At 68.8% G+C, this 53796-nt stretch carries 60 protein-coding genes, 1 tRNA gene, 1 other RNA gene and 1 pseudogene (2 of these 63 cut by a window edge); 38 read left to right on the forward strand and 25 right to left on the reverse strand.

Going from position 1 to position 53796, the window contains the following annotated elements:
- Nucleotides 1-653, reverse strand: partial view of an RNA-guided endonuclease InsQ/TnpB family protein gene (locus EI982_RS17865; protein ID WP_157690978.1) — the beginning only. The gene continues 667 nt to the left of window position 1, outside the view; 653 of the gene's 1320 nt are visible here — the first part of the coding sequence; it begins with the start codon at nucleotides 651-653; its stop codon lies beyond the left edge, outside the window.
- 191 nt (nucleotides 654-844) lie between these two features.
- Between EI982_RS17865 and EI982_RS17870 the strand changes: the two genes are divergently transcribed.
- Complete coding sequence (locus tag EI982_RS17870) at nucleotides 845-1165, forward strand: 2Fe-2S iron-sulfur cluster-binding protein (protein ID WP_157690979.1); 321 nt, start codon at nucleotides 845-847, stop codon at nucleotides 1163-1165.
- A 3-nt stretch (nucleotides 1166-1168) separates the two neighbouring features.
- On the forward strand, nucleotides 1169-1774 hold the full coding sequence (locus tag EI982_RS17875) for a rubrerythrin family protein (protein WP_157690980.1): 606 nt from the start codon (nucleotides 1169-1171) through the stop codon (nucleotides 1772-1774).
- Between the two features lie 168 nt (nucleotides 1775-1942).
- Here the strand turns inward: EI982_RS17875 and EI982_RS17880 are convergent, their stop codons facing one another.
- Nucleotides 1943-2536 carry a DUF7344 domain-containing protein gene (locus tag EI982_RS17880; RefSeq protein ID WP_157690981.1) on the reverse strand — a complete coding sequence of 198 codons (594 nt, stop codon included), beginning with the start codon at nucleotides 2534-2536 and terminating at the stop codon, nucleotides 1943-1945.
- 147 nt (nucleotides 2537-2683) lie between these two features.
- Here EI982_RS17880 and EI982_RS17885 point away from each other — a divergent pair, with 147 nt between their 5' ends.
- Nucleotides 2684-3040 (forward strand): DUF555 domain-containing protein, encoded by a 357-nt coding sequence (locus EI982_RS17885; RefSeq protein ID WP_157690982.1) that lies wholly within the window; start codon nucleotides 2684-2686, stop codon nucleotides 3038-3040.
- Nucleotides 3041-3077: 37 nt separating this feature from the next.
- On the opposite strand, the gene EI982_RS17890 is transcribed toward EI982_RS17885, so the two are convergent.
- Both EI982_RS17890 and EI982_RS17895 read right to left on the reverse strand, forming a co-directional pair.
- Nucleotides 3078-3257, reverse strand: a complete 180-nt coding sequence (locus EI982_RS17890) for a ribbon-helix-helix protein, CopG family (protein ID WP_157690983.1) — start codon at nucleotides 3255-3257, stop codon at nucleotides 3078-3080.
- A gap of 85 nt (nucleotides 3258-3342) precedes the next feature.
- Entirely contained in the window at nucleotides 3343-3852 is a 510-nt protein-coding gene (locus tag EI982_RS17895; RefSeq protein WP_157690984.1) for a universal stress protein, read from the reverse strand.
- Nucleotides 3853-3981: 129 nt separating this feature from the next.
- Between EI982_RS17895 and EI982_RS17900 the strand changes: the two genes are divergently transcribed.
- From EI982_RS17900 to EI982_RS17920, 5 genes are all read left to right on the forward strand, one after another.
- Nucleotides 3982-4707, forward strand: a complete 726-nt coding sequence (locus EI982_RS17900; RefSeq protein WP_157690985.1) for an ABC transporter ATP-binding protein — start codon at nucleotides 3982-3984, stop codon at nucleotides 4705-4707.
- Nucleotides 4704-5945 (forward strand): ABC transporter permease, encoded by a 1242-nt coding sequence (locus EI982_RS17905; RefSeq protein ID WP_157690986.1) that lies wholly within the window; start codon nucleotides 4704-4706, stop codon nucleotides 5943-5945. The genes EI982_RS17900 and EI982_RS17905 overlap by 4 nt, the downstream gene beginning before the upstream one ends.
- A gap of 70 nt (nucleotides 5946-6015) precedes the next feature.
- Nucleotides 6016-7512, forward strand: a complete 1497-nt coding sequence (guaB, locus tag EI982_RS17910; protein ID WP_157690987.1) for an IMP dehydrogenase — start codon at nucleotides 6016-6018, stop codon at nucleotides 7510-7512.
- 120 nt (nucleotides 7513-7632) lie between these two features.
- Nucleotides 7633-8220, forward strand: coding sequence for a HalX domain-containing protein (locus EI982_RS17915; protein ID WP_157690988.1), 588 nt, complete (start codon nucleotides 7633-7635; stop codon nucleotides 8218-8220).
- A 164-nt stretch (nucleotides 8221-8384) separates the two neighbouring features.
- Nucleotides 8385-8753, forward strand: coding sequence for a hypothetical protein (locus EI982_RS17920; protein WP_157690989.1), 369 nt, complete (start codon nucleotides 8385-8387; stop codon nucleotides 8751-8753).
- Here EI982_RS17920 and EI982_RS17925 read toward each other — a convergent pair.
- From EI982_RS17925 to EI982_RS17940, 4 genes are read right to left on the reverse strand one after another with little or no spacing between them, the layout of a single operon-like run.
- On the reverse strand, nucleotides 8750-10870 hold the full coding sequence (locus tag EI982_RS17925; protein ID WP_233255262.1) for a CHAT domain-containing protein: 2121 nt from the start codon (nucleotides 10868-10870) through the stop codon (nucleotides 8750-8752). The two genes, EI982_RS17920 and EI982_RS17925, sit on opposite strands and share 4 nt — an antisense overlap.
- Before the next feature lie 51 nt (nucleotides 10871-10921).
- Nucleotides 10922-11635, reverse strand: a complete 714-nt coding sequence (locus tag EI982_RS17930; protein WP_157690990.1) for a DUF7504 family protein — start codon at nucleotides 11633-11635, stop codon at nucleotides 10922-10924.
- Nucleotides 11636-11671: 36 nt separating this feature from the next.
- Nucleotides 11672-12823, reverse strand: coding sequence for a pyridoxal phosphate-dependent aminotransferase (locus tag EI982_RS17935; protein WP_157690991.1), 1152 nt, complete (start codon nucleotides 12821-12823; stop codon nucleotides 11672-11674).
- Complete coding sequence (locus EI982_RS17940) at nucleotides 12820-13308, reverse strand: Lrp/AsnC family transcriptional regulator (protein ID WP_157690992.1); 489 nt, start codon at nucleotides 13306-13308, stop codon at nucleotides 12820-12822. The genes EI982_RS17935 and EI982_RS17940 overlap by 4 nt, the downstream gene beginning before the upstream one ends.
- A 116-nt stretch (nucleotides 13309-13424) precedes the next feature.
- On the opposite strand from EI982_RS17940, the gene EI982_RS17945 reads away from it, so the two are divergent.
- The 11 genes from EI982_RS17945 (at nucleotide 13425) to EI982_RS17995 (ending at nucleotide 24462) form a co-directional block, all read left to right on the forward strand.
- On the forward strand, nucleotides 13425-15218 hold the full coding sequence (locus EI982_RS17945; protein WP_157690993.1) for a DUF7408 domain-containing protein: 1794 nt from the start codon (nucleotides 13425-13427) through the stop codon (nucleotides 15216-15218).
- Nucleotides 15218-17593 carry a vWA domain-containing protein gene (locus tag EI982_RS17950; protein ID WP_157690994.1) on the forward strand — a complete coding sequence of 792 codons (2376 nt, stop codon included), beginning with the start codon at nucleotides 15218-15220 and terminating at the stop codon, nucleotides 17591-17593. Before EI982_RS17945 ends, EI982_RS17950 begins: the two co-directional genes overlap by 1 nt.
- Nucleotides 17590-18243, forward strand: a complete 654-nt coding sequence (locus tag EI982_RS17955) for a chromosome partitioning protein (protein ID WP_157690995.1) — start codon at nucleotides 17590-17592, stop codon at nucleotides 18241-18243. Before EI982_RS17950 ends, EI982_RS17955 begins: the two co-directional genes overlap by 4 nt.
- Before the next feature lie 4 nt (nucleotides 18244-18247).
- Nucleotides 18248-19171 carry a DUF7502 family protein gene (locus tag EI982_RS17960; protein WP_157690996.1) on the forward strand — a complete coding sequence of 308 codons (924 nt, stop codon included), beginning with the start codon at nucleotides 18248-18250 and terminating at the stop codon, nucleotides 19169-19171.
- Nucleotides 19168-20118, forward strand: a complete 951-nt coding sequence (locus tag EI982_RS17965) for an AAA family ATPase (RefSeq protein ID WP_157690997.1) — start codon at nucleotides 19168-19170, stop codon at nucleotides 20116-20118. The genes EI982_RS17960 and EI982_RS17965 overlap by 4 nt, the downstream gene beginning before the upstream one ends.
- A gap of 1 nt (nucleotide 20119) precedes the next feature.
- On the forward strand, nucleotides 20120-20980 hold the full coding sequence (locus tag EI982_RS17970; RefSeq protein WP_157690998.1) for a DUF58 domain-containing protein: 861 nt from the start codon (nucleotides 20120-20122) through the stop codon (nucleotides 20978-20980).
- Between the two features lie 71 nt (nucleotides 20981-21051).
- Entirely contained in the window at nucleotides 21052-22116 is a 1065-nt protein-coding gene (locus tag EI982_RS17975) for a PfkB family carbohydrate kinase (RefSeq protein ID WP_157690999.1), read from the forward strand.
- A gap of 46 nt (nucleotides 22117-22162) precedes the next feature.
- Entirely contained in the window at nucleotides 22163-22588 is a 426-nt protein-coding gene (locus tag EI982_RS17980; RefSeq protein WP_157691000.1) for an EamA family transporter, read from the forward strand.
- A 58-nt stretch (nucleotides 22589-22646) separates the two neighbouring features.
- Nucleotides 22647-23198, forward strand: a complete 552-nt coding sequence (locus EI982_RS17985; RefSeq protein WP_157691001.1) for a thioredoxin family protein — start codon at nucleotides 22647-22649, stop codon at nucleotides 23196-23198.
- A gap of 73 nt (nucleotides 23199-23271) precedes the next feature.
- On the forward strand, nucleotides 23272-24024 hold the full coding sequence (locus EI982_RS17990) for an FAD-dependent oxidoreductase (RefSeq protein ID WP_157691002.1): 753 nt from the start codon (nucleotides 23272-23274) through the stop codon (nucleotides 24022-24024).
- A gap of 105 nt (nucleotides 24025-24129) precedes the next feature.
- On the forward strand, nucleotides 24130-24462 hold the full coding sequence (locus tag EI982_RS17995) for a thioredoxin family protein (protein ID WP_157691003.1): 333 nt from the start codon (nucleotides 24130-24132) through the stop codon (nucleotides 24460-24462).
- Here EI982_RS17995 and EI982_RS18000 read toward each other — a convergent pair.
- Both EI982_RS18000 and EI982_RS18005 read right to left on the reverse strand, forming a co-directional pair.
- Complete coding sequence (locus EI982_RS18000) at nucleotides 24459-24890, reverse strand: RNA-binding protein (RefSeq protein WP_157691004.1); 432 nt, start codon at nucleotides 24888-24890, stop codon at nucleotides 24459-24461. The genes EI982_RS17995 and EI982_RS18000 overlap by 4 nt on opposite strands.
- Before the next feature lie 17 nt (nucleotides 24891-24907).
- Nucleotides 24908-25093: a DUF1918 domain-containing protein gene (locus EI982_RS18005; protein ID WP_157691005.1), complete on the reverse strand. Its 186-nt coding sequence runs from the start codon at nucleotides 25091-25093 to the stop codon at nucleotides 24908-24910.
- Between the two features lie 103 nt (nucleotides 25094-25196).
- On the opposite strand from EI982_RS18005, the gene EI982_RS18010 reads away from it, so the two are divergent.
- On the forward strand, nucleotides 25197-25838 hold the full coding sequence (locus EI982_RS18010) for a DsbA family protein (RefSeq protein WP_157691006.1): 642 nt from the start codon (nucleotides 25197-25199) through the stop codon (nucleotides 25836-25838).
- Nucleotides 25839-25857: 19 nt separating this feature from the next.
- Here EI982_RS18010 and EI982_RS18015 read toward each other — a convergent pair whose 3' ends face one another.
- Nucleotides 25858-26832: an aldo/keto reductase gene (locus tag EI982_RS18015; RefSeq protein WP_157691007.1), complete on the reverse strand. Its 975-nt coding sequence runs from the start codon at nucleotides 26830-26832 to the stop codon at nucleotides 25858-25860.
- Between the two features lie 95 nt (nucleotides 26833-26927).
- Between EI982_RS18015 and EI982_RS18020 the strand changes: the two genes are divergently transcribed.
- The gene (locus EI982_RS18020) at nucleotides 26928-28457 is read left to right on the forward strand and encodes a cryptochrome/photolyase family protein (RefSeq protein ID WP_157691008.1); all 1530 of its coding nucleotides are present in this window, start codon (nucleotides 26928-26930) and stop codon (nucleotides 28455-28457) included.
- A 76-nt stretch (nucleotides 28458-28533) separates the two neighbouring features.
- Here EI982_RS18020 and EI982_RS18025 read toward each other — a convergent pair whose 3' ends face one another.
- From EI982_RS18025 to EI982_RS18035, 3 genes are all read right to left on the reverse strand, one after another.
- The gene (locus EI982_RS18025) at nucleotides 28534-28728 is read right to left on the reverse strand and encodes a cold-shock protein (RefSeq protein WP_049938024.1); all 195 of its coding nucleotides are present in this window, start codon (nucleotides 28726-28728) and stop codon (nucleotides 28534-28536) included.
- Between the two features lie 146 nt (nucleotides 28729-28874).
- The gene (locus EI982_RS18030) at nucleotides 28875-29453 is read right to left on the reverse strand and encodes a peroxidase-related enzyme (RefSeq protein WP_157691009.1); all 579 of its coding nucleotides are present in this window, start codon (nucleotides 29451-29453) and stop codon (nucleotides 28875-28877) included.
- Between the two features lie 36 nt (nucleotides 29454-29489).
- On the reverse strand, nucleotides 29490-29978 hold the full coding sequence (locus EI982_RS18035; RefSeq protein WP_157691010.1) for a metal-dependent hydrolase: 489 nt from the start codon (nucleotides 29976-29978) through the stop codon (nucleotides 29490-29492).
- Between the two features lie 88 nt (nucleotides 29979-30066).
- Between EI982_RS18035 and EI982_RS18040 the strand changes: the two genes are divergently transcribed.
- From EI982_RS18040 to EI982_RS18075, 8 genes are all read left to right on the forward strand, one after another.
- Complete coding sequence (locus tag EI982_RS18040; protein ID WP_157691011.1) at nucleotides 30067-31692, forward strand: type II/IV secretion system ATPase subunit; 1626 nt, start codon at nucleotides 30067-30069, stop codon at nucleotides 31690-31692.
- Nucleotides 31689-33800: a type II secretion system F family protein gene (locus tag EI982_RS18045; RefSeq protein WP_157691012.1), complete on the forward strand. Its 2112-nt coding sequence runs from the start codon at nucleotides 31689-31691 to the stop codon at nucleotides 33798-33800. Before EI982_RS18040 ends, EI982_RS18045 begins: the two co-directional genes overlap by 4 nt.
- Nucleotides 33801-33832: 32 nt before the next feature.
- Complete coding sequence (locus EI982_RS18050) at nucleotides 33833-34471, forward strand: class I SAM-dependent methyltransferase (RefSeq protein ID WP_157691013.1); 639 nt, start codon at nucleotides 33833-33835, stop codon at nucleotides 34469-34471.
- A gap of 66 nt (nucleotides 34472-34537) precedes the next feature.
- The gene (locus tag EI982_RS18055; protein WP_157691014.1) at nucleotides 34538-35572 is read left to right on the forward strand and encodes an NAD(P)/FAD-dependent oxidoreductase; all 1035 of its coding nucleotides are present in this window, start codon (nucleotides 34538-34540) and stop codon (nucleotides 35570-35572) included.
- A gap of 20 nt (nucleotides 35573-35592) precedes the next feature.
- Nucleotides 35593-36096, forward strand: coding sequence for a copper resistance protein CopD (locus tag EI982_RS18060; protein WP_157691015.1), 504 nt, complete (start codon nucleotides 35593-35595; stop codon nucleotides 36094-36096).
- Nucleotides 36097-36152: 56 nt separating this feature from the next.
- Nucleotides 36153-36223: transfer RNA gene (locus tag EI982_RS18065), tRNA-Gly, on the forward strand.
- A 629-nt stretch (nucleotides 36224-36852) separates the two neighbouring features.
- Nucleotides 36853-37182 carry a NifU family protein gene (locus EI982_RS18070; protein ID WP_157691278.1) on the forward strand — a complete coding sequence of 110 codons (330 nt, stop codon included), beginning with the start codon at nucleotides 36853-36855 and terminating at the stop codon, nucleotides 37180-37182.
- Between the two features lie 245 nt (nucleotides 37183-37427).
- Nucleotides 37428-37808 carry a metal-dependent transcriptional regulator gene (locus EI982_RS18075; protein WP_157691016.1) on the forward strand — a complete coding sequence of 127 codons (381 nt, stop codon included), beginning with the start codon at nucleotides 37428-37430 and terminating at the stop codon, nucleotides 37806-37808.
- A 200-nt stretch (nucleotides 37809-38008) separates the two neighbouring features.
- On the opposite strand, the gene EI982_RS18970 is transcribed toward EI982_RS18075, so the two are convergent.
- Nucleotides 38009-38134 (reverse strand): hypothetical protein, encoded by a 126-nt coding sequence (locus EI982_RS18970; protein WP_257627362.1) that lies wholly within the window; start codon nucleotides 38132-38134, stop codon nucleotides 38009-38011.
- Nucleotides 38135-38244: 110 nt separating this feature from the next.
- Nucleotides 38245-38555: signal recognition particle sRNA (gene ffs, locus EI982_RS18080), an RNA gene on the reverse strand.
- Between the two features lie 326 nt (nucleotides 38556-38881).
- Between ffs and EI982_RS18085 the strand changes: the two genes are divergently transcribed.
- Nucleotides 38882-40135, forward strand: coding sequence for an MgtC/SapB family protein (locus tag EI982_RS18085; RefSeq protein ID WP_157691279.1), 1254 nt, complete (start codon nucleotides 38882-38884; stop codon nucleotides 40133-40135).
- Nucleotides 40136-40245: 110 nt separating this feature from the next.
- Here EI982_RS18085 and EI982_RS18090 read toward each other — a convergent pair whose 3' ends face one another.
- Nucleotides 40246-40653: a DUF7548 family protein gene (locus EI982_RS18090; protein WP_157691017.1), complete on the reverse strand. Its 408-nt coding sequence runs from the start codon at nucleotides 40651-40653 to the stop codon at nucleotides 40246-40248.
- 93 nt (nucleotides 40654-40746) lie between these two features.
- On the opposite strand from EI982_RS18090, the gene EI982_RS18095 reads away from it, so the two are divergent.
- Nucleotides 40747-41244 (forward strand): LabA-like NYN domain-containing protein, encoded by a 498-nt coding sequence (locus EI982_RS18095; RefSeq protein WP_157691018.1) that lies wholly within the window; start codon nucleotides 40747-40749, stop codon nucleotides 41242-41244.
- Nucleotides 41245-41251: 7 nt separating this feature from the next.
- Here the strand turns inward: EI982_RS18095 and EI982_RS18100 are convergent, their stop codons facing one another.
- Nucleotides 41252-42154 (reverse strand): DUF7847 domain-containing protein, encoded by a 903-nt coding sequence (locus tag EI982_RS18100; protein ID WP_157691019.1) that lies wholly within the window; start codon nucleotides 42152-42154, stop codon nucleotides 41252-41254.
- Nucleotides 42155-42249: 95 nt separating this feature from the next.
- On the opposite strand from EI982_RS18100, the gene EI982_RS18105 reads away from it, so the two are divergent.
- Complete coding sequence (locus EI982_RS18105; RefSeq protein WP_157691020.1) at nucleotides 42250-42696, forward strand: TIGR00725 family protein; 447 nt, start codon at nucleotides 42250-42252, stop codon at nucleotides 42694-42696.
- On the opposite strand, the gene EI982_RS18110 is transcribed toward EI982_RS18105, so the two are convergent.
- The 3 genes from EI982_RS18110 to EI982_RS18120 form a co-directional block, all read right to left on the reverse strand.
- The gene (locus tag EI982_RS18110; RefSeq protein WP_157691021.1) at nucleotides 42669-43070 is read right to left on the reverse strand and encodes a TrmO family methyltransferase domain-containing protein; all 402 of its coding nucleotides are present in this window, start codon (nucleotides 43068-43070) and stop codon (nucleotides 42669-42671) included. The two genes, EI982_RS18105 and EI982_RS18110, sit on opposite strands and share 28 nt — an antisense overlap.
- A gap of 41 nt (nucleotides 43071-43111) precedes the next feature.
- On the reverse strand, nucleotides 43112-44146 hold the full coding sequence (dph2, locus tag EI982_RS18115; RefSeq protein ID WP_157691022.1) for a diphthamide biosynthesis enzyme Dph2: 1035 nt from the start codon (nucleotides 44144-44146) through the stop codon (nucleotides 43112-43114).
- Between the two features lie 417 nt (nucleotides 44147-44563).
- Nucleotides 44564-45193 carry an ArsR/SmtB family transcription factor gene (locus tag EI982_RS18120; RefSeq protein WP_157691023.1) on the reverse strand — a complete coding sequence of 210 codons (630 nt, stop codon included), beginning with the start codon at nucleotides 45191-45193 and terminating at the stop codon, nucleotides 44564-44566.
- A gap of 180 nt (nucleotides 45194-45373) precedes the next feature.
- Between EI982_RS18120 and dpsA the strand changes: the two genes are divergently transcribed.
- Nucleotides 45374-45922 carry a DNA starvation/stationary phase protection protein DpsA gene (dpsA, locus tag EI982_RS18125; protein ID WP_157691024.1) on the forward strand — a complete coding sequence of 183 codons (549 nt, stop codon included), beginning with the start codon at nucleotides 45374-45376 and terminating at the stop codon, nucleotides 45920-45922.
- 81 nt (nucleotides 45923-46003) lie between these two features.
- Here the strand turns inward: dpsA and EI982_RS18130 are convergent, their stop codons facing one another.
- The 3 genes from EI982_RS18130 to EI982_RS18140 all read right to left on the reverse strand — a co-directional run bounded on the left by EI982_RS18130 (nucleotide 46004) and on the right by EI982_RS18140 (nucleotide 48480).
- Nucleotides 46004-46774 (reverse strand): DUF7260 family protein, encoded by a 771-nt coding sequence (locus EI982_RS18130; RefSeq protein WP_157691025.1) that lies wholly within the window; start codon nucleotides 46772-46774, stop codon nucleotides 46004-46006.
- Nucleotides 46771-47064: a DUF7552 domain-containing protein gene (locus tag EI982_RS18135; RefSeq protein WP_157691026.1), complete on the reverse strand. Its 294-nt coding sequence runs from the start codon at nucleotides 47062-47064 to the stop codon at nucleotides 46771-46773. The genes EI982_RS18130 and EI982_RS18135 overlap by 4 nt, the downstream gene beginning before the upstream one ends.
- Before the next feature lie 90 nt (nucleotides 47065-47154).
- The gene (locus EI982_RS18140) at nucleotides 47155-48480 is read right to left on the reverse strand and encodes a glycerate kinase type-2 family protein (RefSeq protein ID WP_157691027.1); all 1326 of its coding nucleotides are present in this window, start codon (nucleotides 48478-48480) and stop codon (nucleotides 47155-47157) included.
- Between the two features lie 52 nt (nucleotides 48481-48532).
- Here EI982_RS18140 and EI982_RS18145 point away from each other — a divergent pair, with 52 nt between their 5' ends.
- From EI982_RS18145 to EI982_RS18165, 5 genes and pseudogenes are all read left to right on the forward strand, one after another.
- A complete protein-coding gene (locus tag EI982_RS18145) occupies nucleotides 48533-50212 on the forward strand; it encodes a TraB/GumN family protein (RefSeq protein ID WP_157691028.1) in 1680 nt (559 codons plus the stop codon).
- A complete protein-coding gene (locus EI982_RS18150; protein WP_199243687.1) occupies nucleotides 50209-50838 on the forward strand; it encodes a zinc metalloprotease in 630 nt (209 codons plus the stop codon). The genes EI982_RS18145 and EI982_RS18150 overlap by 4 nt, the downstream gene beginning before the upstream one ends.
- Before the next feature lie 54 nt (nucleotides 50839-50892).
- Nucleotides 50893-51489 (forward strand): TetR/AcrR family transcriptional regulator, encoded by a 597-nt coding sequence (locus tag EI982_RS18155; RefSeq protein WP_199243688.1) that lies wholly within the window; start codon nucleotides 50893-50895, stop codon nucleotides 51487-51489.
- The gene (locus EI982_RS18160) at nucleotides 51486-52898 is read left to right on the forward strand and encodes an MATE family efflux transporter (RefSeq protein WP_157691029.1); all 1413 of its coding nucleotides are present in this window, start codon (nucleotides 51486-51488) and stop codon (nucleotides 52896-52898) included. Before EI982_RS18155 ends, EI982_RS18160 begins: the two co-directional genes overlap by 4 nt.
- Nucleotides 52899-53028: 130 nt before the next feature.
- Nucleotides 53029-53771, forward strand: a pseudogene (locus tag EI982_RS18165) (proteasome assembly chaperone family protein).
- On the opposite strand, the gene corA reads toward EI982_RS18165, so the two are convergent.
- A protein-coding gene (corA, locus tag EI982_RS18170; RefSeq protein WP_157691030.1) for a magnesium/cobalt transporter CorA crosses the window boundary here: on the reverse strand, nucleotides 53772-53796 show its end. Its footprint extends 971 nt past the window's final position; the window shows 25 of its 996 coding nt (coding positions 972-996); its start codon lies beyond the right edge, outside the window; its stop codon occupies nucleotides 53772-53774.

The raw sequence follows: 53796 nt of genomic DNA on the forward strand, positions 1-53796 counted from the left end.
AAGTTACAGATGCCGAGGTCAATACCCGCTGTTTCGTTGCCGGGTGCGTTGGGCGTCTCGATTTCGTCTTTGCAGACGAAATGCAGTTCCCAGCGTCCTTTCGCCTTGTCGTAGACGGCACGGACTTGTTGTAGGTTTTCGACGGTGACACCGGGGCGTGTCTCGTATTCGACAAGGATGTATTCCCACGCCTTGGGGTGTTCCTTGTGATTCGCGCCTTTGGACAGACGAACACGATTGTTTTTCGAGTCGTGTTTGATGCCGTTTTGCTTCCACGTCACCGTTGACCGAGGGTGTTCTTCGTGGACGCGATGGCCTTCTGAGTCGTAGTAGGTTTTCTTCCGGTAGCCGGGCGGATTCGCTCGACTGTCGGACTTCCTCTTGCCATACCACGAGTTGAAGGCTTCAGCGAGTTCCTCCAGAACGCGCTGACTGGACTGCGAGTGCAATCCCTTGTATTTTGAGTGACCTTTCAACTCGTTTTTGAGGTCGCCGTGGTCGGGGATTTCGCCCGTTTTCTCCCACACTTTGCGGGAGTGGTAGTTTGCAACGTTCCAGAGTTTGCTGGCCGACCACCCGTGCCGGTCGAGCGGTTCCTCTACCTGGCCGTGGTTGAGGATTTTCGCTCGGTAGGTGCGGTGGACTTCTAGCATTCTGAACGTCTGTATAACCACTTATACTCGATTTTCTTGTAAAGGTTCGGTTTGAGAATGGTTGAATATCCGGCCCTGTCATCGACGGTGGGTTGTGGAAGAGTTGTCGGATTCACCCCGCGCCTAAAGGCGCGGGTATTCTCCTCGAATTTCTATAAAGAGTTTTGCATGGGTCCGGTGTAGACCGACGCATGGCCGAATACACCGTCGAGTTCGTCGGCACCGGCGAGACGATTCAGATGTCCGATAAGCGGACCATCCTGCAGGCGTGCCTCGACGCCGGCATCGCCCAGGAGTACTCCTGTCGCGTCGGCATGTGTATGGCCTGCTCCGCCGAAATCGTCGAGGGTGAGGTGACCCAGCCGGCCGCCCGCGCGCTCACCGAGGCGGAGGCGGAGTCGTACGCGCTGACCTGTATGGCCCGCCCGCAGAGCGACCTGGTGCTCGACCGGGGGAAGTATCCCCCGAGCATCGAGGACACGGCGACCGGCGCGGCCGCCGCCGACGACTGATCGATGAACGCCGCCGACCTCCGTGCCGAAATCGAGGCCGAGTACGCCGCGGCGCTCGATCTGCTCGGCTCCCGCGACCTGCTCGTCGCGCTCTCGGACGGCGAGCCCGACCCTGCGGCGCTGTTGTGTGCCGCCGCCGACAGCGAGGACGCCGCCCGCGAGACGTTCCGGGAGTGGGTCGAGAAAGCCGCCGACGAGACGCTCCGCGAGACCTACGCCGCCGTCGTCGCCCAGGAGGCCGACCACCTCCGTCGGGTCCGTGCGGTCGCCGACCTCGACGACGGGGATGGGGCCGACGGCGCGGGCCCGATGCACGCCTACCTCCGCGGCCGCGAGGAGCCGATCCACCGCGTCGCCGGCGGAATGGTCGGCCGGACGCTCGTCAGCCTCCGGACGCACGGCTGCCTGATCGACTTCTTCGAGGGACGCGACGCCGAGGCAGAACGCCTGTTCCGGGAGCTGCGCGCCGAAACGGCCGAATGCCTCGAGGACGGCCTCGACACCCTCGACACGCGCGCGACCGGGGAGGACTGGGAGGAGGCCCTGGCAGTCGCCGGCTACACCGTCCGCCTCGCGGCCGACGACCTCCGCGACGCGCGCCGCTCGTAGCCGTTGTGTGTGTCCCACGCGCCCGTGGTACGCTTTTCCGCGTCGACCCCGTAGCGCTCTGGTGTCGCCGCTCGACGTCGGCATCGGGACGGCGGGCCCGCTGGTCGCCGTGCCGTGGTACGCGACGCCGGCGGCACTTCTGCTCGCCGGGAGCCTCGTCGCCGGGCGTCAGTCCTGACGCCGCACTTCGGGGGGTTCGGCGGCGTCGCTCAGGCCGGTCGAACGGTAGTTGTGGACGGCGGCGGAGGCGCCGAACAGGCCGACGACAGCCGTCAGCCAGACCAGCGGCGAGACGGCGCCGAACGGCGGGAGATCGAGCCAGACGGCGGCGACGACGGCCGCCGAGACGGCGGCGAGCCCGAGGTAGTACTGGTCCCAGGAGAGCTGTTCCTCGCCGACGACTTCGAGGTAGAAGTCCAGTTCCGCGGCGGCGTCGGTGGGGTTGACGCGGCCGCTGTCGGGATCGAAACTGATCAGCCCCGTCCGCTCCAGCTTCGGGAGGTGGGACTGCTGGAGGGCGGTGTAGACGCGCTTTCGCTCCGCGGGGGTCACGTCGGCGACTGCACAGTCGTTCTCCCAGGCGGCGATCTGATCCGCCAGGGAGCCGATGGTCGTCGTCTCGTCGCGCAGGAGTGCGTACAGCGCGTATCGCCGCCGGCGGTTCGACAGAATGTCGAACACCTCCTGTTCGGTCGGCTCCGTCGATCCCTGTACTTCGCTGTCGTCCCGCTTCGGCGGCGCCGTCCCCCTCGATTCACTCATCGATCGTCCGGTACGAGGATGGTAGCTAACGGGGTATTAAACTTCGTACTCCGGGTTCTACCGTCGGGGTTCGGACGCGTGTGTCGGGGAGGCGAGCCGCCGGGCACGAACCACAAGACACGAGGGACTCCACGGCGTGTCGGACGTATGAGCAACTATCTCGTCGCCATGGAAGCGGCGTGGCTGGTCCGGGACGTCGACAACGTAGACGACGCCATCGGCGTCGCCGTCAGCGAGGCGGGAAAGCGGCTGAACGAACAGGACAAGGAGTACGTCGAAGTCGAGGTGGGGGTCACGCCCTGCCCGGCCTGCGGCGAGCCGTTCGACTCCGCCTTCATCGCCGCCGACACCGCGCTGGTCGGCCTCCTGCTCGAAATCGAGGTGTTCAACGCCGACGGCGAGAACCACGCCACCCGCATCGCGAAAAGCGAGGTCGGGGGCGCGCTCCGTGACGTGCCGCTGTCGGTGATCGAAGTCGTCGAAACCGAACCCGAGGAGGAGTGACGGCGTCGCGGTCGGCGGCCGTCCCCGCTCCCCGTTCTCACTCGCGCTGCTCGTCCCCGTCGCGGTCTTTCAGCCACTCGTCGAGGAGGGTTCGAATCGCCGCCGCCCGATTGTCGCGGTGGTCCTCGAAGGCGATGTCGTCGACGGCGTCGACCGTCTCCTCCTCCAGTTCGACGGTGACCGTCTCCATCTCCGCGAGTCCGTCTCCCTCGTTCATGCGTTAGTCGCCACGGGAGAGGGTTACAAATAGTTCCGTCAGACGACCGTCCGGCGCGCGTGTGACTCCGCGACGGCGACGGATCTCACCGGTAGAAGTCGGACTTCTCCGCCCGGTGTGGCGACGTCTCGGCAACCCGTTTTATCCTCGACGGGGCCCGGTGGCGGACGATGACGACGTCGTAGGCGTCGTCGGCCGCGACGGTCCCGCCGACGCTGCTCAGCGACGACACCAGGTGGCCGGCGTTCTCGCTGCCGACGAACACCATCGAGGCGTCCTCCTTCCGGGCGGTCTCCCGGAGTCGCTTCGAGATGGTCCCCGGGGTCGCTCGCCGCCCCACCGTCTCGTACCGGAACTCCGCGTTCGGAGCGAGGGCCGCCACGTCCTCGTGGAGCGTCGCGACCACGGCCTCGCGGTCGAACGGCTCGTCGGCTTCGAGCCACCCCCGCTCCCGCGCGTAGGCGGCGTTTCCGTCGGGGATCACGCTCACGCTCACGCTCACCACCCGCTCGTCCAGGACGTCGCCGAACTCCACGGCCCGAACCAGCGCCGCCGCCGCCAGCTCCGACCCGTCGAACGGCACAACGAACGTCATGTGTCGCCGCTACGGGCCGCGGTGCAAAGAGGATCCGGTCGGCCGCCGAATCGGCGGTGACGGGTACACGTCGCGAATCGGGGGTGGCGGGGCACACGACTCATTAGCGTCCCGTCCGAAACGGGGGCGATGACCGCCGCTTCGGACGCCACGGCGACCGCTGCCGACGTGGTGACGCTCACCGACGTCCACAAGACCTACGACCTGGGCGGGACCGTCGAGGCGCTGGCCGGCGTCTCGCTGTCGCTCCCGGCGGGGTCGTACACGGCCGTGATGGGGCCGAGCGGCTCCGGGAAGTCGACGCTGTTGAACCTGATCGGGGCGCTCGATACGCCGACCGCGGGCCGGGTCGTCGTCGCCGGCGAGGAGGTGTCCGCGGCGAGCGAGCGGGCGCGTGCCGAACTCCGCGGGACGGAGATCGGATTCGTCTTCCAGACGTTCAACCTCCTGGCCCGGCTGACGGCCGTCGAGAACGTCGGCCTGCCGCTCGTCTTCGCGGGCGTCCCGCGGGCGGAGCGGCGGGAGCGCGCCCACGAACTGCTCGCCGAGGTGGGGCTCGGGGACCGGACCGACCACCACCCGACCGAACTGTCCGGGGGCCAGCGCCAGCGCGTCGCCATCGCCCGCGCGCTCGTCGCGAACCCGGCGCTCGTCCTGGCCGACGAGCCGACCGGCAACGTCGACACCGAGACCGGGAGCCGCGTGCTCGACGTCTTCGATCGGCTCCACGCCGCCGGGAACACCGTCCTCCTGGTGACCCACGAGCGACACGTCGCGGAGCGAGCCGAGCGGATCGTCCACGTCAGGGACGGCGAACTCGAACGGATCGAGGACCTCGACGAGGGTGGCCGATGAAGTCGACGGAGGCCGTCAGGATCGCCTCCCGATCGATTCGGAGCCACCGACTCCGGTCGGCGCTCACGGTCCTCGGGCTCGTCATCGGCATCGCGTCGGTCGTCGTCTTCGCCACGTTCGGCGCGAGCGTCGAGGCGGAGATCGTCGGCGACATCGAGGGGTCGAGCGCGAGTAACGTCTACGTCTTCGCGACGCCGACCGACGACGAGGACGGCGGCTTCGACCGTGTGGTCCAGCCGGCGTTCACCGAACGCGACGTGGGGGCGCTGGCGTCGATGGAGGGGGTGACCGCCGCCATCCCGCGGGGCACCGTCGACGCCAACTCGCTCACCCACGACGGCGACACCGTGGCCCGCCAGCGGGTGACGGCGACGACGCCGGAGACCTTCGACGAGGGGCGGATCGTCGCCGGTCGGGGGTTCCGCTCGGGAACCGAGGAGGTGGTCCTGAACGAGCGGGCGGCGCGGACCTTCGCGGGAAACGTCAGCGTGGGTGATCGCCTCACGCTGTCGCTTGCGGGGAACCGGACTCACGAACTGCGGGTCGTAGGGATCGTCAACGGGACCGAGGGCGGACTGCCGGTGAGCGACTTCGCGGAGGGCTCGCGGGTGTACGTCCCGGTCGATCCGTTCTACCGCACGGTCGTGGAGAGCCCGAGCGTCGGGGTCCGCCAGCGGGCCTACCCGCAGGTGACGGTTGTGACCGATCCGACGCGAACCGAGGCGACGCAGGCGGCGGTGTCGACGTATCTTCGCGAGGAGTCGGACGCACGGCGACTGGTGCCGGCGGGAACGGAGCCGACGGCACGGACGAGCGGCGACTTCGCGGCCCGCATCTCGTCGGTCATCGACCGGATCACGCGGTTCGTGACCGGCGTCGCGGTGATCGGCCTGGTCGTCGGCGCCATCGGCATCGCCAACATCATGCTGGTGAGCGTCACGGAGCGGACCCGGGAGATCGGCGTGATGAAGGCGGTGGGCGCGCGGAACCGGGACGTGCTCGTCCTCTTTCTCGTCGAGTCGGGACTGCTCGGCGTCGTCGGGGCGATTCTCGCGCTACCGGTCGGCGTCGCCGTCGGCTACGCCGCGACCCGGTACGCCGAGGTCGGCTTCACGCTCGCGCCGGGGTGGATGGCCGCCGCGGTGGGCGTCGGCGTCGCCGTCGGCGTCCTCGCGGGGCTGTATCCGGCCTGGCGGGCGGCCCGCGTCGACCCTATCGACGCGCTCCGGTACGAGTGAGCGTGCGACGGCGACACAGGCGCACACGCCGTCTCGCAACGTTTTTCCCGGCGGCGAGACGACGGATTACATGGCGAACGACGTTCCCGATTCGGACCCCTTCTCGACGAAACTGCAGGTACCGGAGGCGCTGACGTTCGACGATGTCCTCCTGCGACCGATGGAGAGCCACGTCGAACCCGACGAGGCCGACGTCTCGACCCGCGTGTCGACGAACGTGGATCTCAACATCCCGGTCCTCTCGGCGGCGATGGACACGGTGACCGAGAGCGACCTCGCGATCGCGATGGCCCGCAACGGTGGCCTGGGCGTCCTCCACCGAAACATGACCGTCGAGGAGATGGTCGTGGAGGTCGAGCGGGTCAAACGCGCCGACGAACTGGTGATTCGCCGCGACAACGTGGTCACGGCCCGCCCCGAGCAGACCGTCCGCGAGGTCGACGAGATGATGGAACACGAGGGCGTCAGCGGCGCGCCTGTCGTCGACGACGACGACGAGGTGCTCGGTATCATCTCCGGGACGGACATCCGCCCCTATCTGGAGGTCGGCGAGTCCGACGAGGTGCGCAAGGCGATGACCGACGAGGTCATCACCGCCGGCGAGGACGTGACCGCCCGGGAGGCGCTCGAACTCATGTACGACCACAAGATCGAGCGGGTCCCCATCGTCGACGGCGACGACCGCCTCGCCGGTCTCGTCACGATGCAGGGCATCCTCCAGCGTCGCGAACACGAGAACGCCGCCCGCGCCGACGACGGGGCCCTCCGGATCGGCGTCGCCGTCGGTCCCTTCGAGGACGACCGGGCGACCGCAGCCGACGACGCCGGCGCGGACGTGCTCTTCATCGACTGTGCGCACGCCCACAACCGGAACGTGATCGAGAGCGCCCACGAGATCAGCGAGACGGTCGACGCCGACGTAGTGGTCGGCAACGTCGGCACCCGAGAGGCGGCCGAGGCCGTCGTCGACTTCGCGGACGGCGTGAAGGTCGGCATCGGCCCCGGCTCCATCTGTACGACGCGGGTCGTGACGGGCGCGGGGATGCCCCAGATCACCGCCGTCGCCGAAGTCGCCGACGTGGCCAGCCGCCACGACGTGCCGGTCATCGCCGACGGGGGCATCCGCTACTCGGGCGATGCGATCAAGGCCGTCGCCGCCGGCGCCGACGCGGTCATGCTCGGCTCCTACTTCGCCGGCACCAAGGAGGCACCCGGTCGGGTCATCACCATGAACGGCAAGAAGTACAAGCAGTACCGCGGCATGGGGTCGGTCGGCGCGATGCGTTCGGGTGGCGGCGACCGCTACCTGAAAGAGGAGGACGACGACGAGGGGTTCGTCCCCGAGGGCGTCGAGGCAGCCACCCCCTACAAGGGGACGCTCGCCTCGGAGCTCCACCAGCTCGTCGGCGGCATGAAATCCGGGATGGGATACGTCGGCGCGGCATCCATCCCCGAGTTCAAGGAACGTTCGCGGTTCGTCCGCGTCTCCTCGGCCGGCCAGACGGAGGGACACCCTCACGACGTCATGATCACCGACGAGGCACCGAACTACAGCCCCCAGGAGTAGTCGACCCGCCGGCGGGGTCCGTCGATCTTCGACGACAGTCGGTTCCGCAAGGGGTATTTTGATATGCTCCGGCGATACATGGACATCCGTGAGTGGCCGCACTCCCCTCCGGGAGCAGATATGACCGACGATTCCCCCCTCGTTCTCGTCGTCGAGGACGAACGCGACTTGGCCGAACTCTACGCCACGTGGCTCGGCGAGTCCTACCGCGTGCGTTCGGTCAACGACGGTCGCACGGCACTCGACGAACTCGACGACGAGGTGCGCGTCGTCCTCTTGGACCGACGGATGCCCGACTTCTCGGGCGACGAAGTGCTCGACGCCATCCGTGACCGGGACCTCGATTGCCGAGTCGCCATGGTGACGGCCGTCGAACCCGACGTCGACGTGATCGACATGGGATTCGACGACTACCTCGTCAAACCCGTCTCCCGGGAGGATCTCACGGGGACGGTGGCGAACCTGCTCGCCCGCGACGCGTACGACGAAGGGGTCCGTCGACTCTTCTCGCTCGCCTCCAAGAAAGCACTGCTCGAATCCGAGTCGCCCGCGTCGACGCTCGACGACTCCGAGAAGTACCAGCAACTCCTCGACGACATCGAGGAACTGCGGACCGAACTCGACGACAAACTCGAACGGTTCGCCGAGATGGACGATATGGCACGCGTCTATCAGGATATCGACCGCGACTCGGACGCGGAAGAGTAGGAAAACAGACACGAAACGCGATCTTTTCGCGACGAATCCACCGTCGACAGCCGTCTTCTGCTCGCCACATTTTATGTCAGTAGTCAACTGGGTTAATTGATTATATTTACTATCAGATATTCTCGAAAAATTATAATTATTTTCCGGCTGACAGTCCAGTTGCGATGTCCGAACGTGACAGCGGCACGGTGACTGCGGCCGACGAGACCCGACAATCCACTACCGCCGACGGCAACGGCGGTGGCATTTCAGGCCCCTACACCGCCGACGGCAACGGCGGTGGCATCTCCGGTCCCTACACTGCCGATGGCAACGGCGGTGGCATCTCCGGTCCCTACACCGCCGACGGCAACGGCGGTGGCATTTCAGGCCCCTACACCGCCGACGGCAACGGCGGTGGCATCTCCGGTCCCTACACTGCCGATGGCAACGGCGGTGGCATCTCCGGTCCCTACACCGCCGACGGCAACGGCGGTGGCATCTCCGGTCCCTACACTGCCGACGGCAACGGCGGTGGCATCTCCGGGCCTTAGAGGTTCGAGAAGTCGAGTTCGTCGCTCCAGACGAGCGAACCGTCGATTTTCACCGGTACCGTCTCCAGCGAGAGGAACTGACGTAGCTCCTCGCCCGAGAGTTCGAAGCTCCGTGAGTTCCCCGACCAGAGGTGATACTCGTCGACGTCGTCGATCCACGGGATCACGAGGCTCCCCATGCCGAACGACGTGGAGGGATGGGTCTGCCACTCCAGTTCGTAGCCGTCGTCCTGCCGTTCGATCGAACAGACGTTCGGGGGGCCGCCGTCGGTCTGTGCCAGCGAGAGGCTGCTGTCCCCGATGACGGTGTACTGCTCGCCGATGATCGAGTCGTCGCGGGCGACTTCGAGCGCGCTCCCGACGGTGAAGCCGCGGTTGAGAAGCCGCGCCAGCATCCGGCCCATCCGGACGGCGCCGCTGTTGATCACGTCCGAGAGCGTCACGATGCCCGCGATGGCCCCGGCTTCGATGAGCGCCGACCCCTGCTCGTAGGACTGGCAGGCGTTCAGCAGGAAGGCGTCGGGACCGGCGCTCGTGAGCGTCGTCGCGTCGAGTTTGCCGTCGGCACATTCGAACCCCTCGGCGTCGATGTGGCCGATGTAATGCAGGAGGTCCGCCTCCGCGGAGAGGACCTCCCGGAGTTCCGCCCGTCCCAGGTCGTGGTGGACCCGGACGTCGAACGGGAGTTCCTCGCGGGAGCCGTACACCTGGTCGACGACGTCGCGTTCGTCGGCCATCCGGGGGTCGTTACAGACGACCGTGATGCCGATGTCGCCGTCGGCGGGGGTCCGATCCAGGCGGTTGTAGAAGGCGTCCGTGGTGGCCTTGCTGGCGCCGATGGGCGCCCCCTCACCGATCCAGGACTGCTCCAGCGAGTCGGCCGTCTCCGGCTGGACGTACGACCGCGTGCCGTCGTCGGCCGCCGTGCTTCGGGTGAACGCCGAATCGCGGAAGAACTCGTCGGCAGCGGCGGTCTGGACCGCAGAACTCGACTCCGGCTGGTCCCGCGGCGTCCGGACGACCGCGAGGTCGTTGGTCACGAAGGGCAGCAGTTCGACGTTCTCCGGAGTGGGGGCGACGTGGGAGGTGAGCCGCCACTCGGGGAGTTCGTCCTCGACGGCGCCGAACGGGATCGAGAGGTACTCCTCCAACTGTGTCGCGAGCGACTGGTCGTACAGCCACTCGAAATCGAGGTCGAGGTCCGTCTCGACGGCCTCACGCTCGTGGAGGTCGACCGAGTAGTACCCCTCGGTGCGTGTCACACAGTCGAGGAAGAACGTCTGTTTGAGGACGCGTTCGACCTCCGTCTCGAACCCGCGCATCGTATCGAGGTCGTGTTCGAACCCGTCGTCGGTCACGAGGCGCGGACGGTCGCTCGGAACCACGTCGGCGGCGAGGTAGTACGCCAGCGGCGTCGCCACGTAGATCGATCGATACTCGGGCGGGAGTTCGAGCCTGATGCCCGTCTCCGGCGAGACGACGCCCTCGGGGATCTCGACCCGGTCCCCGAGTTCGACCAGCGGCGGGTGTCCCCGGAGCGTCGGGTAGGACCGCTCCGGTGACGTGGTCTTGAGCGCCGAGGAGAACTCCGAGACGGCCGCCATCACGTCCGCGGGGTCGTCGGTCGTCGTCAGCGTCGCCGCGGGACCCTCGTGGTGGGAGCGGGCGCCGATCCGAACCTCGGTCTCGCCGTCGAACCCGATGCACGTCCGCGTCACATCCGAGGCGACCGTGACGCGTCCCTCGACCCGGAGGTAGATCTTGATCGGGCCACAGAGTTCGAGGCTGTAGCTCCCGGGTGGGAACTCCTCGTAGGCGGAATGCTCCGTCTCGGCGAGCATCTCGCCGTGCTCGTCGCGGACACAGACCGAGACGACCGTCGGGAGCTCGATCTCGTCCGTCTCGACGGCGACGGCGGCGTCGACGGGGAACCGATGGCCGGCGGGGTCGACGGGCGTCGGCGACACCGGGCGGTCGGTGAACAGCCGGAACTGGTTGCGCTCGATGAGGTCGGCGACGACCAGTCCGGGTTCGCCATCGAGTGTCCGAAACGACACTTCGAGGGCGTCCCCCTCCGTCTCGACGCCGAAACCCTCCGGCCGTTCGGTTCGACTCATCCTATCCGTCGAGTCGGCCGTCGCGCACAAAAGGGTATTGTTGGTTGATTGTCACGAAAGTTCGTCGACTGGTAGCCAGTCGGACGTGAGGTCGCGGTCACGGAAGTGCCACCGCTGGTCCAGGCTCCCGCCGTCGATGCGGAGTTCGACGGTGGCGTCGAACAGCGGCTGGAACAGCCGGACGACCTCCGCGGTCACGTCGCGGGGGAGTCCGACGTGGACCAGCCCCGCCGCCGCCCGGGACTGTGAAACGACGGCGTGGACGAACCGAAACGCCGTCTCGCGGCCGTACGTGGCGAGCAGGGTCGGCAGGCAGTCGAAGGCCATCCGGAACTCCGCGGGGGCGAGCTCCCCGGCGAACAGTTCGAACTCCTCGATGACGTCGGTGATCGTCGTCCCGAGGTCGCCGACGGACCCGTCGACGACGTGGGTTCGGGGCGACACCTCGTCCAGGGACCGTCCCGCGGCCGCGCTGCGCGCGCGCTCGCCACCCGTGATCAGGCGTGCGTACTCGGCGGAGAGCGGCCCGGTCTCGCGAAGTCGACGGACCCCCCGCTCGCGGTTCGATTTCGGCGTCACGACGAGTCGGCGCCGCGGGGGCTCGGCGTCCGGCGCGCCGAGCATCGTGGCCGACGCCTGCGCGAACATCTCCTCGGGAACCGAGCCGACGACGAGCAGTGCGCTGCCCTGTTCTTTCAACGTCGCCAGGGCGTGTGCGAAGCTGATTCCCTCGTCGTCGGGTCCCATCTCACCACCCGCGACCATCGGATTGTGACACGGAAGGCCGACAAATAATTCTTCTTATGTCTCGTCCCTGCGTTCGTCGAGGAACCGCTCCATGCGGGTCATCGCCTCCTTCAGGTCCGCCATCCCCGTGGCGTACGAGACGCGCAGGTGTCCGTACCCCTCCTCGCCGAACACGCGGCCGGGGACGACGGCGACGCCCTCCGAGTGGAGCAGGTCCTCCGCGAACTGCTCGTCGTCGTACGGCGCCTCGGGGAAGGCATAGAAGGCGCCAGTCGCCTCGAAACAGTCGAGGCCCATGTCGTGGAACCGAGAGATGACGAACCGCCGACGACGGTCGTACTGTGTTCGCATCTCCGCGACGTCGTCGTCGCACGCCTCCAGGGCTTCGAGGGCGGCGTACTGGGCCGTCGTCGGCGCCGAGAGCATCGTGTACTGGTGGATGCGGTTCATCGCGTCGATGGCCTCGCTCGGCCCGAGGGCGTATCCGAGGCGGAGCCCCGTCATCGCGTAGGCCTTCGAGAAGCCGTTGAAGACGATCGTCCGCTCGCGCATCCCCGGCAGTGTCGCGATCGAGGTGTGGTCGCCCTCGTAGGTCAGGCCCGCGTAGATCTCGTCGGCCAGCACCGTCAGGTCGTGCTCCCGGACGAACTCGGCGATTTCGGCGAGGTCGCCGGCGCTCGCCGTCGCCCCCGTGGGGTTGTTCGGATAGCAGATCATCAGCACCTCGGCGTCGGCGGCGCCCGCCCGCTCCAGGTCGTCGTAGGTCATCACGAAGTCGTTCTCCGGGCGGGTCGAGACGGGCAGTGGCTCCCCGCCGGAGAACCGCACGCCCGGCCCGTAGGAGATGTACGCCGGGGACTGGACCGCGACGGCGTCGCCGGGGTCGACGAGGGCACGGAGCGCCAGATCCACCGCCTCGCTCGCTCCGGTCGTCACTAGGATCTCGGTCTCGGGGTCGTAGTCGAGGTCGTACCGCGGCACGTGGCCGGCGATGGCCTCGCGGAGCTCCAGCATCCCCCGGTTGGTGGTGTAGGAGGTCCGCCCCCGTTCGAGGGAGTGGATGGCGGCCGCCCGTGCCTTCCACGGCGCGCTGAAGTCCGGTTCGCCGACCCCGAGCGAGATGACGTCGTCCATCTCCTCGGCGAGTTCGAAGAAGCGTCGGATGCCCGACGGGGGCGTGTTCCTGGCGCGCTCCGAGAGCTTCATGGCGAGATCGAGAGGCGGTCGTCGTCGTCGCTGTCGGTGAACTCCAGTCCCCGGTTCTTGTACGTGTTCATGACGAAGTGGGTCACCGTCTGGGTCACCTCCGGGATCGGCGCGATCTGTTCGGAGACGAACATGGACACGTCGCGCATGGAGTCCCCCTCGACGGTCACGTCGAAGTCGTAGTCGCCGGAGACGAGGCGGAGCGCGGTCACCTCGTCGAACTTCGTGATCCGGCTCGCCACGTCGCCGTACTTCGTCTCCCGGTCGAGTTCGAGGTTGAGCTCCACCTCGGCCGTCACGTGGTCCGTCTCGACGCGGCTCCAGTCGACGACCGGCTGATAGCCGAGGACCGCACCCTCGTCTTCGAGCTCCGCGATCATCGACTCCACCTCGCTCTCGTCGCATCCGAGCTGCCGCGCGATGGTGTCCGTGCTCTCGCGGGCGTCCTCGAGGAGGAGGTCGAGTAGCTCCAACTTGTCGGCCATACCCTCCCGTCGGCGCCCTCGGTGAAAGGGTTTGCTTACGCGTCAGTATCCGTCCCGATCGATGGTGACTGATCCGGCGTCGAAAGACCGATAGGCGGCGGCGACACAGTGGAGCTATGGCCCTCTCCGACGTGTTCCTCACGCCGCTTGGGCTGGTCGCCCTGCTGACGGTGGTCCCCGTCATCCTCCTCTATCTCGTCCAGCCCGACCCCCGCCGGATCGAACTGCCGACGATCGAACTCCTGCTCGACGACGACCAACGCGACGCGAGCAACCCCCTGCTCGAACGGCTCAAGCGCAACCTCCTCCTGTTCCTCCAGTTGCTCGTCCTCGTCGCGCTCGCGGTGGCGCTCGCCGGTCCCTACGTCTCCGTCTCGGAGAGCCAGACCGTCGAGGAGACGGTCATCGTCCTCGACGGGAGCGCGAGCATGGCCGTCGAAACCGACGGCGGAACGCGCTTCGACGCCGCTCGGGCGGCCGCCCGCGAGGTAACCACCGGCACCAACTCCGTCGTCTTCGCGGGCGCCGAGAGCCGCGTCGCCCTCCGCTCCGGCGGCGACACGGAGGTCCAGGGCACCCTCGATTCACTCGCGGTCACCGACGTGTCGGCCGACCTCGGCGCCGCCATCTCCCAAGCCGCCTCCATCGCCGGCGAGAACGCACGCGTCGTCGTGTTCAGCGACTTCGCCGACGACGGATGGACCGACGCCGTCCGGTCCGCACGGGCCCGCGACCTGCAGGTCGACCTCCGCCAGTTCGCGGGCGGCGGCGCGGACAACGTCGGCATCGTCGACCGCTCCTTCTCGGGGCGCAACGTCACCCTCTCGATCAAGAACTTCGGCGACTCGACGGTCACCCGTTCGGTCGAACTCGGCGGCCGCAGCCGATCGATCGAACTCGGTCCCGGTGACGTCGAGCGGGTGAGCCTCACCATCCCGGGCGGCGGCGGCCGGGCGCAACTGACCCCCGGCGACGCCTTCCCCACCGACGACGTCGCCTACGTCGCCGCCCCCGACGATCCGACGGTGGACGTTCTCCTCCTGACGAACGACCGCGACCGGTATCTCACGACCGCCCTCTCGGTGGTCGAGGAGGTCGATCTGACCGTCGACGAGCCGCCGACCACCGTCGAGGAGGGGTACGACGTGATACTCTACAGCGATCTGGAGCCCGAGAGCCTCCTCCGCGGGAACGTCGAGGCGGGACGCGACGTGATCGAATCCGGCGGCGGCGTCGGCGTCCTCGCCCAGCCCAGTCCGCCGGAGACGTACGGCGATCTCCTCCTGCTCTCGCCGAACGGGACCGACCGGAACCCGTCGGTCGGCCGCGTGACGACGACGGAGCTCACTCGCGGCATCGACTTCCCGCCGCCGGGGACGTACCTCCAGGGGTCGCTGCGGGCGGGGACGGCGCTGGTGCAGACGGCCGACGGAACGCCGCTCGTGGCCACCCACCAGCGCGGGCAGGGACGGGTGCTCTACTACGGCTACGTGGGCGACGACCCGTTCCGGTTCAACTACCAGTACCCCGTCTTCTGGAAGCGGGCGGCGTTCCACCTCGCCGGCCGGGAGTCGCTCTCCTCGCTCAACCGCGGGACGGGTGACCGCCTCCGCTTCGCCAACGAGACGCGTGTCGAGACGCCCGCCGGCGCCGTCTCGGCGCGGACGGTCCCGCTCGACACCGCCGGATTCTACGCCGTCGGCGACCGGCGCGTCGGCGTCTCGCTGTACAGCGAGGCCGAGTCCGACGTCGACGCCGTCCCCCTCGCCGACCGCACGGACGACCCCGGGGCGGTCACCCGCGAGGAGGAACGGCAGGTGCCGCGGCCGCTGACCTGGCTGGTCGCGCTGTCAGCCCTCCTCGTCGTCGTCGGCGAAGTCGCCTTCCTCCGACGCCGGGGTGATCTCTGATGTGGGGGGCCCTCGCCGTGCGGACGGCGCTGTCGGACGGCACCGTCGTTGGCCTGGAGCGACCGCTGGTCCTCGTCGCGCTCCCCGTCGTCGTCGGTGCGCTCGCCCTGCTGATCCACTACCGCGCCTCGGGGACGGCCGCGACCCGCAGCCGACGGCTCCTGCTGGCCTCCCGTGTCGTCGTCGCGACGCTGATCGTCGTCGCGGCCGCCGGCCCCTTCACCGTCGTCACGACGGAGACGCGGGGCGACCCCTCGGTGTCGATGCTCGTGGACCGCTCGAACAGCACCGACGTCTCGCCGGACGTGGCCGAGGACCTCGCCGCCGACGTCGAGGAGGAGGGCGTCCCGGTCACCGTCTCGACGGTCGGCCAGGGGACGAACTCCCGGATCGGCGACGGCGTCGCCGCCAACCTCCGCGAGAACGGGTCGGTGGTCGTCGTCTCGGACGGGCAGGTGACCGGCGGCCGGAGCCTGACCGAGACGGCGGAGTTCGCCCGCTCCGTCAACGCCACGATCAGCACCGTCTCGCCGGAGCCCACACGGACCGAACGCTACGTCACCCTCACCGGGCCCGACAAGGCGAGCGTCGGCGTCGAGAGTCGCTTTCTGGTGCGGGTCGAGGGCGTCGAGGCCGGCTCCCCCGTCGACGTGAGCGTCTCCATCGACGGCGAGGAGGTCGCCACCGAGCGGATCGACGAGGGGACCGGATCCGTCCCCGTCTCGCATACCTTCGAATCGACGGGGAGCCACCGGATCACCGCCGAAATCGACGGCGAGGACGTCTTCGCGGTCAACGACGTGGCGCGCAAGACCGTCCGGGTCGTCGACCAGCCGCGCGTGCTCTACGTCTCCCGCGGGAACTACTCGCTCGGGACCTACCTCGATCAGCTGTACCGGGTCGACCGGGCCGAGTCGGTGCCCGAGAACCTCGATCCGTACTACGCGGTGGTGGTCCAGAACGTCGCGGCCGACGACCTGGGGAACGTCGACGAACTCCAGCGGTTCGTCATCGACGGCGGCGGACTGTTGATGACCGGCGGCCCCAACAGCTTCGAGAACGGCGGCTACGCCAACTCCTCGGTTGGGTCGATGCTCCCGGTCACCTTCGGGCCGTCGGCGCCCGGTAGCGCGCGGATCGTCATGCTGATCGACGTCTCGGGGAGCGCGGGCAGCGGCATGCGGATCCAGAAGGCCATCGCGCTCGATGCACTCTCGCAACTCGACGACGACAACGTCGTCGGCGTCGTGGGATTCAACTACCAGGCCTACGGCGTCTCCGAGCCCGCGCCCCTGAGCGACAACCGCGGCGTGGTTCGGGACCGGATCAGCCGCCTCCAGGCCGGCGGGGCGACGAACATCGCCAACGGCCTCCGGGGCGCCGAGGAGATGCTCGGCGGCCAGCGCGGGACGGTCATCCTCGTCAGCGACGGCGGCGACACGGAGAGCCGGTCGGCCGTGGTCGCCAACGCGCTCGGCCGGCAGGGCATCCGTGTCATCACCGTCGGGGCCGGGCGCAACGTCAACGAGGGCGTCCTCCGACGGATCGCCGAGGAGTCCGGCGGCAACTACTTCCGCGCGAGCGAGACCGAACGCCTGCGCCTGCTCTTCGGCGGCGGCAGCCGCCAGTTCCAGGGCGAGGGGCTCACGGTCGTCGACTCGGGACACTTCATCACGAGCGGCGTCACCCTGGAGTCCTCGCCCGGGTCGGTCAACGACGTGTCGATGCGCCCGGGCGCGGACTTCCTCGTCGCCGGCCCGGACGGCACGCCCGCGGTCGCGTCGTGGCGCTACGGCCTCGGCCGGGTCGCCACCATCACGACCTACGACGAGGGCGGCGGCCTCGGCGGCCTGCTCAGCCGGCCGGACTCCCTCGTGGTCACCAAGTCGGTCAACTACGCCATCGGCGACCCGGAGCGGAAAGCCTCGGGCGTCACCGACGTCTCCGACACCCGGGTCGGCGAACCGACGACCGTGGTCTACCGCGGCGACGACCCGCCGAGCGGTTCCGACCTCGCGTTCAGCGCCGTCGGCGAGGGGGTCTACCGGGCCGAGGAGACTCCGACCGAGGTCGGATACCGGACGGCCGCGGGGGCAACCTACGCCGCGAACTACCCCGCGGAGTACGCGGGCTTCGGCACCTCGTCGGCGCTGTCCGACGCCGTGGAGGCGACCGGCGGCCGGGAGTTCTCGTCGGATCAGGCCGCCGAAATCGCCCGGTTCGCCCGCGAGCAGTCCACCCGGGTGCGCGACGTGCGCCGGAACTGGGACTGGGCGCTGTTGACCGCCGCCCTCCTCCTGTTCCTGACCGAGGTGATCGTCCGGCGGCTTCAAGTGTACAACGGTCGTACTCGAACCGAGAGTGGTCTCCCATGAGCCTCATCGGCCGGTCGATTAACCTCGCCCTCGCCCTCCTCATCTGTCTGTCCGTCGCCGGCACCGCCGGCGCGACGCTGTACTACCAGGAGTCGGTCGAGGAACTCGACGCCGAGAACAGCCAGCTCCGCCATGAGAACGAACAGCTTCGGGAGGACCTCCAGTCCACCGAGCGCGACCTCCAGCGGACCCGCCAGCGACTGCAGGACCTCAACGAGAGCCTCAGCACCACCCGGAGCGACGTGAGCCAGGTCTCCGAGAACCTCCAAGAGACCGAGGGGCAACTGGAGTCGACTCAGGATGAGCTCTCCTCGACCCGCCAGAGCCTCCGGGACGCTCAGGAGCGGGTCGACGAACTGGAGGGTGAGGTCCAGACGCTCGAATCCCGGAACTCCCAACTCCGGTCGGAGGTCGCCGACCTCGAAACCACGAACGAGGACCTCCGCCAGGAGCGGGACGAACTGCAGGCCGACGTCGAGGACCTGAACGACGAGGTGAGCCAGTTGGAGAGCGAAGTGACGACCCTCGAAGACCAGCTCCAACGGCGAAACGACCGGATCCAACAGCTCGAACGGGAGAACGACCGGCTCCGTAGCGACCTTGCGGCCGTCTGCTCGGAGGTCGAGGATCCCCCGCCGGAGTGCAACTGATACCATGTCCAACTCGACGCCCGCCGACGCCGAAGACGATCCCGACCCCCCACCCGTCGAGCGCAAACTCCGGCGCGCCCTGACACAGATCCGCCGGGAGGGGCTGAAGGTCGCCCTCATCTACGCCGTCGTCGACGCGGCCCTCGCGACCCTGCTCGCGAACCTCGTCGTGACCGTCGCCGGCGCTCCCGGGTTGCCGACGCGGCTCCCCATCCCCGGGGCAGTCCTCGACGCCCTCGCCGGCGTCGGCGCGACGCCCGCGGAGCCGACGGTGTCGAGCGCGGCCGTCGTCGGCGCCGCCGCCGGCCTCCTCGTCTTCCTCGCCGAGGTGGGCTGGCGGACCCGCCAGCCGCTCGTCGAGCAGTTCGCGGCCGCGAACCCCTCGCTCTCCGAGTCGCTGCGGACCGCCCGCGACGCCGTCGAGCGCGACCGGCAGTCCCGGATCGTCCTCCGGCTCTACGAGGACGTCCTCGATCAACTGCGGGACGCATCGAGCATCGGCCTGCTCTCGACCCGTCGGGTGGCGCTGGTGATGCTGCTGGTCTCGGTCATCAGCATCGCGACCATCCAACTCGCCGTCGTCGACATCTCGCTTTCCGGCCTCGGCGGTCCCGCCGAGCCCGAGGGACCGGACGGCGGCACCGAGACGGAGTACGAGGGCCTCCAAGACGGGTCTTCGATCCTCGGGGAGGCCGAGGACGTGCCGGAGGGGAGTGAGGACCTGGAGGCGAACATCGACACGAGCGGCTCGGGGAGCGGGAACGGCACGGAGGTGGACTCGGCGGCCTACCGGAACAGCGGCCTCGACTCGTCGAGCCCCGTCGAGAGCCAGCGGGCGGGCTTCGACGAGCGCGAGCGCCTCGAAGACGCGGAGCTGATCCGCGAGTACAACCTGCGGATTCGAGAGGACTCGGAGTCAGATTCATGAGCGAACCAACGACGGACATCGACACGCTACAGGAACGGCTCGGACGCGTCCGCCAGGAGGTCGGCAAGCGCATCGTCGGCCAGCGGGAGGTCCTGGAACGGCTGCTCGTCTGCATCCTCGCCGACGGCAACGCCCTCCTCGAGAGCAACCCCGGCCTCGGGAAGACCACGATGGTCCGCACCGTCGCCGACGTGACCGACCTCGATTTCTCGCGGGTGCAGAACACCCCCGACCTGATGCCCTCCGACATCACGGGCACGGAGATCATCCGCGAGTCGGGCGGCGAACGCGAGTTCGTCTTCGAGAAGGGGCCCATCTTCGCGAACGTCGTCCTCGCCGACGAGATCAACCGCGCGACGCCGAAGACCCAGGCCGCGCTGCTGGAGGCCATGCAGGAAAAGCAGGTGACTGCCGCCGGCGAGACTTACGACCTTCCGCGGCCCTTCTTCGTGCTCGCGACCCAGAACCCGATCGACCAGGAGGGGACCTACCCGCTCCCGGAGGCCCAGACCGACCGCTTCCTCCTGAAGCTCGTCCTCGATTACCCCTCTCTCGAGGAGGAACGCGACATCGTGAACCTCTACACCGAGGGCGGGTCGACCCCGCCGGTCCAGAAGGTGTTGAGCCTGCAGGACCTCCGCGAGATCCAGTCGCTCGTCCGCGAGGTGCCGGTCGCCGAGGACGTCCGGGACCGGGCGATCAACCTGGTGCGGGCGACCCGCGAGGCCGACACGGTGGATTTCGGCGCCAGTCCCCGGGCGAGCATGGGCCTCGTCGTCACCGCGAAGGCGCGGGCGTTCCTGCACGGCCGCAACCACGTCTCCTGGGAGGACGTGACCGCGATGGCGCCGCCGGTCCTCCGGCACCGCATCCTGCTCGACTTCCGCGCGGAGCGACAGGGGCTCACCACCGACGACGTGATCGAGCGGTTGCTCGACGAGGTCTGAGATGCCCATCGAACCCGACTTCCTCGACGAGCTCGACCGGTTCGAGGCGTCGCTGAACCAGCAGTCGACGGCGGTCAAGAAGGGCGAACAGGAGTCCCCGAGCGTCGGCGAGGGGCTGACCTTCAGCGACTACCGGCGGTACTCCCCCGGCGACGACACCCGCCTCATCGACTGGCGCCTCTATGCCCGCACCGAGGAGTTCTTCATCAAACAGTTCGAGGAGGAGCGCAACCTCACCGTCCACGTCCTGCTCGACGCGAGCGCGTCGATGGATTTCGGCGAGGGCGACCAACACAAGTTCGAGTTCGGCGCGAAGCTCGGCCTGGGCTACGCCTACCTCACCGCCGAGGAGCACAACGACTTCCGGTTCTCGCTGTTCCGGGACCGGGCCGAGCGTATCGACACCGGCACGGCGACCCGCGGCGAGGTGTTGGCGCTGGTCGACCGGATCAACGAGACCGACCCCGACGGCGACACCGACTTCGAGGCGGCGCTCGGCGAGTACGCGGCCGGCATCCGCTCGCGGTCGCTCGTGGTCGTCGTCACCGACTGCATCGGCGACCTGGACGGCCTGGAGACCGGCATCGCGTCGCTCGCGCGCAACGAAGTCGTCCTCGTACAGGTCCTCTCGCCGGACGAACTCGACCCCGAGGTCGCCGGCGACACCATCTTCGAGGATCTGGAGTCCGATCTGACCCGTCGGACCTACTTCGGCGGCCGCCTCGCCGAGCGGTACCGGACGCGGGTCGACGAGTTCGTCGACGACGTCTCGGGTCGGGCACAGGACCTCGGGGTCACCCACGAACTGGTCGGGACCGACGAGGATTTCTTCGACGCGTTCTCGTCGGTGTGGATCGGCTGAGAGGCCCCGTCGTGAGCGTGCCCGTTCGTACCCCGTGAGCGACTTCGACCGAATCCGACGGCCGTTCGCGGGTGTGGGTGGACGTTTTCCGCGCCGCCGTCGTAGGTGGCGACGTGCCGTACGACAGGCTTGTCGATCGACTCCGTGCCGATCACGAGGTGGTGACCTTCGGCGCCCTCGCCGACGGGAGCGTCGACGACTACTACCGGCTCCGCGAGGGAGACTCGACGGTCACCTCGCGGGCCGCCCTGGCCGCCGCCATCTCCGCGGGACGTGATTCCTTCGACCTCGATCACGTGACGACCGACGCTGGCGGCCAGGCGGTGAACGCGGCGCGACAGGCGGCCGCCCTCGGCGACGACGTGCTCCTCGCGGGCCATCTCGACCACCCCGTCTTCGAGTTCACGTTCGACGTCGAGGCGGTGTCCATGGGGTCGCCCGCCCGCGTCACGGTCTGTCTGCTCGACGACGACGACGTCATGTTCGTCGAGGAATCGACGGACCTCGCGGACTGGACCGTCGCCGACCTCCGGGCGGCACTCTCGGAGTCTCTCGAGTCGTTCCTCGAACGCGACGCGCTCTGTTGTGTCAACTGGGCGTCGACGCCGGGACTCGGGGAGGCGATGCGGGAGATGGCCGCCCGCGACCCCGACGGCGGCGTCCTCTGTGTCGACCCCGGGCCACTCACGGTCGCGGGGGCACGCGACCTCCTCGCGGTCCTCCGGACGCTCGGGGACGCCTACGACGTGGTCCTGAGCGTGAACGAAGACGAGGCGGCGAGACTGGGCGAAGCCGTCGGCGAACCCGCCGACGAACCGACCGAGGCGTCGGTCCTCGACGCCGTTCGGACGGCGGCCGACGGAACGAGCGTCGTCGTCCACGGCGAGGGTGCCGCCGTCGCGGCGACGCCGGCGGGACGGATCACCGTCCCGGCGCTCGACGTATCGAGGGGCCCGACCGAGACCGGCGCTGGCGATCGGTTCAGCGGTGCGCTCGCTCGCTCCCTGGCGGCCGACTGGGACTGGGCACTCGCTCTGGCGGCGGGCAACGCCTGTGCTGCCCACTACGTCTCGGGGCGGGGGACGGGGACTCGGTCGGCGCTTCCGGACCACGTCGAGACACACCGGCCGCCGTGAGCGACCGAATCGAAACCCTATACTGTCGCCCACGCCGGGTAGCCACATGGGCTATCTGCAGTGGGCGCTGGTGGCACTGGTCGCGTACTCGGCCGTGGCCCCGCTCGTCGGGTTCGCGACGACCGGCGATCCGAAGGTTCCGAGCTTCGTCGCCGCGCTCATCACCAACGGCATCCTGCTCGTGGCGACCGTCGGGGTCGTCCTCTACGAGGGACAGTCCGTGTCGGCGTATCTCGGCCACCCGAAGGCGCCGTATCTCTACCTCGCCGGCGTCTTCCTCGCCGTCGGCATCCTCGCGTACTACCGGGCGCTCTCGCTGGGCCCCGTCAGCGCCGTGGTCCCCATCTTCGGTACCTTCCTCGTGATCAGTTCCGCCGTCGGCATCGCCTTCCTCGACGAGGCGCTTACCCTCCGCAAGGTCGCGGGCATCGGCTGTGCCGTCCTCGGCATCTATCTCGTCTCGGTGGAGTGACCGGCGGCCGATTGCCGTCGGCGGGGGGTATTTGGGCGCCGCGCCGTTACCCGTGCCCATGGCACTCCAGGAATCCGACTCCGAACTCGAACCCGGCGATCCGGCCCCCGACTTCGAACTGCCAGGCGTCGACGGCGAGACGTACACCCTCGATAGCTTCGACACCGAGGCACTGCTCGTCGTGTTCACCTGCAACCACTGTCCGTACGCACAGGCGAAGTTCGACCTCCTGAACGACCTGGCGACCGAGGACGACGTGACGGTGGTCGGCATCAACGCCAACGACGCCGAGGAGTACCCCGAGGACTCCGTCGGGAAGATGCGGGAGTACGTCGAGAACGGGACCGTCGCCTACGACGCCTACCTCCGCGACGAGGCCGCCGAGGTGGCCCGCGCCTACGGCGCCGTCTGTACCCCCGATCCGTTCCTCTTCCGGCGCGACGGCGACACCTACCGACTGGCGTACCACGGCCGCCTCGACGACGCCATGGGTCCCGACGAGGAGGCCACCGAGTATTACATCCGCGAGGCCATCGACGCCGTCCGCGCCGGCGAGGACGTCGCCGTCGACCCCGGCCCGTCGCGTGGCTGCGGGATCAAATGGCCCTGAATCGGGGAGACCGACGGGTCCGTCGACGGACCGGGAGGTTCATCGCGGCGGACCGACCAGTGGGGGACGACACATGACCACGCATTCGGCGGACGGACCCGCGGACCGCGACGTCGTCGTCGTCGGCGGCGGCGTCGCCGGCCTCTCGGCGGCCACCTTCACCGCGCGACACGGACTCGACACGCTCGTCGTCGACGCGGGCGACTCCATCCTGCGACGGAACGCCCACGTCGAGAACGTCCCCGGCTTCCCGGCCGGCGTCAACCCCCGCCTCCTGCTGGAGTTGATGGGCGAAGGTGCGGAGGAGGCCGGCTGCGAACGGCGCCGGGGGACGGTCACGCGCGTCGCGCCGACCGACGACGGCTTCGCGGTCGAAACCGACGACGGCGACCGGCTCCACGCCGAGTACGTCGTCGCCGCGACGAAAAACGAGACGGACTACCTCGACGACGTCGAGGGCGTCGGAATCGTCGACCGCGGCAAGACGTTCGTCGACACCGACGAGCGGGGCCGCACCGGCGTCGACGGACTCTACGCGGCGGGACGCCTGGCCGAGAAACCCCACCAGGCGGTCGTCTGTGCCGGCCACGGCGCCGAGGTGGCGATCACGCTCCTCGAGGACGACGACCGGCCCTTCTATCACGACTGGGTCGCGCCCGAGGGCTACTTCACCGATCGCGGTCGGGAGGTGCCTCCGGGCTGTGCGGAGATCGACGCCGACGAGCGCCGGCGGCGCGAGGCGCGCTCGCTCGAGACGATGCGCTCCCGCTTCGCCGAGTCCCACCCCGAGGAACAGCCGACCCATCCGAGCCTCAGGGAGGAGTGACCGCGGACGACGCCCTCGGCCGGCCCGAGTGGAGCGCCGTCCAGCGTGACGGGCGTCCCGAGCGACGGGCGTCAGCGTCAGGTGTCTCGGGCGCGTAGCCCCCGTGTGAACCGCGGTTCCTCGACCGACGCGCCGACGCCTACCCGCCTCGAAACCGCGACGGCCCTCGATCGGTTCGTCGCCGACCACGACCGCGTGCTCGTGGAGTTCTACACCGACGGCTGTGGCGCCTGTGCCGCCATGGAGCCGGTTCTCGGCCTCGTCGCCGAAGGGACGGGCGTCCCCGTGGCCCTCGTCAACCCGCGGGACGATCCGCGGCTGATCGAGGACTACGACGTCACGCGCGTGCCGACGCTCGTCGTCTTCGAGGACGGCGAGGTGACCGATCGGTTGGACGACGGCTTCGTCGGCGCCGAGCGGGTGATCGACCTGCTCTAGTCCCGGGCGTCCTCGAACGCCTCGCGGGCGTTCTCGACGGCGGATTCGCGTTCCGCGGGGTAGGCCTCGACCTTGCCCCGAAGGGTGATACCGTCGCCCTGGCGCACCTCGCCGCCGAAGGCAGCCTGTTTGTCCAGCGTGAGGTAGAGCGAGCAGTCCTCGGCGACGCGTTCGTCGAGTTCGTCGAGGAAGGTTTCGTAGTCGGGGAGGGAGACCAGCCGGTCGAGGACGTGTCGCACGTCGTCGGCGTTCTCCAGACGGGCCGAGAGGACGACGATCCGGTCGCCGTGGTGGCCCGTCGTCACCTGGCGGTCCAGTTCCGTCTCCTCGGGGAGATAGGTTCGGAGCGCGCTCTCGACGCGTTTCTCGTCCTCGGTGGCGTAGGAGAACGCGCGGAGGTCGACGTAGTGAAAGGGGACGTTCGACATGCAGGGCGGCGTCCGGATTACTCGTCGTCGGCGAGTTCGAGGGCGTCCTCGGGGACGCCGGTCTCCTGTCCGTCCTCGAAACTGACCGTGTAGGTTGCGTCGCCGAACATCGTCTCCATCACCTGCGTGATCGTCCCCACGTCGCCGTCGTACTCGCTGTGTTTGTCGTGGAGCACGACCGAATCGTCCTTCTCGAAGCTCATGCCACGACGTTCCGCCGGCGCACATTTAAGCGCCCTGATTCCCCGTCCGGCGGCCGTGCGGCGCGACCGAGGGGGATAAGGCCCGGTGGGACCAGTCGCCCGTATGGTCTACACCAGACGCGAGTGCCTCGCCGCGGCGACGGGGCTCGGTGCGGCGGGTCTCACCGCCGGCTGTCTCGGCGGCGGTGGCGGCGGTACCGAGGACTGTTCCATCGAGGACGAGGCGACCGTCTCGGATCTGCCGCGGCCGACGCTCGGTCCGGACGACGCCGCCGTGACGGTCGCCGCGTTCGAGGACTTCGCGTGTCCCCACTGTGCGACGTACAGTCTGGAGGTGTTGCCCGACATCCGCTCGGAGTACGTCGATTCCGGCGTGGTTCGGTACGAACATTACGACTTCCCCATCCCGGTCGACGAACGCTGGTCGTGGCAGGCCGCGAGCGCCGCCCGCGGCGTCCAGGACGAGACCGACGACGAGACCTTCTTCGAGTACGCCCACGCCCTCTTCGAGAACCAGGACGACTTCTCGCCGGGGCTGATCACCGACCGCGCGAACGACGTCGGCGCGCCTGGGTGTGCGGTCCAGGGCGACGCGCTGAACGAGACCTACCGGCCGGTCGTGGAAGCCGACCGGCAGGCGGGAATCGACGGCGGCGTGCAGGGGACGCCCACCGTGTTCGTCGCCGGGCGGTCGGTCCAGCCCACCTACGACGCCATCGCCGGCGCCATCGAGGCCGAGCGGTAGGCATCGCCGGCGGCCGCCGCTAGTCGTGCCCGGAGACGGGAACCGGCTCGTACGGCTCCTCAAGGTACTCGACGTCGCTGTCGCTCAGATCGATCTCCAGGGCCTCGACGGCGTCCTCCAGGTGTTCGATCGAGGTGGTCCCGACGATGGGGGCGTCGACCGCGTCCTTGTGCAACACCCAGGAGAGAGCGATCTGTGCCATCTTCACGCCCCGCTCCTCGGCGAGTTGCCGGACGCGCTCGTTGACCGCCGGTCCCCCGCCCTCGCGGTAGGGATGTTCGTAGAGGCGTTCCTCGCTCGCGCCGCGGGTGGTCGCGTCGACGTCCTCGTCCGGCCGGGTGAGGTAGCCACGCGCCAGCGGCGACCACGGGATGACGCCGATCCCCTCCTTCCGACAGAACGGTAGCATCTCGCGTTCCTCCTCGCGGTAGGCGAGGTTGTAGTGGTTCTGCATGGTGGCGAAGCGATCGAGTCCCAGCCGGTCGCTCGTGTGGAGCGCGTCGGCGAACTGGTGGGCCCACATCGAACTCGCGCCGAGGTAGCGGACCTGTCCCCGCCGCACCGCGTCGTCGAGGGCGCGGAGCGTCTCCTCGATGGGCGTGTCGTAATCCCAGCGGTGGATCTGGTAGAGGTCGACGGTGTCCATCCCCAGCCGGTCCAGCGAGTTCGACAGCTCCTGCTCGATGGCCTTCCGCGACAGGCCGCCGGAGTTGGGGTCGTCCTCGTCCATCCGGAAGTAGCCCTTCGTGGCGACGACCTGTTGCTCGCGGCGTCCCTCCAGGGCCTTCCCCAGGACCCGCTCGGACTCGCCGTTCGAGTACATGTTGGCGGTGTCGAAGAAATTGATCCCGAGTTCGATGGCGCGGTCGACGAGTTCGATCCCTTCCTCCTCGTCGAGCACCCAGTCGCGCCAGTCGCTCGTGCCGATGCTCATACAGCCGAGGCAGATGCGGGAGACCTCCACGCCGGTCGAACCGAGGGTGGTGTACTCCATGGCCGACCCTCGTCGCGGGCCGACAAAAAGCCACGGCGCGGAGTCGCCCCGCGGGTGCCCCACACAGTTTTGTCGCGGTGGTCCCAACGCCGGCCATGACCGTCTGGCTCCTCGGCGACCAGCTCCACCCCGAGAGTCACGTCCTCGACGGCGCGGACCGGGTCCTGCTGATCGAAGCGACGGCCTTCGCCGAGCGGAAGCCGTACCACCCCCAGAAGCTCGGGCTCGTCTTCGCGGCCATGCGCCACGCCCGCGACGCGCTCCGCGACGCGGGCTACGAGGTCGACTACCGCCGGGCCGAGACCTTCGGCGACGCCCTCGACGCCCACTTCGACGCGCGTCCGGGCGACGACCTTCGCCTGATGCGCCCGCCGAGCCACGGCGCCGCCGAGCGTCTGCGGACCCTCGTCGAATCCCGGGGCGGGTCGGTCGCGTTCGTCGCGGACGACCGCTTCCTCTGTCCGCCCGAGGCGTTCGACGCGTGGCAGGACGGCGAGGCGTCGGGGACGCCTCGAGAGGGCGGCGAAGCCGCCGACACCTTCCGTCACGAGGCGTTCTACCGCTGGATGCGACGCCGCGAGGACGTGCTGATGGACGGCGACGACCCCGTCGGCGGCCAGTGGAACTACGACGAGTCGAACCGCGAGACACCGCCGGCGGACTGGTCGCCGCCGCCGGTGCCGCGGTTCGAGTCCGACGACCTGACACGGGAGACGCTGGACTGGGTGACCGACCGGTTCGACACCTGGGGCGAGGCGACGGGGTTCGCGTGGCCGGTGACGCGGGCGGCCGCCCTCGACGCGCTCGATCACTTCGTCGAACACCGACTGCCGGCGTTCGGCCCCTATCAGGACGCCATGGTCGACGGCGAGTTCGCGCTCGCTCACTCCCTGCTGTCGTCGTCGCTGAACCTCGGCCTGCTCGGTCCGGGGGAAGTGATCGACGCCGCCGTGGACGCTCACCGCCGCGACGCGGCGCCGGTCGAGAGCGTCGAGGGGTTCGTCCGGCAGGTGCTCGGGTGGCGGGAGTTCATGCGCCACGTCTACCGGCGGACGATGCCCGACCTCGTCGAGTCCGACCTGCTCTCGCGGTCGCGGGACCTGCCGCCGCTCTACTACGACGGCGAGACCGAGATGCGGTGTCTCGACGCGGCCGTGGGACACGTCTACGACCGCGGCTACGCCCACCACATCGAGCGGCTGATGGTGCTGTCGAACTTCGCGTCGCTCTACGGCGCCGACCCCCGGGAACTGAACGAGTGGTTCCACTTCGGGTTCGTCGACGCCTACCACTGGGTGACGACGCCGAACGTCCTCGGGATGGGGACGTTCGCCACCGACGCGTTCACCTCGAAACCGTACGTCTCCTCGGGCAACTACGTCGACCGGATGAGCGACCACTGCGCCGGGTGTGCCTACGACGTCGACGCGACGACCGGCGCGGACGCCTGCCCGTTCAACGCGCTGTACTGGGACTTCCTCGACGACCACGAGGAGCGCCTCCGGGGGACGGGTCGGATGGGCCTGATGTACTCACACCTCGACCGGAAGTCGGACGCGGAGCTGTCGGCCATCCGGGAGCGGGCAGCGACGGTCCGCAGCCGCGCCCGCGATGGGCGGCTGTAGCCGCCGCTGGTCGCGTGAAAAAGGGAAAATTCCGATCCAGCGCCGTTTCGAGCGGTCGGGATGTCCCGGCCCGGACTTACAGTCGCTGGAGGTTGGTCGCCCGCGGGCCCTTGTCGGCCTGCTCGATGTCGAATTCGACTTCCTGTCCCTCTTCGAGGTCCGGGCCGCCGATGTCTTCCATGTGGAAGAACACGTCTTCGTCGGAGTCTTCGGTCTCGATGAACCCGTAACCGCCAGTGTCGTTAAAGAACGCAACCGTACCTGTCGCCATTGCGTTGCGAACGACGAAATGAGGAGACATAAGGATTCCGGCACGCTCCGAGAGACACCAGAAAGTAAAATAATAGTTCATCAAAATTTCTTATCGGACGAACGAGGGGAGATACCGGAACGGACGTTCAAGACCCCCGGCCCGGCTCAGTCGTCCGTCGACCGACCGAGCGTGTGGAACTCGTCGTTCGGGCGCATGTCGGCAAAACTCGCCAGGCGATTGCTGAGGTTGAAGAAGGCCGTCACGGCGCCGATGTCCCAGATTTCGCGCTCGGAGTAGCCGGCCTGGGCCAGGGCGTCCAAGTCGTCCTGGGTCACCTCGGCCGGTCGCTCGGTGAGTTTCACCGCCACGTCGAGCATAACCAGTCGCTCGTCGCTCACGTCCGCAGTCCGGTAGTTGGCGACGAGTTGATCCGCCAGCGTCGGATCGTCTGCGTAGAGGCGGACGAGCGCGCCGTGGGCGACGTTGCAGTAGTAACAGTGGTTCACCCCCGAGACGGCGACGACGATCATCTCCACCTCCGCCCGGTCGAGGGCCGTCCCCTCGACCAGGGCGTCGTGGTAGTCGACGAACGCGCGGAACTGGTCGGGGGCGTACGCCAGCGCCGCGAAGACGTTCGGGGTGAAGCCCGCCCGTTCGGTCTCCGCGTCGATGCGTTCCCGCAGGTCGTCCGGCAGGTCCGCCCGGTCCGGTACCGGGAACCGAGCCATCGCGTCGTCGTTCATGCACACTCCTGGAGCGGCCGACGCCAAAAGCCCACCTCACCCCATCCGCACCGTGAGAAGGGCCGCGGCCGCAGTGGCACAGACGCCGAGGGCGAGGAGAAGGTAGTTGGCGACCGTGTTGTCCGCGCGGGTGAGATAGAGGGAGAACGACCGCCCGGACAGCGGCCACAGCAGGGGCACCCCCGCGGGCGTCAGGGCGTCGGCGAGGAGGTGGGCGAGCACCGCGAGGGCGCCGACGGCGAAGCCGAAAGGGACGAGCGTGCCCCGGCCGCCGTCGACGACGACGGCGAGGCCGGCACCCGCACCGGCCCCGACGGCGCCGACGAGGGCGGCGAAGGCGAGGGTGTGGGTCGACCCGCGGTGGGTGAGGCCGGGGATTCGGTGGTCGGCGTCGGGAAGCATCGACAGCCAGAGCATGACGCCGCCGGCGACGAGGGCGAGTGTCGGACGCCCGGCGAGGACGAGGGCGGCGCCCGCCGGCGCGAAGACGAGCAGCGAGACGCCGAGGTGGCCGCGTCGGTACACGGCCGGATGTGGCCCGGGGGGGACCAGAACCTTTCGGCCGGGGCCGGGCGCACGTTTAAGTCAATTCCTCGCTTAGCGCCCACGAACGATGTCAGGAGACGCGGCGTCGGGGACCGACGGGCCGCTCGGGACGCTCCGGCGGCGAGTCGTCCGCACCTACGAGATGCTCCGCGGATCGACCATCGACGCCCGCCCGTTTCGCCCCGGCGAGGACGGCCCGCTCGGGAGTTTCGACGTGCCGCCGGATCACGAGGAACTCGACCGGTACTGGGTGAACGCCCCTTTCGCCTACGTGGTGATCACCTACGACACCGCGGAGAGCGAGAACCGGTACCACGCCGTCGAACCCGAGTTGAACGCCTTCGAGTCCGGTCTGCTCGAACGGGTCCGCGAGGACATCCGCGACCCGCTCCTCTTCCGCTCCGAGGACGAGAACCCGACCGACGAGGTGATCCTCGAGGGCGAACTCGAGTCCCTGCTGGAGGAGTACGGCGTGGAGGTTGGCATGCAGACGTTCCACAAACTCCGCTACTACCTGGTTCGGGACTTCAACGGCTTCGGCCGTCTCGACCCGCTCATGCACGACCAGCACATCGAGGACGTGTCGTGTGACGGCTACGACCTGCCCATCTTCGTCTACCACGACCAGTACACCGACGTGGCGACGAACGTCGTCTTCGAGGACCCCGACGAACTCGACAACTACGTCGTCAGACTCGCCCAGCAGTCCGGCCGGCACATCAGCGTCGGCGATCCCGTCGTCGGCACGACGCTCCCCGACGGCTCCCGGGTCGAACTCGCCCTCGGCGAGGAGGTGACCCCCCGCGGATCGGCCTTCACCATCCGCCAGTACGCCGACGACCCGTTCACGCCCATCGACCTCATCGAGTACGGGACCTTCAACGTCGAGCAGATGGCGTACCTGTGGCTGGCCATCGAGAACAACAAGTCGTTGATCTTCGCCGGCGGGACGGCATCGGGGAAGACCACCTCGATGAACGCGGTGTCGATGTTCGTCCCCCCGCGCTCGAAGGTGCTCTCCATCGAGGACACCCGCGAACTGTCGCTGTACCACGACAACTGGCTGTCGAGTGTCACCCGCGAGCGCCTCCACGAGGGGGCCGACATCGACATGTACGACCTGTTGCGCTCGGCGCTCCGGCACCGCCCCGAGTACATCATCGTCGGCGAGGTGCGCGGCGGCGAGGCAGTGACGCTGTTCCAGGCGATGAACACCGGCCACACGACGTTCTCGACGATGCACGCCGACAGCATCGAGACGGTCATCAACCGCCTGGAGAACGAACCGATCAACGTCCCCCGGGCGATGATCCAGTCGCTCGACTTGCTCTGTGTCCAGCGGCTCACCCGCCTCGACGGCGAGCGGGTCCGGCGGTCGAACGCGATCAGCGAGATCGGGGGTATCGACCAGCGGACCGGCGAACTCGACTACTCCAACGCCTTCCGGTGGGACGCCGACACCGACTCCTTCGACCGTCAGGACAGCTCCCTCCTCGACGAGATTCAGGACGACCGCGGCTGGTCGCGGACGCAGCTCCTGGAGGAGCTTCGGGACCGCCGTCGGTTCCTCACCGCCCTCCTGGAGCAGGGGATCACCGACTACCGGCGCTTTACCGCCCTCGTCAACGAGTACTACGCCGATTCGGAACGGGTCCTCGACCGCGTCGACGCCCCCGAGGCCGAGGAGTCGTGATCGCCCACCTCCTCCCGCTGGTCCTCGTCGTCGTCCTCGCCCTGCCGGTCGTCCTCTCGCCGGTGAGCCGTCGGGCGGATCTGCTGGTCTCCCGGCTGGCCGTGCCCATCTTCGGCGACTACGTGGGTCGGAGTCCCCGCCGGTCCTGGCAGTTGTCGCGCCTGCGTGCCACCCACGTCGGCACCACCCACCGGGTCTACGCCTCGCGGACCCTGTTCATCAGCGGCCTCGCCGGCATCGTGGGCGCCATCCTCGGCGTGTACGTCGCCGTCTGGCTGGTCGATCTCCTCTCGATCAGCCGGGCGGCCATCCTCGCGTCCGTCCCCCCGCCGCTCTCCTTTCTCGCCGGCCTGACCCGACTGCAGGACCTCACCCTCCTCGGGCTGTTCGTCCTCTTTCTGTTCTTCGGGGCGACGGTGGGATCGGTCCTGGCTCTCGGAACCTACTGGGCCCGGTGGACGTACCTCGATCAGCTCGCGAACGCCCGGGCGAGCGAGATCGAGGCGACGCTCCCCCGGACCATCGCGTTCGTCTACGCGCTCTCGCGGAGCGGTATGCCCTTCCCCGCGGTCCTCGATACGCTCGCCCGCAACGACGACATCTACGGCGAGGCGGCCCGCGAGGTGGGGGTCGCGGTCCGCGATATGAACGCCTTCTCGACGGACATCCTGACCGCGCTCCGGCACACGGCCGACCGGACGCCCAGTGAGGGGATGGAGGAGTTCGCCGACAACCTCGCGAGCGTCCTCGGCAGCGGTCGGAACCTCTCCTCGTTCCTCCGGGAACAGTACGAGCGCTATCAGGAGGAGGCCGAGTCACAGCAGGAGCAGTACCTCGAACTCGTCTCGACGTTCGCGGAGGTGTACGTGACCGTCCTGGTCGCGGGCCCGCTCTTTCTGATCACCGTCCTCGTCGTCATCGGCCTGGTCATCGAGGACACGCTCACGGCCGTCCGGATCGTCGGCTACGCCGGCATTCCGCTTGCCTCCGCCGCCTTCGTCGTCTACATCGACAGTCTCACGCAACACGACACGGCGCTGACGAACGTCCGACACGACGTCACCAGCGTCGGAACCCGCGACGCCGAGACGACCGATCCGTCGCCGCGCTCCGACGGCGGGAGCACGGCGGGTGTCGCGGACGCCGCGGCCGACGCCCAGCGGCGTAACGCGGAGCGACTCGCGGCCTACGACCGTCTGCGTGGGTTCCGAGACTGGCTCCGGAACCCGATCCGGGGCGTCCTCGAACGCCCGTGGATCAGCCTCGTGGTGACCATCCCGCTCGGCGTCGGCTGGGTGCTGTTCCGCTCGGTCCCCATCCCCCTCGGCCCCTCGGCGCTCGGCGTCCTCGATCACCCCGTCGTCGAAGCCTCGGTGGTCGTGATGGTCGTCTTCGCGGTGCTTCACGAGACGCACAAACGCCGCATCCGGCGCCTCGAGCGGGCTGTCCCGGACTTCCTCGATCGCCTGGCGAGCGTCAACGAGGCGGGAATGACCGTCGTCGAGAGTATCGAACGCGTCGCCGGCACCGACCTCGGCGGCCTGGAAGGGGAGGTCGAGCGCACCTGGCGGGACATCCGCTGGGGGGCCGACGCCGGCGACGCGCTCCGCCGACTCGCCATCCGGACCCGCACCCGGATGGTCTCGCAGGCGGTCACCCTCATCACGAACGCGATGAACGCCAGCGGCGACATCGCACCGGTCCTCCGCATCGCCGCCGACGAGGCCCAGGCGACGCGACGCCTCCGCCGCGAGCGCCGCCAGGAGATGCTCACCTACATCCTCGTCATCTACATCTCGGTGCTCGTCTTCCTCGGCATCATCGCCGCGCTGACCGTCGCCTTCATCCCCGCGGTCCAGGAGGCGGCTGGGACCACGGCGTCGGCCCCGGCGAACGCGCCCAACGTGGGGGTGACGGGCGCCTTCTCCGAAACCGGTGTGAACACCGAGGCGTACGAACTCGTCTTCTTCCACATCTCCGCGATCCAGGCGGTCTGCTCCGGGATGATCGCCGGCCAACTCGCCGAAGGCGGCATCGCCGACGGGGTGAAACACGCGGCCGGACTCCTCGCCCTGACGTATCTCGTGTTCGCGCTCGCGTTGCTCTAAGGGCTTTTACGCCTCCGCGTCGAGGGATGCCCATGGAGGCCCCGGAGCCACGACACACCTACGACCGCATCGCGGAACATTTCGCCGCGACGCGCGAACACCCGTGGCCGGAGGTCGAATCGTTCGTCGCCGACGCGGACCCGGCCGCGCTGGCGCTCGACGTCGGCTGTGGGAACGGCCGCCACGCGGAGGTGCTCGCGGACGTCGCCGACCGCGTCCTCGGACTCGACGTCAGCCGCGGCCTCCTGCGGACGGCACGGGACCGCCGGACGGACCGCGGCTTCGCGGTCGACCTGCTCCAGGGGGACGCGGCACGCCTCCCCGTCCGCACCGACCGGGTCGGCCTCGGCGTCTACGTCGCGGCGCTCCATCACCTCCGGCCGCGGGAACGACGGATCGGGAGCCTCGACGAACTCGCGCGCGTCCTCGCGCCGGGCGGTCGGGCCCTCGTCGGCGTCTGGAGCACGACCCACGACCGCTTCGACGCGACGGCCGGCTTCGATACGACCGTCGACTGGACGCTCCCCGGCGGCGAGACGCTCCCCCGGTATTACCACGTCTACGACCCCACGGAGTTCGACGAGGACCTGGCCGCGAGCGACCTCGAACCCGTCGACTGCTTCGAGTCGAGCGGCAACTGCTACGCCGTGGTCGGTCCCCCGTCCCGCTGAGCGGTCGGGACGGATCCGTGCACAGACGTGGGGGACTTAACCCCACGGCGTCGGTACTAGGGACCGATGAGCGATACGCACGACTTCGACGTCGCCGTCGTCGGCGGGGGGCCGGCCGGCCTGACCGCCGCGCTCTACACGACCCGTCTCGGGCTGGACACCGTCGTCGTGGACCGTGGCGGCGGCCGTGCAGCCATGATGCAGGACACGCACAACGTCATCGGCGTCACCGAGGACGTCTCCGGCGTCGAGTTCCTGCAGACGGCACGCGAGCAGGTGCAGGCCTACGGTGCGACCCACCGTCGAAGCTTCGCCTCCGGCCTCGAACGCCGCGACGACGGCCGGACCTTCGCCCTCGAAACCGACGACGGGACGATCCGTACCGATCGGGTCGTCCTCGCGACCGGCTTCTCCGACGCCAAACCCGACCCGCCGCTCCCGCCGACGGGTCGGGGTCTCCACTACTGCCTGCACTGTGACGCCTACATGTTCGTCGACGAGTCGGTGTACGTGATGGGTCACGGCGACAGCGCCGCCTACGTCGCCATGATCATGCTCAACTTCACCGACGAGGTGGACCTCCTCACCCGCGGCGACGATCCGACCTGGAGCGACGAGACCGACCGCATGCTCCGTGCCCACCCGATCGACGTGATCCACGAGGAGATCACGGGGATGAACCGAGGGCTCGACGGCTGGCTCGAGAGCTTCGAGTTCACGGACGGGACGGTCCGCGAGTACCGCGGTGGCTTCCCCATGTACGGCTCCGAGTACAACAACGACCTCGCGGCCGATGTCGGCTGTGACCTGAACGACGACGGGACCGTCCAGGTCGACGACCACGGCCGGACCAGCGTCGACGGGGTCTACGCCGTCGGCGACCTCGTCCCGGGACACAACCAGATCCCCGTCGCCATGGGCCAGGGGGCCAAAGCCGGCATCGCGATCCACATGGACCTCCGGCCGTTCCCCCGGAGCGTCGAGGAGATCGAGGAACGGGGCGCCGTCGACGCCGACGAGGTGCCGGCCATCTCGGCGTCGCTCCGCGAGGCCGCCCGCGCCTTCCGCGAGGAAGCCGTCGAGTCGCCCGCCGACGACTAAGGCCGACTGCCGCCGGAACGATGGACCCTGCGCTCGCCCTCTCGTACGTCGTCCACGTCGTGTCGGCGGCGTTCTGGACCGGCGGCGTCCTGTACGCCGTCTACGCGGTCATCCCGGCGGCGTCGGCCGGCGACCTCTCGCCGGCGGCGTTCGCGCGGAGCGTCGACGGCCTCCTCCAGGTGACTCGATGGACCGGGGTCGCCCTGCCGCTCACCGGCGCCTACCAGCTGTGGCTGCTCTATTCCCTCCCGCGGCTGTTCGGCACGACCGCCGGCCACCTCGTCCTCGGGATGGCGGCGCTGTGGACCCTGATGAACGGCCTCGTCGAACTCGGCGTCTATCGCATGTGCCAGTCTCGCGGCGACTCGCCCGGACTCGGTGCGTACTTCCGCCGGGGCTTTACCCTCGGCGGCGACGCCGACGTCCCGGCTCTCGCCGACGTCGGCCGACCGTACTTCCGCGCTGGTGCCGCCCTCGCCACCCTCCTCCTCGTCGACGCGGCGCTCTTGGCTGGGGGTGTGTGACGCCGTCCGACGGCTAACGTAACTGCCTTATCCTCCCGTCGAGAACCGACTCGTGGGCGCCGGTGGTCTAGTGGTAGGACCTGAGCCTTCCAAGCTCATGGCCCGGGTTCAAATCCCGGCCGGCGCATTTTCCGAACGGAGTGAGGAAAATCGCCCAGAGGGGTCTGAACCCTACCAGTCGCGCGCAGCGACCGCAGGGAGCGAGCACGTCTGGTTTTGGTTCAAATCCCGGCCGGCGCATACCGTCTCGAACGAACGTGAGAGCCGTGTATGCACCACGCTGGCGATCTGAATCAGGGAGAGAAGCGAGCGGAACGACCGTGGTTCAAATCCCGGCCGGCGCATTTTCCGAACGGAGTGAGGAAAATCGCCCAGAGGGGTCTGAACCCTACCAGTCGCGCGCAGCGACCGCAGGGAGCGAGCACGTCTGGTTTTGGTTCAAATCCCGGCCGGCGCACTCTCTTCGTCCGTGTGCCGCCCGTAGTCCCACTCGCTCACTCCGTTCGCTCGCGGGGTTCGTACGGAGCCACCGCTGCGATCCCGTCGTGGGGTGCGGGACGCCCCGTTTCCGAGGTCGACCCCGAGGAAGCGAGCGACGAGACGCCACGGGGGGAGAGAGCCCGGCCCCGAAACCATTCCCACTATCTTGATACTTCTATACAAAATGGGACGAAAGTGGATTTTTTGGCACCTCTAACACTTCTGCGTGGGTTTTAGGCCCGTAAAAAACTACAGTTTTATTACATTTCTCCGCGTATTTCGACCCGTACGAGCGCTCGAAGCCTCGAACGGCGGACGCGGAACTACCTGAACAACAACGTCCCGCAGATCCAGGAACACGGCGGTCACTTCGAGATCGAGGACGTCGACCACGAGAGCGGCGCGGTGACCGTCGCAATCGGCGGTGCGTGTTCCGGCTGTGGGATCGCCCCCATGACGATGAAGGCAATCAAGCGACGGATCGCCGACGAGATCTCCTCGGTGACGGTTCGGCGTGCCGGCGGACCACGCGCGGCCGTCATGCCCGACAAGACCGAGGGGATGGAGCGCATGGAGGAGTACGAGGACTACTCGCCGCCGTTCTGAACGGCCGGCGGAGGACGACGACCTCCTGCTTTAGGCCAGCCGAAAAACATATGTGTTTTAGGCTGGCCTAATCGAGTATGAACGCTACCAGGACGCGGCGTCTCGCGCCCGGAGGACGATGACGTCGGTCGGCCCGCGGCGACGGGCGAGACTGTGGGCGGGCGTCTACGCCGGGCTCTTCGGTTCCGGTGACGAGGAACCGACCGACGACACCCCCGCACGGGAGCGCGAGTAACGACGTCCCGATGAGCGGGACCGCCCAGTACCTCCTCGCGCTGTACATCGCCGAGCAACGCGGCTCCCCACCGGTCTCCTCCGGCGAGGTGGCCGACCTCGTCGACCGGTCACAGGCCACGGCGACGCAGATGCTCCAGGACCTCGAAACCGGCGGGGTGCTCACGTACGAACCGTACGAGGGAGCGACGCTCACCGACGCGGGGCGCGCACGGGCGGCGGACCTCCACGAGACGTACGTCACCCTCTCGTGGTTCTTCCGGAGCGTGCTGGACCTCGAGGCCTACGAATCCGAGGCCATGGAGATGGCGGGGCTGATCGACCCCGCGGTGGCCGAACGGCTCACGGAACTGCTCCCGTACGAGCCGGCCCCGACGCCGGGCGACGACTGATACGGATTATTGTAACTGTTTACCGGTGGTTCGCCAGAGTGGTCCGGCGAACCACCGGTAACGACTTACAATAAGCAGTATGAGACTCCACGACGGTCGACGGGCCGTCGGTGTTCGAGTGGACCGCCGTTCGCTAGGATCGGAGCGATAGCGGCGGCTTGGAATCGGGATATCGCCGAGAAGCGAGTCGAACGGACGGATCAGTTCGGCACGTACTGACAGGCGTCGTCGCGGCCGTCCTCGCAGAGTCGTTCGAGCGTGTGGCAGGCGCGGTCGTTTCCGTCACTGCATTCGTCGCGGAGGAGTGCCATGTCTTCTTGCTTCATCGTTGTTGTCTCGTACCATGTTAACTAATACCAGGGTGTTTATATTTAGTGATGGGGCAACGCTCGCCAGTATCGGGCACGGTGCCGCTGCTCGCCACGAGAAGGTACGAATGTGGACGGCGGGATTGCCCGGCGTTCCGGCCCGGGGAGTCCCGGTCGCCTCCTCCACCCCGCGATCCTCCGAGCGACGGGCGTCCGGCGACGGGCTGCTCGCTTCCGCGCCTGACCCGGTACCGCCGACGAACCACGACGGAGCGTCCCTGCAGACGCGCGCCGTGGGCCGCTGTCCCCGCAGGACGAGGCTTCCACGTTGGCTTCCGGGGCCCGGATCGGTCTGACCGGACGCACCCGGGTTCGGTCCCCGCTGAAGACCGTAGTGCGGGCGGTGGAGCAGGGCCTAACTGCCCGACCTAGTCCATCCCTTCGTATGCCGTTTCCTCTTAAGGGCCTTTCGACTCGCCAGCCCGCGATTGGCGTCGGGTCGACGAGGCGGACGGCGTGTCGGCCGCGTCCGGTCCGCCACCGGTTCGAGGATCGGACGCGGAGGTGTGGAGTCCGGCTCACCCGTCGAACCGGATTCCCGACGTGTCGTCGTCCGGGTGGACGACGGTAGGCCGGCCCTCTATCGTAGCGTTGGCGCTATTTGCACACCTGACCGCACGTAGTCCGGCGATCAGGTGTGCGAGGCCTTACGGAGGCTACGATAATCCTATCGTTTGACAATCTCCCAGGTAGATGCGACACACGATGGTCGACCCCGCGACCGCTTCCCTCAGCGAATTCGTCTTACATCTCCTCCTCGGGATCGGTCTCGGCGCACTCGTCGGTCTGGAACGGGAGCAAAGCGAGTCGGGGGGATCGTTCGCCGGGAGCCGGACGTTCCCGCTGATCACCCTCTACGGGGCGCTCGTTCAGGCGTTCTTTCCGACCATGCTTCCGGTCGCCGTCGGGATACTCGTCGCGCCGCTCACCGTCGCGTACGTGGGAAAGATCCGGTACGAGAACGATCTCGGCCTGACGACGCTCGTGGCGGTCCTCGTCATGGTGATTCTCGGAGCCATGACGACGCATTCGGATCGGGGGGCAGTCGTCGCCGTCATCACGGGCGGCGTGGTCACAGTGTTGCTCTCGGTGAAGGATCCGATACACGAGTTCGCCGACCGGATCGAAGAAACCGAACGACGCGCGTCGGCGAAGTTCGTCCTCGTCGTCCTCGTCGTGCTCCCCGCGCTGCCGGATCGACCGCTCGAACCCCTCTACGGACTCAATCCCCGATTCGTCTGGTTGATGGTCGTCTTCGTCACCGGTCTCGGATTCGCGGCGTACGTGCTCGGGGAACTGCTCGGCCCCGAACGGGGAATCGCCCTCACGGGGATCGTCGGCGGCTTCGTCTCCTCTACCGCGACGACGGTTTCGATGGCCGAGAAGACGACTCGGAACGCGACGCTCCATCGCGTCTGCGCGTTCGCGGTCGTTACCGCTTCCATCGTGATGTTCCCACGCGCGCTCATCGAAGTCGCCGTCGTCAACCCCGATCTGCTCCCGAGCGTCGCGCTCCCACTCGGGGTGATGACCGCAGTGGGTGCCGTCGCTGCAGGGGTGTTGTACTGGCGGAGCGCCACCGACGAAACCGTGGAACCGGAGGCGCTCGAGAACCCGCTCCGCTTGCAGCCAGCCCTCCTGTTCGGAGCCATCTTCGCGGCCGTGTTGCTCGTCTCCGAATACGCCAACGAGTGGTTCGGCGCGTCGGGGGTGTACCTGACCGCGTTCGTCTCCGGGCTCGCGGACGTCGACGCGATGACGATCACGCTGAGTCGACTCGCGGCCGAGGGGGCAGTCTCGACGGAGGTCGCCACGACGGGAATCGTCGTCGCAGCCATCGCGAACACCGCCCTCAAAGCCACGTTGGCGTGGATTCTCGGCACCCACCGGTTGGGGAAGCTGGTCTCCATCGTACTCGGCATCATCGTCACGAGCGGCGTCGTGTTCCTCGTGGTCTGATACGGTGTGGCCGCCACTCCCGTGGTCGGCGACCGACGGAAACGACCCACGACAGTCCGTACAGCACGTCACGACCGTCGTCGCGGCTGGAGTCGGCGTGACTCCCGTCGTCAGAGCACGGCCCGGGCGTAGAACGCCGCGGCGGTGGCCGTGAGCGCCGTCGAGACGACGACGACCCACCGCAGGTCCGTGATCCACGACGCCGGGAAGCCAAAGAGCGGATCGAGGGGTGCCGCGACCGCCCACCAGAGCGCGATCACGAAGGCGACGACCCCGAGCGGGACGGCGATACCGGCAGCCGTCGTCGGGTCCGTCCGGCCGCGAGCGCCCGCGAGGAACACGACGCCGCCGACGAGCACGGACGCGAGGACGGCTCCGACCCCGAGGGGGCCGCTGGTGTAGTAACGACCCAGTTCGGTCCCCCAGTCGGGAAAGAGGGCAACGGGGAGCGCGAGGGCGACGACGACGGCGAGACAGCCGACGATGCCGAGTACTGGAGCGGCCTGCTCGGTGCGCATGTCCCTCCCTGCCCTCGCCGTCGGGTTAAATCGCACGTATCACCGCCACGCATGAGCAAGAATTTAATCGCACGCGTCCTACGTTCGAACAACGTGACCGATATCCACGCGAACCAGCGCGTCGCCATGCTCGCGGACGCGCAGAACCTCTATCATTCCGCCCAAAGTCTCTACTCCCGGAACATCGACTACTCGGCGCTGCTCTCCAAGGGCGTCGCCGACCGCGAACTCGTGCGGGCTATCGCCTACGTCATCCGTGCGGACTCCCCCGAGGAGGAGCGGTTCTTCGAGGCGCTCAAGGACATCGGCTTCGAGCGAAAGATCAAGGACATCAAGACCTTCGGCGACGGGACGAAGAAGGCCGACTGGGACGTTGGAATCAGCCTCGACGCCGTGACGCTGGCGAACCACGTCGACGTGGTCGTGTTGTGTACCGGTGACGGCGACTTTTCGCGGCTCTGCTCGCACCTCCGTCACGAGGGCGTCCGCGTCGAGGTGATGGCCTTCGGCTCCTCGACGGCCGACGAACTCGTCGAGGCCGCCGACACCTTCATGGACCTCGCCGAGCGCGAGGAGACGTTCCTGCTGTAGCCGCCGACTACCACTCCTCGTCGAGGACGCGCTCCTCGATGGATCGAGCGTTCGACCGGTAGAACGCGGTGGCGTAGGTCAGCCGGAAGGCGACCAGGAGCGCCGTCGCCGCCACCGAGACGAGCGACAGCGCGAGCACCTCGGGCGTCGAGAGGCCCAACCCCCCGCTCGCCAGGGCGTCGCCGAGCGCCGCCGTCCCGTTCGTCGTCCCGGCGCCGGCTCCCGGGCTGCCAGGACTCATCCCGCCACCGATCGGTCCGGGACTCCCGCCGGACCCGGCATCGGACGTGGCGAAGCTGTAGGCGGCGACGCCCGTGACCGGGAGGGCCGCCAGCGCACCGAGCAGGAGCGTCACGGCCGTGAACCCGAGCGTGCCGACGGGGTTCGACCGGACGAACTCGACGCTGTCCGTGACGGCATCGACCGGTCCGGCGTCGTCGACGACGACGATGACGGGGTAAAACTGGATCAGCATGAGGACGGCGAGGTAGACGAGGACGACGACCACGACGAGGGCGGCCCCCACGAGGGCGGCCGTCCCGCTCCCGCCGGTGACGAGGAGGGCAACGGCGAGCACGACGAGGACGATTCCGAAGGCGAGTTTGATGCCGAACGCGAGGAGCGTGGCGAGCAACAGGTCGACGTACCGGTCCTTGCCGACCGCAACGAGTTCGTCGACGGACGTCTCGCCGCCGAGTGCCGTCCGGGCCATTCCGACGACGCCGGCGAGGACGAAGGGCGTGAGAAAGAAGGTGAGCATCTGGAGGAGCGCGGGGGCGATGGGGACGCCGGCCAACTGGAGGGCTCGCTGGGGCATGACCACGAGGCCGTAACACGCGCCGCCGAGCACGAGGACGGGGTGGCGCCGGAGCGTGCCGACCGCGGTCCGGAGGGACTCGATCGCTGACATACACGAGTAGGCGGTCAACCGACACATAACTGTGGGTGGTCGACGGCCGGAGGACGGGTCCGAACGCATTTCCCGGTGCCGTGCGATCCTGTCCCATGCGCGTCAGCGTCATCGGCGGGAGTACCGTGGACGACCGGACGGCCGAACGGGCCCGGACGCTGGGCCGACTGCTCGGGGAACGGGGTCACGTCGTCGTCTGTGGCGGCCTCGGGGGCGTCATGGCGGCGGTGTGTGCCGGCGCGACTCGGGCCGGCGGCGAGACGGTCGGCATCCTCCCGACGGCCGACCCCGACGACGCGAACGCGTACGTCGACACCCCCGTCGCGACGGGGATGGGGCACGCCCGGAACGCGATGGTCGTGATGAACGGCGACGCCGTGGTGGCCGTCGACGGCGGCGCGGGGACGCTCTCGGAACTCGGGTTCGCCGGCGTCTTCGACCGCCCGGTCGCGGGACTGGACACCCACGACGTCGCCGGCGTCGAGGCGGTCGAGACGCCAGCGGCGGCCGTCGACTACGTCGAGTCGTCGTCCCAGCAGTGAGTCGTGATCGGTGCCTTCAGATCCACGACCGGGCTCCCGTCGGCCATGTCGACGCCGTCGAGGCGGAGGCGGCCGGCCGCGGGGTCGGCCGACAACACCGCACACTCGGTGACACAGACGGGATTGGGACGGGCCGGCGAGCGCGAGGTGAACACGCCGCGGTCGGCGTCCCGATCCAGCGTCAGGAGGGAGCGGTCGGCGCGGTCGGCCCACCAGACCACCTCGACCCGGTCGCCGTCGAACCCGACGAGCCCCTCGCGGTAGGGCGGATCGACCTCGACGACGCCCTCGGCGTCGCCTCTGAACCCCTGCCGCGGCGCCTCGCTCGTCGTCTCGAAGGGCGTGTAGACGGTCCCGATCGGTTCGCAGTTCATGATGGTGTGTCGTGGCGAGGAGGAGAAAAGTGTGGCCGCGATCACCACGTTCCGTGGAACGTGTCGAACGAGAGGGAATCGAGGGGCTCGTCGCCGACGGCGATGCGGTACTCGCCGGGCGTGAGCATGGGCTTGTGGAACTGCGGGCCGTCGTCGGTCGTGATGCGCGGACAGCCGGTGTTGACGAAGGCGTCCATATCGAAGTTGCGCAGGCGGTCCGGCGTCACCTCGTCCATCGTGATCAGGTAGGCGTCGTCGTTGTCCTCGACGATCCGTTCGGCCATGTCCCAGCGGCCCTGCCCGATCTTGGTACAGAAGATGACGCCCCACTTCTCGGCGTCCATGGCGCGGTGGACGGCGCCGTACCGCTGTTTCATGAACTTCTCCGTGTCGGCGACGGTGACGACGTTGTTGACGGGGTCGGCGATGACGACTTTCTTGTCCGGATGCTCCATCGCGAGGCCGAGCGGGTGGAACTTCCCGCCGCCGACGTAGAGCACCTGGTCGGCGTCGATGTCGGCCGAGGCGTAGTTGCAGCCGAGCACCTGCCCCTCGTGGGTCAGGCGGTCGTCACCCTTGCGGGTGTGGACGGTGTATCCCTCGTCCTCGAGCCACGCCTTCATCTCGTCGAAGCGGTTCATGTGCTGGGCCGTCGTGACGAGGCCGACGTCCTCCTCGGGGAGTTCGTCGAGCGCGTCCCCCATCATCGGGAAGGGGTCGACGTTCGAGAACAGCGGGACGTAGATGATCTTGTCCGACTCCTTCATCGGCGAGTGCCCGAAGTGGACGAACACGTCCGTCCGGCGCATGAGGTACGTGTCGAGGTCGCAGGCGCCGTAACAGGGCTGTCCCGAGAGCATGTAGGTGACGTCGTCGTCGGTGATCGCCCGGAGGTCGTCGGCGACGGCCGGTCCCCGCCGTTTCAGCCCCTCCGGGAACTGCAGGCCGACCTTGGTGGCGTTCCGCTCCTCGACTGCCTCGACGATCCGGTCGAGTTCGTAGTCCCACTCCCGGTCGTGTTTGAGCGACAGCCCCGTGTTTCGGAGGTCGCCATCGGTGGATGCGTCCTGACTCATTACCCTTCGTTGCCGGCGCGGCCCTTTAACGTCCGCGCTTCGGGGGGGGCGGCCGGCCGTCGTGGCTCACCGTGCTCCACACCCTCGTGGCGACTCCCGGCCCCGCCGCTCGCGGTGTCGGAGGTAATGTCGCGATTAGCGCGATTGGGTTGGAGACACCTCGAAAGCCCCCGGCGTCTCGGCTCTCAGGACTCGCTCTCGTTCGAAAGAGCGCAGAGCGCGCTTTCGTGATGACGAGAGAGCGAAGCTCTCTCGAACCACGCTCCTCACTCCGTTGCGGTGCTTGCGTCGTCACCAGAATCCGGAGGATTCTGGTTGGCTCACGAGAGCTTTGCTCTCGTGAACGTCCGGGTACGCCGAGACGCCGGCCCCTTTCGAGGTGTCTCCAATCCAATCGCGCTAATCGCAACACTACCACTACCGGCGGACGTAGAACGCGACGGCGACGACGACGAGCGCGAGGAGTCCGCCGAGGAAAAAGAGGAGGCCGGGCGGGAGGCCGGTGCCCGCGGCGTCGGCGGCGGCCGTCGACGCCTCGGTGCTCATCGTGCCCATCCCGCCGCCGCCGTCGGCGCCGCCCGCGCCGCCGGTGCGGGCCATCCCCGGCAGGTCGTCGAGCGCCCACTGGACGAGGAGGCTCGCGACGCCGAGCAGCCCGACGGCGGCCAGCAGGCGCTTGAGCGCGCTCTCCAACCCGTCGCTCTCGGAGTCGCCCCCCGCGAACACCACGAGCGGCCGGTCGGTGGGGGCGTAGACGTTCATCTCCCGGCCCTTCTCGGAGTAGACGGTGTCGACCACCTCGATCAACCCCGCCTCTTCGAGGTTGCCGAGGTGGTACTGCGCGTTCTGGAGGGAGGTGTCGACGCGCTCGGCGACGCGTGCGGGCGTGTCCGGGTCGTCGTGGAGGGTGTCGAGCACCTCGCGAGCCGTCTCGGAGGAGAGCGCGGACAACAGGTCGTCAGCGTCCTCGTCGTCGAGGCCGATGACGCGCGGGTCGGCCTCCTCGGCCGCGGCGGTGTCGGGACGGGAGGGCAGCAGATCAGCCATGGGCGCCGCTACGCCGCGGGGGGGTACAAATCTTCCTCTCCCGGCCTGTCAACGATGGAGAACGGCCGATCACGGACGGGAGTGAGAGCCACCAATTCCCCCGAATTTAGGCGTATCAAATCGTGACAACGGGTCACAGCGAAAAAGCGTAAGTGGGTGGAGGCCCTACACCTAATCGCAATGAGTAAGCAAGAATCCATCCGACAGCAGGCCGATACGGTCGAGGCCAGCGAGGCGCTCCATCTCGAGCAGGACAAGTCCGAACAGATCGTCGAGGCGCTCAACACCGACCTCGCCGCGACGTACGTTCTCTACCACCAGCTGAAAAAGCACCACTGGAACGTCGAGGGTGCCGAGTTCCTCGGGATCCACGAGTACCTCGGCGAGGCCGCGGCGGACGCGGAGGCGGCCGCCGACGAGCTCGCGGAGCGCGCCCAAGCGCTCGGTGGCGTCCCGCTGGCCGGCGGCAAGCGTCTCGAGGAGCACGCACCCGTCGAGCCCGAGAATCACGACGTCTACGATATCAGGACCTCGCTCCACAACGACATGGAGATGTACGGCGAGATCATCGAGACGGTCCGCGACCACGTCGAACTCGCCGAGGGGCTGGGTGACCACGCCACCGCCGAGATGCTCCGCGAGCAGCTCATCACCCTCGAAGAGCACGCGCACCACCTCGAACACTACCTCGAAGACGACACGCTCGTCCTCGAATCCGCGACGAACTGACGTCCGAACGGAGCCCGAGCACCCTGCTGGCGGACGAGGCCGGGACGGGCCGCCCCGGCGCACTTTCCTTTCGGTCCCCGCCTACGCACACCGGGTGAGGTGTGCCCGGACGTTGCGTTGACACCGCTCGCAGGTCGCGACCAGCGTCGCCACGCCGTCGAGCACGGGATACTCCACCGGTAGGTCCTCGTAGAGGTAGGAGACCAAACACCGGTGGCCGAGGCCGACGTGTGCGTGCTCGCTGGTCGAGCCGTCGAGGAAGGACTGTCGCTCCCGGGCACGCTCCGCACACCGATCGAGGTGGTCGTCGAGGCGGGCGTGCCGGCTGCGCAGGCCGTCGAAGTCGAGATCCGTCAACGGCGTTTCGTCGGCCCGCTCCAGCCACCGGCGGATCGACGCGAACACGTCGCTGGCGGTGTCGAGCGCCGCCGCCTCGCGCTCCAGCGCGGTCGCCATCGTCCGGAGTTGCCACCGCCGCTCGGTCGCGGCCTCGATCACCTGCTCGCGGAACTGCGGGGTGAACGCCGACCCCGTCGTCGGCGCCAGCGCCACCGCCACCTCCTCGCCGAGTTCGCTCGCCAGCGTCTCGAAGACGGACTCGTCGTCGTCGACCGACTCGGCCGACCGCACCGTGGCAGCGAAGGCCTCACGGACCGCCGCACAGCCGCCACCCTGCTGGGTCGTCGCGAGCGTCGTCCCGACGGGGCCGGGCGCGTCGCCGCCGACGCCGTCCGTCGAGACGTCCCGGAGCCGCTCGACGAAGGAGTCGTAAGCCGTCAGCTTCGCCGCCACCGCCTCCCGTTCGGCCGCGACCCGCTCGCTGGCCGCCGGGACGTGCGTCTCGACGGTCATCGCTCGCCCTCCACCGACACCGCGGAGCGGCCGGTCGTCGACTCCCGGTCGGCCGGCGGCGCCCGGCAGTCGTGGACGATGGGGTCGACCCACGACAGCGCGGGGTCCCACCGCCTGAGCGCCGCCCGGTACGTGCGGGTGAGCCGGGCGGCCGTCGCGGCCGTCTCCCGGTCCGGAAAGCGCAGTCCCGCGGCCGGAACCGGCGGCTCGCCGGTGCGGGCCGACGCCACGCGGTATGGCCCGCCGTCGGCAAGCGACTCGATTCGACGCCGCGTCTCACGGAGCCCCATCGGCCTCACCTCGTGTGGACGTGTCGGGACACACCTCGATCATACGATTTAGGCTAGCCTAAAACATCATAAGCGTTTCGTCGTCGGGGACTACTCGACGACCACGACCCGCAGGTCGTTGACGTTCGTGCCCGTGGCGCCGGTGTCGACGACCGCCTCGCGGTCCCCGAGGTAGCCGAAGGCGTCGCTGTTCGCGAGCGCCCGGCGGGCCGCCGCGACGTCGTCGACGGTGTCGGCGTCGACCAGCGCGCCCGCGAAGTCGCTGCTGCCGTCGCGGCCGTCGGTGTCGACGCAGGCGAGCGTCGTCGACGCCGGGAGTTCGACGGCCGCCGCCAGGGCGAACTCGGCGTTCGGCCCGCCGACGCCGTCGCCGCGGACGGTGGCCGTCGTCTCGCCGCCCGAGAGAACCACCGCCGGCGCCTCGACGGGGTTGCCCGTCGCACCTACCTCCTCCGCGACGGCGACGTGGGTCAGCGCGGCCTCCCGGGCCTCGCCCCGCACCGACGACGAGAGGACGCAGGTCCCGTAGCCGCGGTCGGCGGCCACCTCGCGGGCCGCGTCGATGGCCGTGAACGCGTCCGCGAGCACGTGGTTGTGGGTCCGGTCGAAGACGGAGTCGCCGGGACCCGGCGTCTCGGGGAGGTCGCCGGCCGCACCCCGCTCCAGTCGCTCCCGGACCGCCGCCGGCGGGTCGACGTCGTACCGCTCCAGGGCGTCGAGGGCGTCGGCGTAGGTCGACCCGTCGGGCGCGGTCGGTCCGCTGGCGATCACGCTCAGATCGTTGCCGACCACGTCGCTGAACACGAGGCTCACGACGCGGGCGGGCGCCGCGAGTTCGGCGAGGCCGCCCCCCTTGAGCGTCGAGAGGTGTTTGCGCACCGCGTTGAGATCGCCGATCTCCGCACCCGCGTCGAGGAGCGCGTCGGTCGTCGACCCCAGGGCGTCGAGCGTGATCCCCTCGGCCGGCGCCGGCAGGAGCGCGCTCCCGCCGCCGGTGATGACCGCGAGTACCAGCGTCCCCTCGTCGGCGTCGGCGACGAGTTCGCGGACCCGGTCGGTCCCTTCGACACCCGCCCGACTGGGGACGGGGTGGTCGCCTCGGTGCCGTTCGATCCGGTCGCCCTCGCCGGGCTCCGGCGTGACGACCGCGCCGGCGTCGATCCGGTCGCCGAGGACCGCCTCCAGCGCGGACGCGACCCCGTCGGCCGCCTTTCCGCCCCCCACGACGACGATGCGGGTCACGCCCGACAGGTCGTAGGTGGCGTCGCCGACGCGGAGTCGGTCGTCGTCGAGGCCGACCGCGTCGGCGACGACGCGGTCGGGGCGGGCGGCCTCGATGCCCGCACGGATACAGGCGAGCGCCGTCTCCCGGCCGACGGTCGATGCCAGCCGGCTCTCGTTCTCGATGGAGACCATACCCCGCCTCTCTCCGACAAGGGTAAAAAGCGTGCCCCAGTAGCGGGCGGTGATGAACGACCAGGGGGCGTCGACCGGTCGGGAGGGTCGCGTCCGCGTCGTCGGCACGGCACACGTCTCGTCCGAGAGCGTCCGCGAGGTGGAGGACACCATCGAGGACGAACGGCCAGACGTGGTCGCGGTCGAACTCGACGAGGGTCGCTACCGCCAACTGCAGGGCGAGACGCCCGACGACATCGAACCCGGCGACCTCCTGCGTGGCAACACCGTCTTCCAGTTTCTCGCCTACTGGATGCTCTCGTACGTCCAGTCGCGGCTGGGCGAGAAGTTCGACGTCACGCCCGGCGCGGACATGATGGCCGCCGTCGACAGCGCCGAGGAACTCGGGATCGACGTGGCGCTCGTGGATCGCGACATCCAGACGACGATCCAGCGGTTCTGGGCGCGACTGGGCCCCATCGAGAAGGCTCGCCTCGTGGGCGGCCTCGTCTTCGGCGTCACCGACGCCCGAGGGATCGGTCTCGCGCTCGGCGTCGCCGCCGGCGTGATCGCCGGGCCACTCTTGGGGCTGTTCGGCCCCTCGCTCGGCCTCACCCTCCCCATCCTCACGCGGATCACCGGGGGCGTCCTCCTCGCCATCGCCGTCGGCCTCGTCGTCCACACGCTCGCCGACGCCGTCCTCGGCCCGGACGAGGCGCTGATCGCTGGCGGCGCCGTCGGCGTCGCGGCCGGCCTGCTCGGCGGCGTCGGCCTCGGCCTCGCGGACGGCGTCGTCGCCTCGCTCGGCCCCTTCGTCGCCCGCGTCGTCGGCAGCCTCGCCCTGGGGCTCGCCGGGGGCGTGAGCGTCGGCCTCGTCGCCGGCTGGCTCGCCGACCGCGCCGGCTACGGGGCCGCCGAGGCCGACGAACTCGACGACTTCGACGTCGCCGAACTCACCGACGCCGACGTGGTGAGCGTCATGATGGAGGAGTTTCGAACCTTCAGCCCCGCCGGCGCCCGCGCGCTCATCGACGAGCGCGACGCCTACATCGCCCACGAACTGGTCCGGCTCCGCGAGGCCGGCCGGGACGTGGTGGCCGTCGTCGGTGCCGGCCACCGCGAGGGGATCGAGGGCTACCTCGACGCGCCCGAGACGCTTCCCCCCTGGGAGTCGCTGGTCGGCACCGACTCCGGCGGCGGCGTCCCCTGGCTGAAGGCCGTCGGCGTCCTCGTCTCCGTCGGCTTCGTCGCCTTCTTCGTCTTGCTGGCGATGGCCGGGGTCCGCGACGGCTTCCTCCTGCGGCTCTTCGCCGCGTGGTTCGTCGTCAACGGCGTCTTCGCGGCGGGGCTCGCCAGACTCGCCGGCGCCCGGTGGTCCTCGACGCTCGTCGGCGGGCTGGTGGCGTGGATGACCTCCGTCAATCCCCTGCTCGCGCCCGGCTGGTTCACGGGCTACGTCGAACTCCGTCACAACCCGGTCAACGTCGCCGACATCGGCACGCTGAACGAACTCCTGAGCGACGAGGAGAAGCCGATCCGCCAGCTCGTCGGCGAGATGTTCGAGGTGCCGCTGTTCAAACTCATCATGGTCGTCGCGATGACCAACGTCGGCAGCATGATCGCCAGCCTGCTGTTTGCGGTGTACGTCCTGCCGCTGTTCGCGACCGAAATCGGCGGCATCGAGGGCGTCTCCCGACTCATGGTCGAGGGCGCACGCAACAGCGCCGAACTGCTCTGGAGGACCGTCACGTGACCCTCCGGTTCAGCGCTCGCGAACTCCGCGACCTGGGGGTCGCGTGGGTCGCCCTCGGCGTCGCCTTCGCCATCTTCTTCGCCGGTGGGGGGAGCCGCGCAGTCACGATGTTGCTCGATCGAGGGGTGGTCGGCCCCCTGCTGATCTCGCTCGTCACCGCCGGCCTCGGCTTCCTGCTCCACGAACTCGCCCACAAGGTCGTCGCCGTCCGCTTCGACCAGATCGCCGAGTTCCGCGCCGACTACGGCATGTTGTTTCTGGCCGTCATGAGCGCGCTCGTCGGCTTCCTCTTCGCCGCACCCGGCGCCGTCCACCACCGCGGGCGTCTCACCCCGCGCGAACACGGCCTCATCGCCCTCGCCGGTCCCGTCACCAACGGCCTCCTCGCGCTCGTGTTCGTCCCCGTCTACGTCGCCGGCGCCCTCGTCGGATCGCCCTTCCTCGCCCTCCTCGGCGGGCGCGGCATCGCCATCAACCTCTTTCTGGCGGCGTTCAACCTCGTCCCCTTCGGGCCGCTGGACGGGCGGACCGTCCTCGACTGGAGCACGGTCGTCTTCGTCGCGGCGTTCGTCCCCGCCGCCGCCCTCGCCGTCTACGTGGTGTTCGTCCTCGGCGTCGGGTTCTGATCGGCAGGCGCGCGAGTTCCGAAGCCTTTTGCTGACTGACCGGTCAGTTACGGTGTGAACGGCGACGACTCGGTCCCCGAACCGACCGACGACATCATGTGTGCGACCTATCGGGCCCTCTGCCGGCACGGCTACGCCGACCTGACGATGCAGGACATCGCCGACGAGTGGGAGAAGAGCAAACCCGCCCTCCACTACCACTACGACACCAAGCGCGGACTCCTGCTTGCCTTCCTCGATCATCTCTTTACTACCTACACCGACCGCGTGGCCGCTCCCGACTCGGGGCCGGTACGGGAACGGCTGGACGCGCTGATCGACGCCGCCCTCGACCCGCCGCGGACGGACACGCACCGCGAACTCCGGACGGCGCTCTTCGAGGTGAAGGCCCAGGCGCCCCACGACGAGGCGTTCCGCGAGCGGCTGTCGCGCTTCGACGACTACCTCGCCGGCGAGGTGCGATCCGTCGTGCGCGACGGCGTCGAGTCGGGCGCCTTCCGCGCCGACGCCGACCCGGAGACGACGGCGACGCTCCTGGTGACCCTCCTCAACGGCGCCCACTCCCGCCGGGTCGCCCTCGGCGCCGACGACGGCGTGCGCGAGGCCATCGACGGCTTCGTCGACGACCACCTCGGGGAGGGCTCCCGATGAACCTCGGAGACGTCTTCAAGTCCCGCGAGGAGTTCGACCTGACTGAGGGCGACGTCGGCCTGCCCCTGTTTTACCTCTCCTTGCCCATCGTCGTCACGAACCTCCTGCAGACGGCGTACAACCTCGCCGACACGTTCTGGATCGGTCAGTACAGCACGGAGGCCCTCGCCGCGATCAGTTTCGCCTTCCCGATGGTCTTTCTCATCATCTCGCTGGGGATGGGATTGGCGGTGGCCGGGAGCATCCTCGTCGCGCAGTACACCGGCGCCGGGGAGGAGCGGGAGGCCGAGTACGCCGCCTCCCAGACCGTCGGGTTCGCGGCCGTCGTCTCGGTGGTCGTCGGCGCCGTCGCCTACGTCTTCGTCGGTGACGTCCTCGCCCTCCTGGGGCCGGAACCGGACGTGTTGCCCCTCGCGACCGGCTACATGGAGATCATCTCGCTCGGCATCTTCTTCATGTTCGGCTTCCTGGTGTTCATCTCGCTCATGCGCGGGTACGGGGACACGATCACCCCGATGCTCGTCATGCTCGGCTCCGTGGCGCTCAACGTCGTCCTCGACCCCTTCCTCATCTTCGGGTGGTGGGTGTTCCCGCAGTGGGGCATCGAGGGCGCGGCGATCGCCACCGTCTTCTCGCGTGGGCTGGCGCTCGTCGTCGGCCTCTGGATCATGCTCTCCGGCCGCCGCGGGGTCCGGATCAGACCCCGGGACGTCGTCCCCGACCTTCAGTACGGTCGACGGCTGATCCGGATCGGCGTTCCGGCCTCCGTCGAGGGCACCGGCCAGGCCGTCGCCATCAACCTCCTCATGTTCATCGTCGGCACGTTCGCGACGCCCGTCGTCGCGGCCTTCGGTATCGGCGTGCGGGTGTTCTCGGTCATCTTCCTGCCCGCCATCGCGGTGGCCCGCGGCGTCGAGACCATGTCCGGACAGAACATCGGCGCCGGCAAGCCGGACCGCGCGGCCCTGACCGCCCGGGTCGCCGCCCGGACCACCTTCGTCGTCCTCGCGGCCGCGGGCGTCGTGACGTGGTTTTTCGCCGACCCCATCGTCGCGCTCTTCACCGACGACCGACAGGTGATCGAGGTGGGCGCCACGTTCCTCCGCTACGTCGCCCCCTCCTTCGGCTTCATCGGCATCATGCGCTCGTACAACGGCGGGTTCCGCGGGGCGGGCAAGACGCTCACCGCCGCCGCCATCGCGGTGACGATGCTCGGCGGCGTGCGTCTGCCCATCGCCTGGTTCGCCTCGCGGATCATGGGCCCGCCGGGCATCTGGGTCTCCTTCCTGATCTCGAACGTCGCCGGCGCGGTCATCGCCTACGTCTGGTTCGGACGCGGAACCTGGCGCACCGCCGAACCCCGCGGGTCGGCCGTGACCGACGTCGTCGACGACCCGGCCGACGACTGATACGGTTCGTTGTAAGTCAGCACCGGTGAGTCGCCGAGGCGGTCCGGCGACCCACCGATAAACAGGTACCGTGATCCGTATGGCATCCGCGGCCGACAGTATAACTGTGGCTCCGCCGTAGGAACCGGTCATGTCAGAAGTCCAACCTCCTGGCCCATCCTTTCACATCTCCGATCACACGGCGCCGTCGACGACGGTCGTCGCCGGCTTCTCCGCGTTCGGCCTCGCCGGCATCACCGCCGCGGACTACCTCGTCGAGGCGCTCGATCTGGAGGAAACCGGACACGTCACTACGGACTCGCTCCCCTCGATCACACCCTTCGAGGATGGTCGGCCCCGGCACCACTCGCGGTTGTTCTCCCGGCCGGACCTGGATCTGACTGTCCTGGTCAACGAACTCTTCTTGCCTACTTCGGCCGCCGACCCCTTCGCGGAGGCGATGCTCGACTGGACCGACGAACACGACGTCACCGAGGTGCTGGTGCTCTCGGGGATTCCGTACGCACACGGCCCGGACGCCCACGAAACGTTCTACGTCGCCTCCGACGACTACCGGGAGTTCCGTCTCGACGGGACCGACATCGAGCCGATGGGCAAGGGGTTTCTCGACGGTGTCAACGGCGCGCTCGCGTACCGCGGCATCGAGTCCACCTCCGGACCGGCGTGTTCATCACGCCCGTCCACGCGCAGGTGCCGGACGTGCCCGCCGCGATCCGACTCGTCGAGGCCGCCGAGCGGGTCTACGACCTGGGCATCGACGCCGAACCCTTCGAGGCGTTCGCCCGGACCGTCGAGCAGTACTACCGGGACCTCGCGACCCAGGTCGAGGCGGCCGCGGACCGAGAGGTGCCCGAGGACCGGATGTACATGTGATCAGAGCCACCCCGACGAGCGGAAG

Source organism: Haloplanus salinarum (genome assembly GCF_009762275.1).
Classification (GTDB): Archaea; Halobacteriota; Halobacteria; order Halobacteriales; family Haloferacaceae; genus Haloplanus; species Haloplanus salinarum.

Coding starts and splice junctions, on each gene's coding strand:
- EI982_RS17870 (WP_157690979.1), top strand. CDS start 845: ATGGCCGAATACACCGTCGAGTTCGTCGGCACCGGCGAGACGATTCAG.
- EI982_RS17875 (WP_157690980.1), top strand. CDS start 1,169: ATGAACGCCGCCGACCTCCGTGCCGAAATCGAGGCCGAGTACGCCGCG.
- EI982_RS17880 (WP_157690981.1), bottom strand. CDS start 2,536: ATGAGTGAATCGAGGGGGACGGCGCCGCCGAAGCGGGACGACAGCGAA.
- EI982_RS17885 (WP_157690982.1), top strand. CDS start 2,684: ATGAGCAACTATCTCGTCGCCATGGAAGCGGCGTGGCTGGTCCGGGAC.
- EI982_RS17890 (WP_157690983.1), bottom strand. CDS start 3,257: ATGAACGAGGGAGACGGACTCGCGGAGATGGAGACGGTCACCGTCGAA.
- EI982_RS17895 (WP_157690984.1), bottom strand. CDS start 3,852: ATGACGTTCGTTGTGCCGTTCGACGGGTCGGAGCTGGCGGCGGCGGCG.
- EI982_RS17900 (WP_157690985.1), top strand. CDS start 3,982: ATGACCGCCGCTTCGGACGCCACGGCGACCGCTGCCGACGTGGTGACG.
- EI982_RS17905 (WP_157690986.1), top strand. CDS start 4,704: ATGAAGTCGACGGAGGCCGTCAGGATCGCCTCCCGATCGATTCGGAGC.
- guaB (WP_157690987.1), top strand. CDS start 6,016: ATGGCGAACGACGTTCCCGATTCGGACCCCTTCTCGACGAAACTGCAG.
- EI982_RS17915 (WP_157690988.1), top strand. CDS start 7,633: ATGACCGACGATTCCCCCCTCGTTCTCGTCGTCGAGGACGAACGCGAC.
- EI982_RS17920 (WP_157690989.1), top strand. CDS start 8,385: ATGTCCGAACGTGACAGCGGCACGGTGACTGCGGCCGACGAGACCCGA.
- EI982_RS17925 (WP_233255262.1), bottom strand. CDS start 10,870: ATGAGTCGAACCGAACGGCCGGAGGGTTTCGGCGTCGAGACGGAGGGG.
- EI982_RS17930 (WP_157690990.1), bottom strand. CDS start 11,635: ATGGTCGCGGGTGGTGAGATGGGACCCGACGACGAGGGAATCAGCTTC.
- EI982_RS17935 (WP_157690991.1), bottom strand. CDS start 12,823: ATGAAGCTCTCGGAGCGCGCCAGGAACACGCCCCCGTCGGGCATCCGA.
- EI982_RS17940 (WP_157690992.1), bottom strand. CDS start 13,308: ATGGCCGACAAGTTGGAGCTACTCGACCTCCTCCTCGAGGACGCCCGC.
- EI982_RS17945 (WP_157690993.1), top strand. CDS start 13,425: ATGGCCCTCTCCGACGTGTTCCTCACGCCGCTTGGGCTGGTCGCCCTG.
- EI982_RS17950 (WP_157690994.1), top strand. CDS start 15,218: ATGTGGGGGGCCCTCGCCGTGCGGACGGCGCTGTCGGACGGCACCGTC.
- EI982_RS17955 (WP_157690995.1), top strand. CDS start 17,590: ATGAGCCTCATCGGCCGGTCGATTAACCTCGCCCTCGCCCTCCTCATC.
- EI982_RS17960 (WP_157690996.1), top strand. CDS start 18,248: ATGTCCAACTCGACGCCCGCCGACGCCGAAGACGATCCCGACCCCCCA.
- EI982_RS17965 (WP_157690997.1), top strand. CDS start 19,168: ATGAGCGAACCAACGACGGACATCGACACGCTACAGGAACGGCTCGGA.
- EI982_RS17970 (WP_157690998.1), top strand. CDS start 20,120: ATGCCCATCGAACCCGACTTCCTCGACGAGCTCGACCGGTTCGAGGCG.
- EI982_RS17980 (WP_157691000.1), top strand. CDS start 22,163: ATGGGCTATCTGCAGTGGGCGCTGGTGGCACTGGTCGCGTACTCGGCC.
- EI982_RS17985 (WP_157691001.1), top strand. CDS start 22,647: ATGGCACTCCAGGAATCCGACTCCGAACTCGAACCCGGCGATCCGGCC.
- EI982_RS17990 (WP_157691002.1), top strand. CDS start 23,272: ATGACCACGCATTCGGCGGACGGACCCGCGGACCGCGACGTCGTCGTC.
- EI982_RS18000 (WP_157691004.1), bottom strand. CDS start 24,890: ATGTCGAACGTCCCCTTTCACTACGTCGACCTCCGCGCGTTCTCCTAC.
- EI982_RS18005 (WP_157691005.1), bottom strand. CDS start 25,093: ATGAGCTTCGAGAAGGACGATTCGGTCGTGCTCCACGACAAACACAGC.
- EI982_RS18010 (WP_157691006.1), top strand. CDS start 25,197: ATGGTCTACACCAGACGCGAGTGCCTCGCCGCGGCGACGGGGCTCGGT.
- EI982_RS18015 (WP_157691007.1), bottom strand. CDS start 26,832: ATGGAGTACACCACCCTCGGTTCGACCGGCGTGGAGGTCTCCCGCATC.
- EI982_RS18020 (WP_157691008.1), top strand. CDS start 26,928: ATGACCGTCTGGCTCCTCGGCGACCAGCTCCACCCCGAGAGTCACGTC.
- EI982_RS18025 (WP_049938024.1), bottom strand. CDS start 28,728: ATGGCGACAGGTACGGTTGCGTTCTTTAACGACACTGGCGGTTACGGG.
- EI982_RS18030 (WP_157691009.1), bottom strand. CDS start 29,453: ATGAACGACGACGCGATGGCTCGGTTCCCGGTACCGGACCGGGCGGAC.
- EI982_RS18040 (WP_157691011.1), top strand. CDS start 30,067: ATGTCAGGAGACGCGGCGTCGGGGACCGACGGGCCGCTCGGGACGCTC.
- EI982_RS18050 (WP_157691013.1), top strand. CDS start 33,833: ATGGAGGCCCCGGAGCCACGACACACCTACGACCGCATCGCGGAACAT.
- EI982_RS18055 (WP_157691014.1), top strand. CDS start 34,538: ATGAGCGATACGCACGACTTCGACGTCGCCGTCGTCGGCGGGGGGCCG.
- EI982_RS18060 (WP_157691015.1), top strand. CDS start 35,593: ATGGACCCTGCGCTCGCCCTCTCGTACGTCGTCCACGTCGTGTCGGCG.
- EI982_RS18075 (WP_157691016.1), top strand. CDS start 37,428: ATGAGCGGGACCGCCCAGTACCTCCTCGCGCTGTACATCGCCGAGCAA.
- EI982_RS18970 (WP_257627362.1), bottom strand. CDS start 38,134: ATGAAGCAAGAAGACATGGCACTCCTCCGCGACGAATGCAGTGACGGA.
- EI982_RS18085 (WP_157691279.1), top strand. CDS start 38,882: ATGGTCGACCCCGCGACCGCTTCCCTCAGCGAATTCGTCTTACATCTC.
- EI982_RS18090 (WP_157691017.1), bottom strand. CDS start 40,653: ATGCGCACCGAGCAGGCCGCTCCAGTACTCGGCATCGTCGGCTGTCTC.
- EI982_RS18100 (WP_157691019.1), bottom strand. CDS start 42,154: ATGTCAGCGATCGAGTCCCTCCGGACCGCGGTCGGCACGCTCCGGCGC.
- EI982_RS18105 (WP_157691020.1), top strand. CDS start 42,250: ATGCGCGTCAGCGTCATCGGCGGGAGTACCGTGGACGACCGGACGGCC.
- EI982_RS18110 (WP_157691021.1), bottom strand. CDS start 43,070: ATGAACTGCGAACCGATCGGGACCGTCTACACGCCCTTCGAGACGACG.
- dph2 (WP_157691022.1), bottom strand. CDS start 44,146: ATGAGTCAGGACGCATCCACCGATGGCGACCTCCGAAACACGGGGCTG.
- EI982_RS18120 (WP_157691023.1), bottom strand. CDS start 45,193: ATGGCTGATCTGCTGCCCTCCCGTCCCGACACCGCCGCGGCCGAGGAG.
- dpsA (WP_157691024.1), top strand. CDS start 45,374: ATGAGTAAGCAAGAATCCATCCGACAGCAGGCCGATACGGTCGAGGCC.
- EI982_RS18130 (WP_157691025.1), bottom strand. CDS start 46,774: ATGACCGTCGAGACGCACGTCCCGGCGGCCAGCGAGCGGGTCGCGGCC.
- EI982_RS18135 (WP_157691026.1), bottom strand. CDS start 47,064: ATGGGGCTCCGTGAGACGCGGCGTCGAATCGAGTCGCTTGCCGACGGC.
- EI982_RS18140 (WP_157691027.1), bottom strand. CDS start 48,480: ATGGTCTCCATCGAGAACGAGAGCCGGCTGGCATCGACCGTCGGCCGG.
- EI982_RS18145 (WP_157691028.1), top strand. CDS start 48,533: ATGAACGACCAGGGGGCGTCGACCGGTCGGGAGGGTCGCGTCCGCGTC.
- EI982_RS18160 (WP_157691029.1), top strand. CDS start 51,486: ATGAACCTCGGAGACGTCTTCAAGTCCCGCGAGGAGTTCGACCTGACT.